Below are 57,671 nucleotides of genomic sequence, written 5' to 3' on the forward strand. Positions count from 1 at the left end.
GCGCTCGGCCTTGAACAGCTCCCACTGGTCGGGGTGGGTGAGGAAGGCGTGCATCCCGTGGCTGATGGCGTTGCGCGTGGTCTCGTTGCCGGCGACGGCGAGCAGCAGTACGAAGAAGCCGAACTCGTCCGAGCCCAGATTGCCCTCGTCCTCGGCGGCCACCAGCCGGCTGACGATGTCCTTGGCCGGGCACGCCTTGCGGTCGGCGGCGAGGTTCATGGAGTACGAGATCAGCTCCATGGCCGACTCGGCGCCGATCTCCTCGGTGATGGCCAGCTCGGGATCGTCGTACGCGACCATCTTGTTGGACCAGTCGAAGATCTTGGACCGGTCCTGCTGGGGGATCCCGATGAGTTCGGCGATCGCCTGCAGCGGCAGTTCGCAGGCCACATCGGTGACGAAGTCCCCGCTGCCGCTCTCCCTGGCCCCGGCCACGATGCGGGTGGCGCGGTCGCGCAGGGCGTCCTCGAGGGCGCGGATGGCGCGCGGGGTGAAGCCGCGCTGGACGATCTGGCGGACCCTGGTGTGCTCGGGCGGGTCCATGTTCAGCATGATCAGCTTCTGGACGTCGATCTGATCGCGCTGGATGTGCTCGTTGAAGCGGATGATCGCGGTGTTGGCGTGGGAGGAGAAGATCTCCGGCCGGGTGGAGACCTCCTTGACGTCGGCATGGCGGGTGACGGCCCAGTAGCCGTCGTCGTCGAAGCCGGCCACGCCGTGTGGCTGGGGGATCCAGCACACGGGCGCCGTCTGCCGCAGCCGGGCGAGCTCCGGGAGTGGCACCCGATGCTGATGGAGGTCGGGGTCGGTGAGGTCAAAGCCTTCGGGGAGCGCTGGGCAGGACATCGGCCACTCCAGAGATCTGACGGCCTATCAGAAGTGTCCGCAAGGTAGTAACGGGTTCTACAAGTAGCAAGAGAAATCGCGGCCATTGTTTCGGGGGATCGATGCCCCCCTTGGTCCGCTCAACCCCTGCACAACCCTTGCGCCGCCGGGCCGGGTCTCAGCAGACTGAGCTGAAGAACTAGAACGCGTACTAGTTCTGACTGCGGGCGCTGCCGGGAGCCCCGCGGATGCGATGAGAGGACGAGACAGCCATGGCCGCCGAACCCGTCATCATCGAAGCCGTCCGCACGCCCATCGGCAAGCGCGGCGGCGCGCTCGCCAACCTCCACCCCGCCTATCTGCTCGGCGAGACCTACCGCGAACTCCTCGCCCGCACCGGCATCCAGCCCGACTGCGTCGAGCAGATCGTCGGCGGCACCGTCACCCACGCCGGGGAGCAGTCGATGAACCCCGCGCGCACCGCCTGGCTGACGATGGGGCTGCCGTACGAGACCGCGGCCACGACGGTGGACTGTCAGTGCGGCTCTTCGCAGCAAGCCAACCACATGGTGGCCAACATGGTCGCCACCGGTGTCATCGACGTCGGCATCGGCTGCGGCGTCGAGGCCATGTCGCGGGTGCCGCTGGGCAGCGGCTCCAAACACGGCCCGGGCAAACCGTTCCCCGAGGAGTGGAACGTGGACCTGCCCAATCAGTTCCAGGCCGCCGAACGCATCGCCCGCAACCGCGGCCTGACCCGCGAGAACGTGGACGCCCTCGGACTCATCTCCCAGGAGCGGGCGGCGCGCGCCTGGGCCGAGGAACGGTTCAAGCGCGAGACCTTCGCCGTGCAGGTGCCCACGACCGAGGAGGAACAGACAGCCGGCGAGGGCATGTGGCGCGCCGTCGACCGGGACGAGGGCCTGCGCGACACCACCATGGAGGCGCTGGCCGGACTCAAGCCCATCATGCCCACCGCCGTGCACACCGCGGGCAACTCCTCCCAGATCTCCGACGGCGCCTGCGCGGTCCTGTGGGCCTCCAAACGCATGGCCCGCGCCCTCAAACTCCGCCCCCGCGCCCGCATCGTGGCCCAGGCCCTGGTCGGCACCGATCCGCACTTCCACCTGGACGGGCCGATCGACGCCACGAAGGCGGTCCTGGGCAAGGCCGGGATGACCCTGAAGGACATCGACCTGATCGAGATCAACGAGGCGTTCGCCTCGGTGGTGCTCTCCTGGGCGCAGGTCTTCGAACAGAACCTGGAGAAGGTCAACGTGAACGGCGGCGCGATCGCCCTGGGGCACCCCGTCGGGGCCACGGGAGCACGCCTGATCACGACGGCGCTGCACGAACTGGAGCGCGCGGACAAGGAATTCGCGCTCATCACGATGTGCGCGGGCGGGGCGCTGGCCACGGGCACGATCATTCAGCGGCTGTAGGGGGCGGTCGGCCTCCGGCCGTTCGCCCGGCGGGCCTCGCCGTCGGAGACGAGTCCCACGGCGAGTTCTGACCCGTGTGGTGCGTGAGGGTGTCTCCCGGCGGTGGCAACGTGCCCAGTATCGCCGGGCACGCGGGGAGGTGACGAGGACGGCGCCCCCCCGGCACCTCCCGTAGGTACGGCCCCGGCCGGTCAGCCGCCGGACGCGGCGGACAGGAGCACGTCCACGAGCCTGTCCGCCGCGTCCGGCCGTCCGTGCGCCCGGGCCGCTTCCGCCATCCCCGCGCGCCGCGCCGGGTCGGTGAGGAGCGGCCCGAGCGCCGCCTGCAACCGCGCCGCGGTGATCTCCCCGGAGAGCGCGACGGCGGCGCCGGCGTCCTCGAGGTGCTGGGCGTTGTGCGCCTGCTCGTTCCCCGCCGAGGAGGCCAGCGGTACGAACACAGCCGGTTTGCCGAGGGCGGTGAGCTCCGCCAGGGTGCCGGCGCCGCTGCGGGAGACCACGACGTCGGCGAGCGCCAGGACGTCGGGCAGCTCCGGGCCGACGAACCCGGTGAGGTAGTACCGCCCCGCGAGGTACGGCGGGAGCGCCGATGCGCTCGCGCGCAGGGCCTCGACGTTCGCCGGCCCGCACTGGTGCACGACGTTCGCGCGCTCCAGCAGCCACGGGAGCGCGTCCCGGATCACGTTGTTGATCTGCTGCGCACCCTGCGCGCCGCCGGTGACGTACAGCGTCGGGAGCCGCCGGTCGAAGCCGCTCAGCCCGAGGGCGGTGACCGCCTTATCGGCATGCCCGGTCAGGACCTCCGGCCGGATCGGGTTCCCTGTGACGACGGCCACGGACCGTACGGCCTCCGGGAGGAGCGGGAGCGTCGACTCCGACGACACGGCGATGCGCGCCGCCGACCCGGCCAGCTTCCGGTTCGCCAGCCCGAGCCGCACGGTCTGCTCATGGAGCACCAGTGGACGCTTGCACATCCGCGCCGCCAGCCCGGCCGGGACGGCGACGTACCCGCCGGTCGCGAGGACGACATCCGGCCGGAAGTTCGACACGATCTTGCGGGCCTGAGCGACACCGAGCGGTACCCGCGCCATGTCCTTGACATTCGCCGGGCTGATCATCTTGAGCGGGTTCGCGGACCGGCGGATCTTGCCCGTCGCGACCGTCTTGAAGGCGATGCCTTCGGCCGGGGCGACGCGGGCCTCCAGTCCGTCAGGCGTGCCGATCCAGAGGACATCGAGCGCGCGGCCCTCGGCCGCCAGCCGGGCCTGCAACGCCCGGACCGCGGTGAGCGCGGGGTACGTGTGGCCGCCGGTGCCTCCCCCCGTGACGATGAGGCGGAAGGTGCTCGGGAGACGGGAAGCAGGTTGGTTCACCCGGCGCACCTTACTGGCCCGGCCGCAGCCCGGAGGACGATTCCAGCCGCGCCCCGCCACCGGCGAGAGTATGGCTATGGCCGAGCGCTGATCGACCGGAATCCTAGGGTTGGATTTCGGCGGTAACGATTCCTCGGCGGTGCCCCTTGGGGTGCCGCCGTTTTCGTATGCCTGGAATCGTCAATCCACGGTGACCGCCCTCGCCGTCACGGGGGCTATGTCGCATATGAGTTCATGTAGTACGAGCAGATGAAAAGTATGGAAGGGCAGCTAATCTCTGGGATGTCATCGGATTGGCCACTTGAGGTGGTTTTGCCATCAATTGCACTTTGCGTGGCCGGAGTCGAAGGGAAGCGACGACATGTCAGCTCGCCGAATGCTCACCGGTACGTTCCTGGGGCTGGGAGCCCTGGCCCTGGCCGCCACGGCGGTCGCCCCGGCGGCCAACGCCGCGCCCGTCCCCGTAACCAGCCTCAATTGCGACGGCGATACCTACACATGCACGGCCGGCCTGCGGTTCGGTGACGGCAGGTGGGTCGCGCAGTGGAATGTGAACGTATTCCACCAGAGCCCGGCGAGCCAACAGCGGGCCGCCCGGTCGGCGGACGCGCCGCGCGGTGCCGCGGCCCCGGTTCCGGTCACGACCCTCACCTGTGACGGGGACACCTACAAGTGCACCGCCGGGCTTCAGTTCGGTGACGGCAGGTGGGTCGCCCAGTGGAACGCCAATGTGTTCCACCAGGCGATGGCCAATGCCGTGCCCACCGCGTCGGCGAAGACGGTCAAGGCTCCGCGGGAGGCCGCAGCGCCGGTGCCGGTGACCGCCCTGAACTGCGACGGTGACACCTATAAGTGCACCGCCGGGCTTCAGTTCGGTGACGGCAGGTGGGTTGCCCAGTGGGACGCCAGCGTCTTCCACCAAAGCTGACGTTCCACCAGCAGGAGTGATCGAGGGCCCGGCGCGGACCAACGCGCCGGGCCCGCCCGGTTACCCGTCCTCGAAGGCCACCGGCGCCTCGAACGCCGCCCGGCGCGTTGCGCGGCGCAGCGCTCGCAGCACCGGTCCGCCGAGGGTGAGGGTGAGCACCATCGTGACCACGGCGCGCGGCAGGTCCCAGCCCAGCGAGGTGGCCAGGCAGTACGCCGCGAAGCGGGCGAGGTTCTCGCCGAGTGGGTCGCCGGGGACGTAGGAGATCCCCGAGGCCATGCCCTGCAGCAGGGTCCAGCCCTGGAGGTTCATGACCGTTCCGTAGGCCACGGACGCCACCGCCCCGTACCCCGCGAGCAGCAGCGACTCCGCCCGGCCGGGCGGCCGGGCGGCGCCGGGGAGCAGCCCCGCGCCCATCGCCACCCAGCCCATCGCCAGCATCTGGAACGGCATCCACGGGCCCACCCCGCCCGTGAGCAGCGCGGACGCGAACATCGACACGGCGCCGAGGACAAAGCCGAAACCGGGGCCCAGCACCCGTCCCGACAGCACCATCAGGAAGAACATCGGCTCGATCCCGGCCGTCCCCGCGCCCAGCGGGCGCAGGGCCGCCCCCGCCGCCGCCAGTACCCCGAGCATCGCTACGGCCTTGGCGTCCAGACCGGTGTCGGCGATGGTCGCCACGACCACGGCCAGCAGGAGCGGGAGCAGCGCGGCGAACAGCCAGGGCGCGTCGGCGGCGTGGGTGGTGATCCCCGAGTCGCCCGGTGCGAACAGCGGCCAGCCGAAGGCGACGACACCGATCGCGGAGACGAGTGCGAGCGCCGCCACCGAGCGCGGGCCGAGGCGTATGGCCTTCGTCCCGCCGCCGTTTTCCCGTTCCGCGCGGTGCGGCCCGCTCGGCGCCGTCCCGCTCATGTCGCTCCCTCCACTGCCTCGCGTACCTGCGGCACCGTCAGCCACGGCAGTGGGGCCAGCACCTTGGCCACCTGTGGGGCGAAGGCGGGGGAGGAGACCACCACCTCGGCCGTGGGGCCGTCCGCGACCACCTCGCCATCGGCCAGGATGACGACGCGATGGGCGAGTTCGGCCGCGAGTTCCACATCATGGGTGGCCAGTACGGTCGCGTGGCCGTCCGCGGCCAGCCCGCGTACCACCTCCACCAGGCGCGCCTTCGCCGCGTAGTCGAGCCCGCGGGTGGGCTCGTCGAGCAGCAGCAGGGGCGGCCGGGCGGTGAGGATGACGGACAGGGCGAGCGCCAGCCGCTGCCCCTCCGACAGATCGCGCGGATGGGCGGTGTCCGCCACCTCCGGCAGCAGCCGGCCGACCAGCTCGCGGCAGGTGCCGGGCGCGGCGCCCGCGTCCTGGTCGGCCGCCGCGCACTCGGCGGCGACCGTGTCCGCGTAGAGCAGATCGCGCGGCTCCTGCGGTACGAGGCCCACCTGGCGCAGGAGCCGGGCGGGGCGGGTGCGGTGCGGTACGACCCGGTCCGGGCCGACCCGCACCGAGCCCGAGGCGGGTTCGCACAGCCCGACCAGGCTCGCCAGGAGCGTGGACTTGCCCGCCCCGTTGCGGCCCATCAGCGCCACCGTCTCGCCCGGCCGCACCGTCAGGTCCACCCCGCGCAGCGCCTCCACCCGGCCGTGACGTACGGACAGCCGCGCCACCTCGCCCACCGGCCCGCCCGGCGGCGGCTCGGCCACCGCCCGCGGGGTGAGCGGCGCGAGCCGTTCCCGCAGCGGCCCCGCCTTGCGGCGGGCGTCCCGTACGGACAGCGGTACCGGCGGCGGCCACCCCGCGAGGCCGCCCAGCGCCACCACGGGCGGCTGGACGGGCGACACCGGAAGCAGTTCGGCCGGTGCGCCGGTCAGCGGGGCGGCGCCGGGGGAGGGGAGCAGGATCATCTGGTCCGCGTACTGCGCCACGCGTTCGAGGCGGTGTTCGGCCAGCAGGACCGTGGTGCCCAGGTCGTGCACCAGCCGCTGCAGCACGGCCAGCACCTCCTCGGCCGCCGCCGGGTCCAGCGCCGAGGTCGGCTCGTCCAGGACCAGGACACGGGGGTGGGTGGTGAGCACCGAGCCGATCGCCACGCGCTGCCGCTGCCCGCCGGAGAGCGTGGCGATGGGACGGTCCCGCAACTCGGCGAGGCCCAGCAGGTCCAGCGTCTCCTCGACCCGGCGGCGCATGGTGTCCGGCGCGATGCCGAGCGACTCCATGCCGTACGCCAACTCGTCCTCGACGGTGTCGGTGACGAAGTGCGCGAGCGGATCCTGGCCCACGGTGCCGACGACGTCGGCGAGTTCGCGCGGCTTGTGGGTACGGGTGTCCCGGCCCGCGACGGTGACGCGGCCGCGCAGGGTGCCACCGGTGAAATGCGGTACGAGACCGGAGACGGCCCCGAGGAGTGTCGACTTACCGACCCCGGACGGGCCCACGAGCAGACACAGCTCCCCCTCGGGGACGGTCAGGTCCACCCCCGCGAGGGCGGGCCGCGCCGCACCGTCGTAGTGGACCGACACCTGCTCGAAGCGGATCACTGCGTGCTGCCCTCCTCGGGCCCCGCCTCGGCTCGCGCGTCAGCGCGCTTGCCAGCGGGCGGGGTTTGTGCGGTGGGGTGGTGGTCGGGGGCGTCTGCCGGGTGCGAGCCGGGCGGCGTGTCGGGGCGCGGGTCGCGTCGCCGGTCTCGCTCTCGGGCGGGCGCGGCGGGGGCGGGCACGCCGTCCGGCGGATCCGCTTCGCGGGCCGCGGCCGGGGGCGGGCCGGGGGCCGCGTCCAGGTGTGGGTCGGTCGTTGTGGAGTCGGGCTGCGGGTGCCGGTGCGGCTGCGGGTCGCCGGCGGGCCGAGTGCCGGGGTCCGGGTGTCGCCGGATCCGCTCTCGGGCCGGTGCGGCGGGGGCCTCGTTCGCCGGAGCCGGCTCGCGGCCCGGCGCCGGCGCCGCGAACGCCGGGAGCAGACCCAGCAGCACCCCCGCCGCCGGCCACAGCGGCAGCGTCGGTGCGGTGAGCGGGACGACGGACGGCTGGAGGGCCTGTGGGGCGTACGAGGCGGCAGCGATCATCAGTGCCGCGACCGCCGCCCCCGACCCCGCCACCAGCCATGCCCGTACGCCCCAGCGGTCCGGGCGGTAGCGGCTGCGCACCGAGCGGCGGCCGCCCAGCCACAGGCCGCCGAGCGCGGCGGCGACTCCGGCGAGCAGCAGGGGCAGTCCGTAGCCCGCGCCCTCGGCCGTGAGCAGGCCGTACGTACCGCAGCAGACGCCGAACAGCCCGCCCAGCGTCAGCGCGGTGGTGGTACGGGCGACGGCGGGCGGCACCTGGGCGGTGCGGCCGTAGCCGCGCGCGTCCATCGCCGCCGCCAGGGCCACCGAGCGTTCCAGCGCGCCCTCCAGCACCGGAAGTCCCACCTGCAGCAGCGCCTTCACCCCGCGGTCGGGGCGGCCGCGCAGCCTGCGGGCGGAGCGCAGCCGAGTCACGTCGGCCACCAGATGGGGTGCGAAGGTCATCGCCACCACGACCGCGACCCCGGCCTCGTAGAGCGCGCCGGGCAGCGACTTGAGCAGCCGCGCCGGGCTGGCGAGGGCGTTCGCGGCACCGACGCAGATCAGCAGGGTGGCCAGCCGCAATCCGTCGTACAGCGCGAACACCAGCCCCTCGGCCGACACCCGGCCGCCGACGCGCACCCCCTGCGCCCAGTGGGGCAGCGGGACTTCGGGGAGCGTGAAGAGCACCCGCGTCCCGGGGATCGGCGAGCCGAAGAAGACCGCGAAGAACAGCCGGATGGCCAGCACCACGAGACCCAGCTTGAGGAACGCGGTGTACGAGCGGGCCCACGGCGCGTCCGTGCGGCGCACGGCCACCACATAGCCCGCGACCGCGATGAGCAGCCCGAGCAGCAGCGGGTTGGTGGTCCGGGACGCGGCGGTGGCCAGCCCGAGCGCCCACAGCCACCAGGCCCCGGCGTGCAGGGCGGTCCCGCCGCGCGGGGTGCCGGCTCGCAGCCCGGCGCGGGAGCCCGCGCCGGGGCGGCGCGGAGCCGTGGCCGGGGCGGTGGCGCGCGGTGTCATGGCGGTGGTCTTCCGTGTGCTCATACGCGACGGCGGCGCGCCTGCCAGACCGCCGCGGCACCGAGCAGGACCACGGCGGCGAGTCCGCCGATCAGCCCGGCCGAGGGTCCCGAGCCGCCGCCGTCCGCCTTGCCGCCGTCGCCCTTCGGGGCGGCGTGGGCGTCCCCGGAGGTGCTCACCTTGTCCCCGCAGCCCGTCTCCGGATAGCCGGAGACGGCGCACAGCAGGGCCGCGGAGTTGTAGCGCAGCGGTTTCGCGACGGCGGCGAGCGCCTCCCCGGCGGACGCGTCCTCGCCGACCCGCGCGCACTCGGTACGGGGCGCGGGCGGCGTCCGGCGGTCGGGTGCGTCGGTGGCGGTACCGAAGTCGATGACCACCGCGATCCGTTTGGTGCCGTCCGTGGCCGGGGTGTCGGCGCAGACGGCGGCGAAGTCGGCCATGCCGCGCGGCCGGGTGGCGTCGTTCGAGTCCTCGCTGACCGCGTAACGGAAACCGATCATGTCGCCATCACCGGGCCGTGCGGAGGAGGGCCCCTGGGTGGCGTAGCTCCAGCTGTGGCCGTCCCCGCCCCGCTGCCAGAACGACCAGTAGCGGTACCCGTCGGCGGCTTGGGCCCGGCCCGCGCCGAGCATCGCGAACAGGGCGAGGAACAGGGCGAGGAACAGGGCGAGGGACAGGGCGAGGACGGGCAGCGACAGCCGGGCCGCGTGGATGCGCGGGCTCAAAGCTGTCGCCTCTTCCGGCCGCTCAGCAGGAAGCCGATGCCCATACCGGCGACCGCGCAGACGCCGACCGTCCACCAGACGCCGCCGACTCCGTCGTCGTCCTTCTTCTCCTCGCCCTCGCCGTTCCCGTCCGACTCCGCGCCCGGGGCCGCCGCCTCGGGCTCCGGGCCGGTGGCGGTCAGTTGCTGGACGAGGTCGGCGCCGCCGAAGTCGCGCGGGTTGGCCCCCGCCGCATGGGCCGCGAGGACCAGTTTGGCGAGGGCGCCGGGGTCGCCCTTGGCCCAGGCCGCCGCGCCGCTGTCCTTGCTCTGGAGCCACTGCAGGGGCTTGCCCGCGGCCGCGCTGTGTTCCCCGGCGGCGAGCGCGAGCACCGCGTCGGCCGTGCCACCGAAGTCGGGCTGGTCCTTGGCACCGGGCATCGCGGACTTCAGATGCGCATCGGTGTCGGACATGACGCGGGAGAGATGGGCCAGCGCCGCCTCGGCGGCGTCCTTCGGGGTGTCGGCCCCGTCCTTCCCCTTTTCGCAGCGCAGCGGCTTCGGCCCGGCGCCGCTGTCCTTGCCGACGGTCTCGAAGACGAAGCCCTTGCCCCGCGCGGCCAGCGCGGCGCTCGCGGTGGCCAGCTCATTGGCCACGGGCTTGCCCTTGGCCGCCGTGTACGCGAACGCCCCGCGCTCCTCCGCCTTCGCCGAGCAGTCCAGTTGCAGGCCGAGCAGAGCGTCGTACGGGGTCTTGCCTCCCTTGCCCGAGGCCCCCTCGCCCGAGGCCGACGTCACCTTCGCCGGGTCCTGGCCGGTGGCGGCGAAGGCGCCGACCGCCGCCGCGGTGGAGTTGGCGTCGCTCGGGCCGCCCGGGTTCATGCCCCAGCCGCCGTCCTCGTTCTGGTGGCGCTTCAGCCAGCCGATGCCCTTCTCCACGGTGCCGGAGCGCCCGCCCACCGCGGCCAGCGCCTGGACCGCCGCCGCCGTCGCGTCCGTGAACTCGCCCTTCTTCGGGTCGCAACGCTTGGACGTGTCCGCGCGGTACGCCGCGAAGCCGCCGTCCGCGCAACTCTGCCCGGCCAGCCAGTCGATGGCCGACTTCGCCGGGGTGACGCCCACCGCGTCCTGGGCGAGCAGCGCCAGCGACTGCCGCCACACCCCGTCGAACTTCGGGTCCTTGGCGCCGTGGAGCCCCTCGGCACGCCCGGCCGGGCCGTCGTCGGCCACGGCGGCAGGCGCGGCGGCCGCGCCCAGTGCGGCGCAGAGGGAAAGAGCCGCCACGCTGCGGCGAATGTTCATGGCTGTGGTGCCTCTCGGTCGGTGGACGGGCGCACGCAGCCGCGCACGGCCGTCCAGCCGCGCCGCACGCGGAACACTCCGCGGCACGCCTGGCACCCGGCTCAGCTCCGCATACCTCGACGGTGCCGCCACCGGTCGTCCGGCGGCGGGAGCCTGCGTCGTCGCGCCCGCCCGGGTGTTCCGGCTCGTACGCCCCGCGGGGCGCGCTCACGGTTGCGGGTCAGCGCCGGAATCGCACCGGCTTCCCCCGATCGGACGCGTATGAAGTTTACGGACAGCTTATCCGCCGACTTGTCGGGCGCCTTCAGCCGCCCACGGACGGGCCCGATCCACGGCCTTCGCCCCGGACGACCGCGAGACAGCGCGTCGTCGTGCCGTCCCCCTCCTCGATATCACGGCGCCGCGCGAAGCCGACCCGGGCGAGCAGCGCCAGCGACGCCTCGTTGGCCACCATGACCGTGGCGTGCACCTCGCTCAGCCCGAGCGCGCCGAAGCCGTGGCCGACGACCGCCTCGGTCAACTCGGTCCCCAGACCGCGCCCCCACGCCTCCGGCGCCAGCGCGTAGACGATCTCGTGGCCGCCGACGGCCTCGGTCGGCTTGATCTCGGCGTGGCCGACGTACCGGCCGTCCTCGCGGACGGCCCATACGTCGAACAGCCGCCGGGCATAGACCTTGGTGAAGATCCGCCCGAACAGCGCCCGGTCCTCGGCCTCCGGGGCGAGCCTCCCGTCCCCCAGCCAGCGGCACACCCGCCGGTCCTGGAACAGGGCCACGAAGGCGTCCTCGTCCTCGGGCCGGTACGGCTCGAGCAGCAGGCGCGCGGTGCGCAGCGTCGGGGTCATGCGCCGCGACGCTACGTGGCCGGGGGCCGCCCGGCAATCCGGTGGCGCCGCGCCCCCGGCCCCCGCTCACGGTCAGCCGCTATCCGCGGCGCCACCACTGGGCCAGGGACTTCCACCAGCGGCGCCGGGCCTCGTGTTCGGCGCCGGATTCGGGTTCCGGTCGCGGCTCCGTGGTGGTGGGTGCGGTGTCCGGTGAGGGTGCGGTGCCGCCGGGGCCGTTGTCGTCCGGGGCGTCCGCGCGGGCGACCGTGGGGGTCCTGCCCACGGCGCCCGAGATGGCCGCGGTCGCCGCCGCCGCCATCTCGGCCAGCGCCTCATCGGACTTGGCGGCCGTCCGGGGAAAGCGCACCGGCAGCGCGGCCAGGGCCCGGTGGAAGGGGCCGGGTCGCCACTCCAACCGCTCGGCGGGAACGGCGAGTTCGAGATCGGGCAGCCGGTCGAGCAGCTTCTCGATGGCGACGGAGGCGATCAGCTGGGCCGGGTCCTTCGCGGGGCAGGTGTGCGGGCCCGCGCTCCACGCCAGATGGGCCCGGTTGCCGCGCCGGTTCGACAGCAGATACGGGTCGTTGTTGGCGGCCGCGAGGCTGATGACGACGGGGTCGCCCTTGGGCAGCCGGTGTCCGTCGACCGTGACGTCATGGCGCGGGTAGTGGACGCAGAAGTTGGCGAGCGGCGGGTCCTTCCACAGCACCTCGTTGAGCGCGTCCTCGATCAGCATGGTGCCGCCCGCGAGATCGCCCCGGAACCGTTCGTCCGACAGCAGGAGCAACAGCCCGTTGCAGATCAGGTTCTGCTGGGGCTGGGTGCCCGCGCCGACGAGGACGACGATCTGGTGGATCAGTTCCTCGTCGGTGAGCTCGGCGGGGTGGGCGATCAGCCAGGACGTCATGTCCGGGCCCGGATTCTCCCGCTTGAGGGCGATGAGCTGGAAGAGGGTCTCCGCGAGGAGCGCGTTGGCCTGCTCGGAGTCCTCGGTGACGTCGAAGAGCGCCGAGAGCGCCCGCACCAGCTTGTCGCTCAGCTCGGGCGGGCAGCCGAAGAGCTGGTTGAAGACGAGCAGGGGGAGCCGGGCGGAGTACTCCTTGAGCAGATCGGCCTCGCCCTTGGGGCCGAAGAGGTCGATAAGGAAGTCGGCGCTCCGCTCCACGTAGCGGCGCAGCGCGTGGATGTCCAGGCGGTCGAGGGTGTCGGAGATCGCCGAGCGCAGCCGGTGATGCTGCTCGCCGTCGCTGCACAGCGCGTTCGGCCGGTACATCATCATCGGCACCACGGGGTTGTCCATGGGGATGGTGCCGTCGGTGAGCGCCTGCCAGTGGCGCGCGTCCTTGGAGAACGTCTCGGGGCCGCGCAGGATGTCCAGCGCGGTCTGATAGCTGGTGACGAGCGAGACGGGGACGCCGGGCGCCAGCTCCACGGGCGCGATGCGTCCGTGTTCCCGCAGGCGGGCGTAGGTGGCGGACGGGTCGGCGGCGAACTCGGGGCCGTGCAGCGACTCGAGCCCGTATCCGGCCGGGGCCCGGCCGGAGTGGGCGGGGCAGCCCGGGGGCGGTGTCGGATCAGCGGCCGGATCTGCCGGATCTGCTGCCGGTTCGGCCGTCGGAGTCGGGTCGGAATCGCGGGTGGGGCTCGTCACGCATGCTCCTGCTGATACGGCTGTTACGGGGGGTGTGCGGCTGTGTGCGCCAGGCCGGGTAAGGCTAGCTTCCGGTTCGTCGGACCGGCACCCCATACGTCACTCAAATCGCTTGGTACATCACCGGATTGCTACCCGGCACCGCTTCCGCCCGGCCCAGCTTCACCAGCCGGCGCAGATGCGCCTCCGCCTCCGAGACCGCGATATTGCGGGAGCCGAAGGGGATCTGCTCCCACGGTCGGTTCCACTCCATGGCCTCCGCCAGCCGCCACGGGGTGAGCGGGGTGGTGAGCAGCGCCAGCAGCCCGGCCAGCCGCTCCTCGTGGTGGTCCAGCAGCGCCCGCACCCGCGCCGGGGCGTCGGTGAAGGCGTACTGGTGGGCGGGGAGCACCTCGGCGGGGGCGAGGGCGGCGACGCGTTCGAGGGAGTCGAGGTAGTCGCCGAGCGGGTCGGTGACGGTCATGTCGTCGGGGTCTTCGTAGAGCCCGATATGGGGGGTGATCTCGGGCAGCAGATGGTCCCCGGAGAACAGGCGGCCATGGCCGGGCAGGCCCTCCCCGGCCGCCGGATGGGCCTCTTCGAGGTGGAGGCAGACATGGCCGGGGGTGTGGCCGGGGGTCCAGATGGCGCGCAGCCGCCGGCCCGCCAGATCGAGGAGTTCACCGGGGACGATCTCGCGGTCGGGGAGCGCGGCCCGCTGCCCCGGAAGGCTCGTACGGCCGGAGGCGCGGCTGGCGCGCAGCGGGGCCAGATGCGCCTCCGGCGCCCCGGCCGCGGCGAGCTTCTCCTCCAGGTATTCCAGCCAGCGGGAGGGCTCGGCCTCCCGGGTGCGCCGGACGACCTGGGCGTCGGCGGTGTGCATGGCGATCCACGCCCCGGACGCCTCCCGCACCTGGCCGGACAGCCCGTGGTGGTCGGGGTGGTGATGGGTGACGAGGACGCCGTGGACATCGGAGACGGAGGCGCCGCAGGCGGCGAGCCCGGCGGTGAGGGTGTCCCAGGCCGTGGGGTCGTCCCAGCCGGTGTCGATCAGGACGGGGCCGCGGTCGGTGTCGAGGAGGTGGACCAGGGTGTGCCCGAGCGGGTTGTCGGGGATCGGGACCGGGATGCTCCACACCCCGCCGCCATGGTTGGTCACGCGCGTCACCTGCGCCATCGGCTCCCCCTCTCCTCGACACAAGCATTGCCCACTATAGCTAGAACTGGTATCAGTTCTGATGCAGCGTCAGATATTCGACGCGGTCCGCGGCCCACGGCCCTCCGGGCGGGCCGGCCGTACGTATCCGTACCCCTCAGTCATCGGCCGGAAGGCAGCAGCGATGAACGACCTCATCGAGCACGGGCAGCTCTTCATCGGCGGCGCGCTGGCCGATCCGGCGGGCGAGGACACCATCGAGGTCGTCTCGCCGCACACCGAACAGGTCATCGGGCGGGTGCCGCACGCCTCCCGCGCCGATGTGGACCGGGCCGTCGCGGCGGCGCGGACGGCGTTCGACGAGGGCCCCTGGGCCCGGACGAGCCTGGACGAGCGGATCGCGGTGGTCACCCGGATCAAGGACGCCATCGCCGTACGCCATGAGGAGATCGCCCGGGTCATCAGCGCGCAGAACGGCTCCCCGTACTCCTGGAGCGTCCTCGCCCAGGCGCTCGGCGCGATGATGGTGTGGGACTCGGCCATCACCGTGGCCCGCGACTTCGTCTACGAGGAGCGGCGGGCCGGGGTGCTCGGCCCGCTGCTGGTGCGGCGGGAGCCGGTCGGGGTGGTCGCGGCCGTGGTGCCGTGGAACGTACCGCAGTTCGTGGCGGCCGCGAAGCTGGCGCCCGCGCTGCTCGCGGGGTGCTCGGTGATCCTCAAGCCGTCGCCCGAGACACCGCTGGACTCCTACATCCTGGCGGAGATCGCGACCGGGGCGGGGCTGCCCGAGGGGGTGCTGTCGATCCTTCCGGCCGACCGCGAGGTCAGCGAGTACCTGGTTGGCCACCCGGGCGTGGACAAGGTGTCGTTCACCGGCTCGGTCGCGGCCGGAAAGCGGGTGATGGAGGTGGCCTCGCGCCATCTGACCCGGGTCACGCTGGAGCTGGGCGGCAAGTCGGCCGCGGTGATCCTGCCGGACGCGGACCTGGAGGCGGCCGTCACCGGGATCGTGCCCAACGCCTGGATGAACAACGGACAGGCGTGTGTGGCCCAGACCCGGATCCTCGCGCCGCGCGCCCGCTACGACGAGATCGCCGAGCGGTTCGCGGCCGCCGCCTCCGCCCTGGTCGTCGGCGACCCGCTGGATCCGGCCACCCAGGTCGGGCCGCTGGTGGCGCGGCGGCAGCAGCGCCGGTCGCTGGACTACATCGCGCTGGGGCAGCGGGAGGGCGCCAAGGTGCTGACCGGCGGCGGCCGTCCGGAGGCCCAGCGGACCGGCTGGTACGTGGAGCCCACGCTCTTCGGCGACGTCGGCAACGACATGCGGATCGCCCGTGAGGAGATCTTCGGCCCGGTGATCTGTCTGCTGCCGTACGGGGACGAGGAGGAGGCGGCCCGGATCGCCAATGACTCCGACTACGGGCTGTCCGGCTCCGTCTGGACGGCGGACGTCGGGCACGGCATCGACTTCGCACGGCGCGTCCGCACCGGCACCTACTCGGTCAACACCTTCAGCCTCGACATGCTCGGGCCGTTCGGCGGCTACAAGAACTCCGGTCTGGGCAGGGAGTTCGGCCCGGAGGGGTTCTCCGCGTATCTGGAGCACAAGATGATCCACCTGCCCCAGGGGTGGGACGGGGAGCCGAGCTGATGGGGGACCGCTGGCGGATCGAGGTGGACCGCGGTGTGTGCATCGGCTCGGGGATGTGCGTAAGCGCCGCCCCCGGCGGCTTCCGGCTCGACGGGGCGCGGCAGTCGCATCCGGTCGAGACGGAGGCCGACGCTTCCGAGGCGGTGCTGACGGCGGCCGAGGGCTGCCCGGTCGAGGCGATCGCCATCCGGCTGTCGGAAACCGGTGAGCAGGTCTTCCCCCCCGACGAATAGCTCTGCCGGCCGCCGCCCGCCGGTTCAGCGGCCCTCGTACCGCGGTATCAGACCCAGCCCTCGCACTGCGATATCCGTATGGCGTCCACGCGGTTGCGCGCCCCGGTCTTCCGGGTGATCGCGGCCAGATAGTTGCGGATCGTCCCGGTGGACAGATGCAGCGCACGGGCGATCTCCGGTATGGAGGCGCCGTCGGCGGCCAGCGACAGCACGCCCAACTCCCGCTCGGTCAGCGGGATCTTGGCCGCCTGGAGGAAGCCGTAGCCGAGCGCGTCGTCCACGTACCGCTCCTTCCTCGCCACCTGCCGTATGGCCTCGACCAGCCGTTGCGGCGGGGCGTCCTTGTCGACGTAGCCGAGCGCCCGGGCCTCATGCGCGCGGCGCAGTGGGCCCGGCCGCTCCGAGTTGACCAGCACCAGGAGTCCGCAGTCCCCGCCCTCCCCAGAGGCGGATGCCACGAACTTCCCCCACTCGCCCTTCCGTGCCGCCTTGTCCGCCACCGGGCTGTCCGTGTCCACCACGCACACCTGCGGCTGTAAGGAACGGGCTCTGCTACGCGCGTCGCGCCAGGAGCACGCGGCCGCCTCGATGTCTGGTTCGGCCCCTATGACGGATGCCAGGGCCGATCGCAGTAATCCTGACTCGTGTACCAGTAGTAACCGGATCACGAACTTCTCCACCCCCACGATGCCGTTCTCTCGTCGCGCGCCGTTGTCGCTCTGTCGCGCGCCGTTCATGAATACCGGGATTGGGTAGGGCGTGAACGCGGAATTTGAGCCAATGGGGGGCGCAAGGGCGCACAAACCCCTTCCAGAAGCTCGAAGGGGCGCAGGAATTGGTGCACGCGCCCCTGAGGTACCGTCCGTCCGGCTATCGGACCGGGGCGGGGGCGGTGAGGTCGATCAGGCGGCAGACGGTCTCGATGTCGATCTTCACCTGGGCGATCGAGGCACGCCCCGAGAGCCAGGTGATCAGCGCCGAATGCCAGGTGTGCTCGATGACGCGGACCGCCGAGAGCTGCTCGGCCGTCGGGGCCTCGTCCAGGCCCATCGCGTCGAGGATGATCGCGGTGGTGAGCCGGGAGACCGTGTCCACTTCCGGGCTGACCGACCGGTCGGCGAAGGTGAGCGCGCGCACCATCGCGTCGGCCAGATGGGGTTCGCGCTGCAGCGCGCGGAAGGCGCGCATCAGCGTCTGGGCGACCCGAGCGGCCGGTTCCTCCTCGGTCGGCGGCCGCTTGCGCAGCGTCTCGTGCATGTGCTGCAGCTGATCCTGCATCGTGGCGACCAGCAGATGGACCTTGGAGGGGAAGTAGCGGTAGAGGGTGCCGAGTGCCACCCCGGAGTTCTCCGCGACCTCGCGCATCTGGACCGCGTCGAAGCCGCCTCGGCTGGCCAGCCGGGCGCTGGCGTGCAGGATGCGCCGGCGGCGCGCCTCCTGCCGCTCGGTCAGCTGCAGGGCGGCCGGCTTGACTTCTGCGGTCATTTGTCCCACTTCGAATGTGTTGCGTCTGCGGGTCGGCGACAAGCGGACATCGTGCATGATGACAGGACCGTCCCGGGCCTGCGAGTCACTGGAACTCGTTCTAGGCTAGCGCGGGTCCTCCCCGAAGCGCCCGTGTCCGCGCAGTTGAGGCAGGTTGCTGTCGAGCGGCGCTCGCGGTCGCGCCGGCGGGACCGCACCCGGTGCACACCCCCGTCGTCAACTTCTCCTCACGCCCCGGCTACCGAGTGGTAGGGATCACCTGCCCCGGCCCTGGAGAGGTCGCCCGGGGCAGGTATCTTCGTGACTCCTCAGGGGATGCGTTAGTGAAACTTGTTCTAGATAAACGGAAGCGGATACGCTCCCGCTGAACTGCACCAAGGAGGGGGCGCGAGTGACCGCAGAGGCCGCGCAGGAGACCGGGGCCGACCCGCTTCGAGCAGCACCCCCCACCGCCACCGGCGAACGGCCGCTGCGCATCGCACTGCTCAGCTACAAGGGGAATCCGTTCTGCGGGGGCCAGGGCGTCTATGTGCGCCATCTCTCCCGCGAACTCGCCCGGCTCGGCCACACCGTCGAGGTCATCGGCGCCCAGCCGTACCCGGTGCTCGACACCGAGGAGGGCGTCACCCTCACCGAACTGCCCAGCCTGGACCTCTACCGCCAGCCCGACCCGTTCCGCACCCCCCGGCGGGACGAGTACCGGGACTGGATCGACGCCCTGGAGGTCTCCACCATGTGGACCGGCGGCTTCCCCGAGCCGCTCACCTTCAGCCTGCGCGCCCGCCGCCATCTCGCCGCGCGCCCCGGCCAGTTCGACGTCGTCCACGACAACCAGACCCTGGGCTACGGGCTGCTGGGCCTGGAGAAGCTCGGCTTCCCGCTGGTGACCACCATCCACCACCCGATCACCGTCGACCGCCGGCTGGAGCTGGACGCCGCCGACGGCTGGAAGCGCAGGTTCTCCGTACGCCGCTGGTACGGCTTCACCCGGATGCAGAAGCGGGTGGCCCGGCGGCTGCCCTCGGTGCTCACCGTCTCCGGCTCCTCCCGCCGGGAGATCGCGGAGGACCTCGGGGTGCGGCCGGACCGGATCCATGTGGTGCACATCGGCGCGGACACCGGCCTGTTCTCGCCCGACCCCGCCGTCCCGGAGACCCCCGGCCGCATCGTCACCACCTCCAGCGCGGACGTACCGCTCAAGGGCCTGGTGTATCTGATCGAGGCGCTCGCCAAGGTCCGCACCGAGAACCCCGAGGCGCATCTGGTCGTCGTCGGCAAACGGCCGGAGGAGGGGCCGGTGGCCACCACGATGGCTCGCCACGGGCTCGAGGACGCCGTCGAGTTCGTCAAGGGCATCAGCGACGCCGAACTGGTGGACCTGGTGCGCGGCGCCCAGATCGCCTGCGTTCCCTCGCTGTACGAGGGGTTCTCGCTGCCCGCCGCCGAGGCCATGGCCACCGGCACCCCGCTGGTCGCCACCACCGGCGGCGCCATACCCGAGGTCGCCGGGGTCGACGGCGAGACCTGTCTGGCCGTACCGCCCGGCGACGCCGGCGCGCTCGCCGCCGCCCTGACCCGGCTGCTGGGCGACGCCGACCTCAGACGGCGGCTGGGCGCGGCCGGCCGGGAACGGGTGCTGCGGCGCTTCACCTGGGAACAGGCCGCCCGCGGCACCGTCGAGCAGTACCGCCGGGCCATCGGCGCGTCCGCGCGGACCGCCGCCCGCCGCTGAGCCCCGGCTCCACCCCGTACCTCTCCCGCCCCCGACCCCCTGACGCCTCCCGCCCCGACCCCTCCCGCCTCACGAATCCGCCGGACGAAAGCAGACCCCCGTGCTGACCGTCGATTTCTCCCGCTTCCCCCTCGCCCCCGGCGATCGCGTCCTCGACCTCGGCTGTGGCGCCGGACGGCACGCCTTCGAGTGCTACCGGCGCGGCGCCCAGGTCGTGGCGCTCGACCGCAACGGCGAGGAGATACGCGAGGTGGCCAAGTGGTTCGCCGCCATGAAGGAGGCCGGTGAGGCCCCGGCGGGCGCCACGGCCACCGCCATGGAGGGCGACGCCCTCGCCCTGCCCTTCCCCGACGACAGCTTCGACGTGGTCATCATCTCCGAGGTGATGGAGCACATACCCGACGACAAGGGCGTGCTCGCCGAGATGGTGCGGGTGCTCGAGCCCGGCGGCCGGATCGCCGTCACCGTGCCCCGCTACGGCCCGGAAAAGGTCTGCTGGGCGCTGTCGGACGCCTACCACGAGGTCGAGGGCGGCCACATCCGCATCTACCGCGCCGACGAACTGCTGGAGAAGATGCGCGAGGCCGGACTGCGGCCGTACGGCACCCACCACGCCCACGGGCTGCACAGCCCCTACTGGTGGCTCAAGTGCGCCTTCGGAGTGGACAACGACAAGGCGCTCCCGGTGCGTGCGTACCACCAGCTGCTGGTGTGGGACATCATGAAGAAGCCGCTGGCCACGCGGCTCGCCGAGCGCGCCCTGAACCCCGTCATCGGCAAGAGCTTCGTGGCGTACGCGACCAAGCCCCACGCACCGCGTGAGGAGCGGGCGTGACCGCCCTCGGACCGCGCCCCGGCCCCCGCACCGAACGGCTCGCGCTGCCCGGAGTGCTCAGCCCCGAGCAGGTGCTGCGCACGGTCGAGGGCATCGCCGCCGTCCAGCGCGCGGACGGCGCCATACCGTGGTTCCGCGGCCACCACCTCGACCCCTGGGACCACATCGAGTCCGCGATGGCGCTGGACGCGGCGGGCGAGCACGAGCGCGCCACCGCCGCCTACCGCTGGCTGGCCCGGCACCAGAATCCCGACGGCTCCTGGTACGCGGCCTACCCCGACACCCCGGACGGCGTGGCCGCCACCGACCCCACCGACCGCGGCCGGGAGTCCAACTTCTGCGCCTACGTGGCGGTCGGCGCCTGGCACCACTACCTCTCCACGGGCGACGACGCCTTCCTCGACCAGATCTGGCCCACCGTCTTCGCCGCCATCGAGTTCGTGCTCGGGCTGCAGCAGAGCGGCGGCCAGATCGGCTGGCGGCACCGCGCCGACGGCACCGTGGACCCCGACGCCCTGCTGACCGGCTCCTCCTCCGTCTACCAGGCGCTGCGCTGCGCCCTGGCCATCGCGGAACACCGCGAGGAGCCCCAGCCCGACTGGGAACTGTCGGCCGGGCTGCTCGGCCATGCCATACGCCACCACCCCGAGCGGTTCCTCGACAAGCACCGCTACTCGATGGACTGGTACTACCCGGTCCTCGGCGGCGCGGTCACCGGCGCCGCCGCGAAGGACCGCATCGAGGAGGGCTGGGACCGCTTCGTGGTACCCGGGCTCGGGGTGCGCTGCGTCTCGCCCAACCCCTGGGTCACCGGCGGCGAGAGCTGCGAACTGGCGCTCGCGCTCTGGGTGATGGGGGAGTCCGACCGCTCGGTGGACATCCTGCGCTGGATCCAGCCGACGCTGCGCGCCGAGGACGGCATGTACTGGACCGGTTACGTCTTCGAGGACGACGCGGTCTGGCCGGAGGAGCGCACGACCTGGACGGCCGGGTCGCTGCTGCTCGCCGTGGCGGTGCTGGGCGGGGACGAGGCGACCACGGCCGTCTTCGGCGGTGAGAGGCTGCCGCGAGGCTTGGACTCGGACTGCTGCGGCTAGGGGGCGGCCGGCGGTTCGTGCTGCGGCGGGCTGTTCCCCTACCCGCCCCTTCCCGAAACTGGAACTGCCTCGCCATGCCGTCGATCATCCGCGACGGCGTCGTGGCTGGTCGCGCAGTTCCCCGCGCCCCTTCGGGGCGCGTACCCGGCCACGGCGTACGGGTGTCCGGGTCTGGGGCGGAGCCCCAGTTTCGGGGAGGGGCGGGTAGGGGAAAGACGCGCCGCAGGCGGCACGAACCGTCGGACGCCCGCTAGCCTCGGCGGAGCCGGCCGGCGATGGCGTGGCCGATGAACAGGTACACCACGGCCGGGAGGCCGTAATTGAGGATGGTGCGGAGCCAGTCCGTGTCCATCGTGAAGAGGTCATGGGACCAGCTCGCGAGCCAGCTCGCCGCGTCATGGACCACCGTGACGAGGTCATTGGCGCGGTTCGCGTCGAGAAGGGCGAACAGGATCCAGAGGCCGAGGATGACGGCCATGACGTCCGCGACGACCGCCACGACGGTCGCCGCCTGGTTGCTTCCGTGGCGATAACTTCGTGACATGCCTCACGTGTTGCCCCGCGAGGCGAAGCCAAACCCGGCGCGGCCGCACACCCGTACGAGGCGTTCGGTCTGCCCCGTACGACGTGCCTCAGCCCGCGCTTCAGCCCGCCAGCTCCGCCAGCACCCGCAGCGTCCGGAGGTCCGGCGCCAGCGCCAGCAGATCCGTGATCGGGCCCTTGCGCCACAACTCCAGCCGCTCCGCGATCCGCTCACGCGGCCCGACCAGCGAGATCTCATCGGCGAAGGCGTCCGGCACGGCCTCGATCGCCTCCGCGCGCCGCCCCGCCAGGAACAGCTCCTGCACCCGGCGCGCCTCGGCCTCGTAGCCGAAGCGGGCCATCAGATCGGCGTGGAAGTTCCGGGCCGCGTGGCCCATTCCGCCGATGTAGAAGCCGAGCATCGCCTTGACCGGCTTCAGCCCCTCCGCCACATCGGCGCACACCCGCACCTGTGTCATCGGCGCCACCATGAAGCCGTCCCGGGCGTCGGCCAGTGTCGCCTGGTAGAGGTCCGTCCGCGACGGTGACCAGTACAGCGGCAGCCAGCCGTCGGCGATGCGCACGGTCTGTGCGATGTTCTTGGGCCCTTCCGCCCCGAGCAGCACCGGGAGGTCGGCGCGCAGCGGATGGACGATGGGCTTGAGGGGTTTGCCGAGACCGGTGGCGTCCGGACCGGCGTAGGGGTGCGGGTGGTAGCGCCCGTCGAGCCGCACCGGCGCCTCGCGGTTCAGCACCTGCCGGATGACCTCGACATACTCCCGGGTCGCCGTCAGCGGGCTCTTGGGGAACGGGCGTCCGTACCAGCCCTCGACCACCTGCGGTCCGGACAGCCCCAGCCCCAGCATCATCCGGCCGCCGGAGAGATGGTCCAGGGTGAGCGCCTGCATCGCGGTGGCGGTGGGGGTGCGGGCGGCCATCTGCGCGACCGCCGTGCCGAGCGCGATCCGGGTGGTGTGGGCGGCGAGCCAGGTGAGCGGGGTGAAGGCGTCCGAGCCCCAGGACTCGGCGGTCCACACCGAGTGGTAGCCCAGCCGCTCCGCCTCCTGGGCGAGTTCCAGATGGTGGGGGTCGGGGCCGCGGCCCCAGTAGCCGAGCGCCAGACCGAGCCGCATGGGAGCCCCCTCGTTCCGCCGGACAGGGTGGAGAACGGCGGCTCACAGCACGTCAGCCGCACACCGGCCGGACTGTACGGGCCGGGGCCGCACATGGCAACGGCCCCTCGCCTGGTGTTTCGGGCGAGGGGCCGTTGCCATGTCATGCGACGCACACGGTCATGTCATGCGACGCGCATACGCGGGTCAGCCGCGCTGGATCCCCGTGGTGTCCTGCAGCACACCGCGGCGGCCGTCCTGCGTCTGGGCGACCAGCGCCTGACCGCGCTGCTCCACCGCGAGGTACCAGGTGCCGGGGGCCAGTTCGGCGATGGTGCTCGACGAACCGTCCTCCGCGTACAGCGGACGGGCCACCGGCACCGCGAACCAGAACGGGGCGAAGTCCCCGCCACCCGCGGCCGGCGGGGTGGGGGCCGGAGCCTGCTGACCGCCGAAGGACTGGCCGGGCTGCGGCTGGCCGGGCTGACCGGGCTGCGGGGCGCCGTACGGCGCGGGGGCGCCGGGCTGGGCACCGCCCGGGCCCGGGTAGCCGTACCCCGGCTGCGGGCCCTGGGCGCCGTACGGGGCCGGAGCCGGGGCGGAGGCGTTCATCAGCGGGGCCTTGAGAGCCGGGACGCGCTGGGTGAGCAGCGCGACGGCGGCCATCGCCAGGGTGGCGATCAGGCCGAGGATCTGCCCGACGCCCTTGTCGACTCCGTCCGGGCCACCGATGATCGTCCACAGCGAGCTCCAGGCCGCGAACACCGCGAGCGCCGAGCCCCACTGCTCGAGCGAGAGCCCGAAGAGGTTGCGGCCCGCGGGCTGGAAACGCGCGGAGACGATGAGCGCCGCGGCGATCACGCCGGCCAGGAAGATGGATGGCAGTACGGGGAAGAAGTCGGACTTCCATCCGTTCTCACCGGCGTCCTTGCAGAAGCTGCTACCGCCGCAGTCGACGGTGTAGAAGTCGAGGAAGGAGGCGATGAACAGCAACACCGCTGCTCCGATCACCACGCCGTCGCCTCGAGTGAGCGAGCGGATGTTCAACGTGAGGTCCTTTGTCGTTTCGTCTGTACGAGCGCTGCCGCCAGGCGCGATAGCGCGAAGGCGTCGGGGGTGGGCCCCATCGTACGGGTGAATCCGCCTGCGGAGACCGGGGGTGTCCCATCGGTATCCCGGTCGTGACCTCCCGTTCGGTTGTGGCGGCGCTACTCGTTCAAGAAGTCCGTAATGCCCTGTGCGATACCGTGTGCCGCGCGCTCGCGCCACGCCTTGTCGGTCAGTTCCGCGGCGTCCTGGGAGTCGCGCATATTGCCGCACTCGATGAACACCTTGGGGACGGTGGAGAGGTTGAGCCCGCCCAGGTCGCCCCGGACGTCCAACCCGCTGCCGTCGCCGATGTACCCCGCGGGCGCGCTGCCGGTGGCCTGGGCGAACTCGCCGCGCAGCCGCTCGCCGAGTTGGCGGGAGGGGGCGGTGATGGCGGAGGTGTCCGCGCCGCCGCCCCGTACGGACTTGGGCAGGATCACATGGAAGCCGCGCTCCCCGGCGGCCGCGCCGTCCGCGTGCACGGAGACCGCGGCGTCGGCGTGGGCCTTGTTGCCGATCTCCGCGCGCTCGTCGACGCACGGCCCGTACGGCCGGTCGCCGTCCTGGGTGAACCGCACCGTGGCGCCGCGCGCTTCGAGCAGGGTGCGGGCGCGGCGCGCCACATCGAGGGTGAAGGACGCCTCGGGGTAGCCGGAGTTGGTGGCCGTGCCCGTGGTGTCGCACTCCTTCGTCTCGGTGCCGATGTCCACGAGCCGGGCGATCCGCGAGGGGTGGTCGCGGTTGTGCGGATTGTGGCCGGGGTCGAGCACCACGACCTTGCCCTTGAGGGGCTTTCCGGGCGCTCCGGGCCTTCCGGGCTCCCCGGATGGGGCGGGTGCGGACGGGGCGGACGTGCCGGACGACGGCGGCGGTGGGGAGGACGTCGAGGAGGTCGTGGGCCCGCTCGCCCCGCCCGCCCCGTCCGCGCCGTCGTCCTTCGAACCGCCCAGGGAACTCCACAGCAGCCAGCCGACGAAGCAGGTCGGTATCAGCGCCACCAGAACGATGGCGAGGGTGCCGCCGCGACGACGGGGCTCTGGAAAAAAGCTGCCGTTGGACACGCGGGCGATGGTAGCGGCCCGGCCGACGCGCCTGGGGCGCCGGGCGGCCCCTTCTCAGGCCCCGGGACCGGTGGCGGCAGCGGTGCGGCGCAGGACGCGGAGTGAGCGGGTGGCGGAGACCTCGGTGAACGCGCCGGAGGCCAGCGCGCGGCGGTAGATCCGGTACGGTGCCTGGCCGCCGTCGGCCGGGTCGGGGAAGACGTCGTGGATCACCAGCAGGCCACCCGGTGCGACATGCGGCGCCCAGCCCTCGTAGTCGGCGCCCGCGTGCTCGTCGGTGTGCCCGCCGTCGATGAACACCAGCCCGGCCGGCTTCCCCCACACCGCCGCGACCTGCGGGGACCGCCCGATCATGGCGATGACGTGGTCCTCGAGGCCCGCCCGGTGGAGGGTGCGGCGGAAGGTGGGCAGCGTGTCCATCCGCCCCACCTCGGGGTCGACCACCTCCGGATCGTGGTACTCCCAGCCCGGCTGCTGCTCCTCGGAGCCCCGGTGGTGGTCCACGGTCACGGCGACCGTCCCGGCCGCGCGGGCGGCGTCGGCCAGCAGGATCGTGGAGCGCCCGCAGTACGTGCCGACCTCCACCAGCGGCAGCCCCGGCGCCGCCGCCCGCACGGCCGCGGCGTACAGGGCGAGCCCCTCGTCCAGCGGCATGAAGCCCTTGGCCGCCTCGAAGGCGTCGAGCACGGTGCGGTCGGGGGCCGCGGGCGCGGCGGCGGCAGACTGGGTCACCCGCTCATCCTGCCGCACCGCCCCTGACTCGCGGCGCCCGGGGGCCACGACCTCTTGGCGGGCCGTTCATTCGCATTTGAGCCGGTTCCGCCTAGGGAAATCACTTGACATTCCCGATGTGGAGCAGCGGTTCGACCGCGGTCCGGGTATCCAGCCTCCACTGATTCCCGGTGCCGATGCGCCCTGGTGCCGTCCCTCACTCGACGTCGTGGCCCCGATGGGCCGGACCGAGCGCGGCTTCGCCGGCCGGCCCGGCACGGTGCCGACGATCCATAGTCCGATGCGGCCGTTCAGGCGCCCGGAGCGCCGTTGCCCCGTGAAAGGTGGATCATGACCAGTGCGCCGACCGCACGAGCGGAAGAGCGGGATCTCGCCCGGCTGGACCAGCTCATCGAGGCCTCGGAGAGGCGGCTCGTCGACCGGATGCGGCGGTCGTTCGAGCTGCGGGAGGCCGCGCGTGGCGCCCTGGCCGGGGGCGTCGCCTCGTCCTGGCAGGACGCCGAGCCCGGTGCGATCTGGATCGAGCGGGGCGAGGGCGGGCGGGTCCGGGACGCCGACGGCACCGAGTACGTCGATCTGCACGGCGGGTTCGGGGCCAATCTGGCGGGCCACGCCCACCCGGCCATCGTCGGCGCGGTCGAGCGGCGGGTGCGTCTCGGCACCCACTTCGGCCTGCCGACCGAGGATCTGATCGCCGTCTCGCGGCTGTTGGCGGAACGCTTCGGCCTGCCGCTGTGGAGGTTCGGCAACTCCGGGACCGAGGCCACCATGGACGCCGTCCATCTGATGCGGGTGGCCACCGGCCGCAAGAAGATCATCAAGGTGGAGGGTGCCTACCACGGACACCACGACTCGGTTCAGGTGTCCACGTTTCCCCTTCCGGAGCAGGGCGACATCGGACCGGACCGCCGGCCGTGCTCGGTGCCGTCCGGGCCGGCGTACTTACCGGAGTTCGCCGGTCTGACGCTCGCCGTGCCGTTCGGCGACATCGACGCGGTGCGCACCGCGCTGGAGGAGAACCCGGATTCCGTCGCCGGAATGATCGTCGAGCCCGTGATGATGAACATCGGCGTGGTCCTCCCGCCCCCGGGCTACCTCGCCGCACTGCGCGATCTGTTGCACGCCCACGGTGCGTATCTCGCCTACGACGAGGTGAAGACGGGTCTGGCGGTGGCACCCGGCGGAGCCGCCGAGCTGCTCGGCGTCACCCCCGACCTCGTATGCCTGGCCAAGGCGCTCGGCGGCGGGCTCCCCTGCGGGGCCATCGGCGGCACCGCCGCACTGATGGAACTGATCGCGGACAACACCTATCAGCAGGTCGGCACGTTCAACGGCAACCCGATGACCATGGCGGCGGCCCGCGCGATGCTGACCGAAGTCCTCACCCCCGGGGCATACGCGCATCTGGAGGCCCTGCGCACCACCATCGTGACCGGCGTGAGCGAGCTGATATCGCGCTACGGCATCCCGGGCCGGGTCGTCTCCGCCGGGGCCAAGGGCGCGGTCGTCTTCGCCGACCGGCTGCGCGACTACCGCGACTTTCTCCGCTCCCCCGCCCCGTGGCGGCGCGCCCACTGGCTCTACCAGGTGTGCGGCGGGGTCCTGCTGCCGTCGTGGGGCAAGTCCGAGCAGTTCACCCTGTCCGTGCAGCACACCCGCGACGATGTGCGACGGTACGTGGCCAACTTCGAGCGGCTGTGCCGGGACGTGCGCGAGGGCGCCCCGGACGGTGTCCGCTGATGGCCGCCGGGGAGTGGGAGACCCCCGCGCGGGACGGCATGCGGGAGCCGGAGTCGGTCCGCACCGTGGCCGTCGTCGGCACCGGCCTCATCGGAGGCGGCTGGGCCGCGCACTTCCTGCGGATGGGCTATGACGTCGTCGCCCATGACCCCGCGCCGGACGCCCCCGACGGGCTGAACGCGCTGGTGGACCGCGCCTGGCCGGCCGTGGAGCGGCTCGGCCTGGCCGACGGGGCACGACGGGACAGGCTGAGCTTCACCGGTTCCCTCCCCGAGGCGGTGTCCGTGGCCGACTTCGTCCAGGAATCCGTCCCCGAACGGCTGGATACGAAGGTCCGTGTGCTGGCCGCGATTGACGCGGCGGCACCCCGGGGCGTCGTGGTCGCCTCGAGCACATCCGGCTTCGCCATGACCGATATGCAGACGGCGTGCCGCACCCCCGGACGGTTCGTGGTCGGCCATCCGTTCAACCCGCCCTATCTCATCCCCCTGGTGGAGGTGGTCGGCGGCCGGGCCACCGACCCGGCCACGGTCGCCTGGGCCGGCCGCTTCTACCGCCACACCGGGAAGACGCCCCTGACCCTGGACCGGGAGCTGCCCGGGTTCATCGCCAACCGCCTCCAGGAGGCGCTGTGGCGCGAGGTGCTGCACATGGTCGCCGCCGGTGAGGCCACCGTCGGCCAGGTGGACACCGCGATAGCCCACGGTCCCGGGCTGCGCTGGGCGCTGTTGGGGCCGTGCCTGACCTCCCATCTGGCGGGCGGCCCCGGCGGGATGGCCCATATGCTCGACCAGTTCGGCCCGGGGCTGCTCGATCCCCTGACCAGGCTCGACGCTCCCGAGCTGACGGACGAGCTGTACGAGCGGATGGTCACCGGAAGCGCGGAGGCGGCAGGGGGACGGTCCGTGGCCGAACTGGTCGCGGAACGGGACGCCTTTCTGATCGATCTGCTGCTGCTCCTGGAACGGCATACCCGGCGCTGGGGCCGCCGCGCGGAGCCGACCGCGCCGTCGCCCTACCCGGCGGATGCCCGGCCCGAAGACGCCTTCCCCAAGGAAGCCTGATAGCGGAGCTGTGGCAGCCGGTCGACGGTCACGAGCCCCGGCTCCGCCCGGACCACGTCGGGGATCCGGTTGATGAGCGTGGTGCAGGTGGTGTCCCGGGTCATCACCCGGTCGTTGCGCAGCCGCAGCGCGGGCCGTCCGGTGGTGCGCCACTCGTTGAAGTCCGCCTCGCCCGCCTCGTACACCTTGCCGGTCGAGCTGATGACCAGGTCCACGCCCTCCTCGGTGTGCAGGGTGTCCGTGTCGGTGTAGCCGAGCAGCCTGCCCTGGGCGATGTCCTTGCCGAGCGCCGCACAGGGAATCGTCCTCGCGGCGACGAAGGGCGTGGTCCGGGTCTCCGGCCGTCCCGGTGTCAGCCCGATGGCGGCGGCCAGGGCGTAGAGCGCGGTCCTGCCGAACGTGGGTTTCCGGGCGGCGCCCGCGAGCCATGCGCCGAACTCCGCCACCGTGCTGTCGACATGCTGCTGCCGCGCCACGGCCGGCCCGAAGTCGTCCACGTTCCAGGACAGTTCGCCCTCCACCGTGTGCAGTGTCTGGGCCGAGCCCGCCAGGACGGAGACCAGGCCGACCCAGTAGGCGTCCTGGTGTCCGGTGCCGGTCACGGTGACCCCGTGCCGCTTGGCGAGCTCGTCCAGCCGCCGTGCCCGCGTCCCGGAGGTCGGGAACGGGTACAGCATCTCCTCGGCCAGCGTGAGCACATTGGCGCCCGCCCGGACGATCGTCGCGTAGATGTCGTACATGGCCTGGTTGAGATAGGTGTCGACGGCGACCGCCACGGCGTCCGGCGCGGTCTCCGCGAGCGTCTCCGCGGCGTCGCAGCGGACCGGGACCCCGAGCGGGGGAAGGCCCGCGAGGGTGCCCAGGTCCTTGCCCGCCTTGTCGGAGCCGGGCCGGGTGATCGCGGCGACGATCGGCACTCCGCGCTCGTGCAGCAGCCTGGTGATGTGCAATCCCATGGCCCCTGGACCGTAGATGGCGACTTTGGTGGCGCTGTCGGTCATGCTCTCCTCCGGTGCTGCCGGCCTCGACGAGGGATTTCCTCGTGGGTCTACTAGGTCTTGCGCCCTACCCAAATGCGCCGAAACGCCGATGCGTATGACCGGTTCCGGATGCGAGCATCGCCATCATGTCCACACCAGCGCCCCTCCCCTCGGAAACCGCGGCCACCGCACGGGCCCCGCGCGCCTCGCCCCCGGTCTGGGCGGTCCTGCTGGCCGCCTGCTCCGGACAGTTCCTGGTGGTGCTCGACATCTCGGTGGTGAACGTCGCGCTGCCGTCGATCCGTACCGACCTGGGGCTCGGCGGGACCGCGCTGCAGTGGGTGGTGAACGCCTACGCGCTCACCTTCGCCGGGTTCCTGCTGCTCGGCGGGCGCGCGGCCGATCTCTTCGGGCGCAAGCGGGTCTTCCTCGCCGGGCTCGGGCTGTTCACCGCGGCCAGCCTCGCCGGTGGCGTCGCCCAGGAGCCCTGGCAGCTGATCGCCGCCCGCGCGCTCCAGGGCATCGGCGCGGCCGTGCTCTCCCCGGCCACCCTCACCATCCTCACCACCACCTTCCCGGCCGGCGCGGCCCGCACCCGGGCCATCGGCACCTGGACGGCGGTCGGCGCCGGCGGGGGCGCGGCGGGCGGGCTGGTCGGCGGTGTGCTCACCGAGTATCTGTCCTGGCGCTGGGTGCTGCTGGTCAATGTGCCGGTCGGGGCCATGGTGCTGGTGGCGGCGGCGGTGTGGCTGACCGAGGGCCGCTCCGGAGTGGTACGGCGGCTCGACATACCGGGCGCGGTGCTGGTCACGGCGGGCGTCGCGACGCTCGCGTACGGCATCGTGCAGACCGAACCGCACGGCTGGACCGCCGCCGCCTCGCTCGGCCCGCTGCTCGCCGGGCTCGTGCTGCTCGCGGTGTTCGTGGCCGTCGAGGCCCGTACGCGGGAGCCGCTGATGCCGCTGCGGCTGTTCCGCATCCGGGCGGTGTCGGCGGCGAACGCGGTGATGGTGGTGTGCGGCGGCGGCATGTTCGCCATGTGGTACCTCATGTCGCTCTACCTGCAGAACGTGTTGCACTTCAGCCCGGTCAAGGCCGGGCTCGCCTTCCTCCCGCACAGCCTGTCGATCGTCCTCGGCTCGAAGCTCGCGCCCCGGCTGATGGCCCGGATGGACGGCAAGCTGCTGGCGATCGCGGGCGGTTCGCTGGCCGTCGTCGGCTACGCGTGGCAGAGCCGGATGGGCGCCGACGGCACCTACGTGGGAACGGTCCTGGGCCCCGCGATCATCATGTCGCTCGGGAGCGGGCTGATGATGACCCCGCTCGCCTCCGCCGCCACCTCCGGAGCGGCCCCCTCCGAGGCGGGGCTGGTGTCCGGGCTGGTCAACACCTCGCGGCAGATCGGCGGTGCGCTCGGCCTGACCGTGCTGGCCACGGTCGCGGCCGAGCGGATCACGGCGCACGGCGGGGCCGGACCGGAGGCGCTCGCGGCCGGGTACGGTCACGCCTTCGTCGTGGCCACCGGGATCATCGCGACGGCGGTGGTGCTGATGGCCGTCCTGCTGCCGCGGACGCCCGCGGTCACCCGCGGCGGCTCGTAGCCGATCTACAGCCAGCCGTTCTGGCGGGCGGCGCGGACGGCCTCCATGCGGTTGCGGGTCTGGGTCTTGCCGATGGCCGAGGAGAGATAGTTGCGCACGGTGGCGGGGGAGAGGTGCACCTTGGCCGCGATGTCCGCGACCGTCGCCCCGTCCACCGCCGCCGAGAGCACATCGCGTTCGCGCTGGGTCAGCGGGTTGGGGCCCGCGCCGAGGGCGGCGGCGGCCAGGCCCGGGTCGATCACCCGCTCACCGGCCAGCACCCGGCGGATCGCCACGGCCAGTTCCTCCACCGGGCCGTCCTTGACCAGGAACCCGGCCGCCCCCGCCTCCATCGCCCGGCGCAGATAGCCGGGGCGGCCGAAGGTGGTGAGGATCAGCACCTGGCACTCCGGCAGCGCCTCGCGCAGCGCGGCGGCCGCGTCCAGTCCGCTGCGGCCGGGCAGCTCGATGTCGAGCAGCGCCACATCGGGCCGGGTCTCCAGGGCCCGGTCCACGATCTCGTCCCCGTTCCCGAGCTGCGCGACGATCTCGAAGTCGTCCTCGAGCCCGAGCAGCAGGGCGAGCGCGCCCCGCATCATCCCCTGGTCCTCGGCGAGCAGGAGCTTGATCACGCCTGTCGCGTCCTTCACGCCCTTCGCGTCCTCCGCCTCGTTCACGCCGTCCGGGCTCCCTCGACCTCGGCCTCCACCACGTCCTCCGTATCCACCGGCAGTTCGGCGACGAGCCGGAAGCCCCGGCGCCCGGCGGGGCCGGACTCCAGCGAGCCGCCCGCCGCGGACAGCCGCTCGGCCAGGCCCTTGAGCCCCGTACCGCCGATCGAGCCGTCCGCGCCCGCCGCGCGCGTACCGGTGGCACGGGAGCCTACGCCGCACCCGTCGTCCGTGATCTCCAGCCGTACCCGGTCCATGCCGCTCCGCACCTCGATCTCGCACCGGGACGCCCCGCTGTGCCGCACCACATTGGTGACGCCCTCGCGGACCACCCACCCCAGCAGCGCCTCGGTCTGCGGGGCCAGCGGTGGCCCCTCGCGGCGGACGGCGGCCTCGATACCGGCGGCGTCCAGCGCCGAGCGGGCCCGGTCCAGCTCGGTGCCCAGGCTGCCCTCGCGATAGCCGGTGACGGCCTCGCGGATCTCGGTGAGCGCCTGCCGCCCCACCGCCTCGATGTCCGCGGCCTGTCCCAGCGCGGCCTCCAGGTTCTTCGGGGCGAGCCGGCGCACCGCCTCCGCCTTGACCACGACGACCGACATGGTGTGGCCGAGCAGATCGTGCAGATCGCGGGAGAACCGCAGCCGCTCCTTCTCCACCGCCGTACGGGCCAGCTCCTGACGGGTCGCGCGGAGCTGGGCCACGGTTTCGAAGAGCGACAGGATGGCCGCCGTCACCAGGCCGGACAGCATGGTGCCGTAACTGACCGTGAGCGAGTCCGAGGGGCCGCCGCGGAGCCCGGCGATGACTCCCGCGGAGGCGGACAGCACGAGGATGACGGGTCCCAGCTTCCGCCTCCCGCCGCGCAGCACGATCCCGGAGGCCAGCGACAGCAGCGGGAAGCACAGCAGCCAGTTCCCGGCGTAGCCGATGCCCAGCGCATAGGTGACCGCGGCCAGCCCGGCGAGCGCCAGCGGCGGGGTCCTGGTGTGGCGGCGGCGCTCGTCGAGGGCGGTGAAGACGGTGGTGAGGTAGAGCGCGATGAAGGCCGCCACCCCCGCACCGCCGAGCCAGGGCAGCGGCGTCTTCCCCTTGAAGAGCGCCTGTACGTCCCCCGTGAGCATGAAGAGCCAGGGCACGAAGGCCCGGCGGCCCGGTGGCTTGAGGCGCTCGATGCGCGCGGCGGTGGCATACATGCGCCTGACCTTACGGATCCCTGGATGAGCTGGGCAGATGCGGATGTCGGGGGATGGCCGTGACATTTGTCCCAGGCCCTTCGGCACCCCGGCCGCCGTCACCTGACGGGCCGTCAGTGCGCACCGCCCGCACCCTTCCCCCTTCGGGGCGATTGGGTTATACAGGGTGCCATCGGCTAGAACGCGTTCTACATGTCCACGCGGACGACGCGACCCTGCCGACCAGCGACGACCCCGGCACGGCCGACGGTGCGGACGGGCGGGCCGGGGTCTTCGGACCGTGGACCGGCGAGCGGACCAAGGAGTGGTGTCGCCCTATGCCCATCGATGTCGCGAAGGCCGTCTCGGCCGAACCCCGGAGCACGGCTCTCATCTGGGGACAGAAGGACATCCAGCTCTACCACCTGGGCATCGGCGCAGGAATCCCCGCCACCGACCCCCAGGAGCTCCGCTACACCCTGGAGAGCAAGCTCCATGTGCTCCCCAGCTTCGCGACCGTCGCGGGCGGCGGGATGGCGGTCGCCGGGGGCATGGCCGCACCCGGTATCGACGTCGACCTCGCCGCCGTCCTGCACGGCGGCCAGACCGTCGAACTGCACCGCCCCATCCCGCTCGGCGGGGACGCCACGCAGACCTCGAAGGTCGCCGCCGTCTACGACAAGGGCAAGGCGGCGGTCATCGTGCTGCGCTCCGACGTGGCCGACGCGGACGGCCCGCTGTGGACCTGCGACACCCGGATCTTCGTCCGGGGCGAGGGCGGCTTCGGCGGTGAGCGCGGCCCCTCCGACCGCCTGGAGCCCCCGGCCCGTGAGCCGGACCGCACCGCGGAGCGGGCCATCCGCGAGGACCAGGCGCTGCTCTACCGGCTCTCCGGGGACTGGAACCCGCTCCACGCCGACCCCGAGTTCGCCAAGCTGGCCGGGTTCGAACAGCCCATCCTGCACGGACTGTGCTCGTACGGGATGGTGCTCAAGGCGGTCGTGGACACGGCGCTGGACGGGGAGGTGGCCCGGGTGCGCTCGTACACCACCCGCTTCGCGGGGGTGGCCTACCCGGGCGAGACCCTGCGCGTCCGGATGTGGCAGGACGAGGGGCGCGTCCAGGTGACGGCGACCGCCGTCGAGCGGGACGACGCACCGGTCCTCACCGACACCGTCGTCGAACACACCTGAGATCGCGCCACACCCGCGATCACGCCACACCTGAGATCACGCACGCTCGACATCACGAGGAGCCGCTGTGCGCGCAGCCGTACTTCACGAGACGGGACAGGACAAGCTCGAAGTCCTCGACGACATCGAGGCGGTGGGCTTCGGCCCCGGCAAGGTCCGGCTGCGGCTGAGGGCCACCGGGCTGTGCCACTCCGACCTCTCCGCGATGGCCGGGGTGCTGCCGCAGCCCGCGCCGTTCGTCCCCGGCCACGAGGGCGCGGGCGAGATCCTCGACGTGGGCGACGGGGTGACCGGGCTGAGCGCCGGCGACCGGGTGCTGGTGTGCTGGCTGCCCGCGTGCGGCGGCTGTCCGGCCTGCCAACGCGGTCAGACCGAGCTGTGCCTGACCGGGTTCATGAACGCGGGAACCCCCAACTTCCGGCGCCCCGGCGGCAGTCCGGAGGACGTCTTCGGGATGTCCGGGACCGGCACCTTCGCCGAGGAGATCGTCCTGGCCGCGCCCTGCGCCGTGCCGATCCCCGACGACGTCCCGTACGACATCGCGGCCCTCATCGGCTGCGGGGTGACCACCGGACTCGGGGCCGTCTTCAACACCGCCCGGGTGGAGGCCGGTTCGTCGGTCGCGGTCATCGGCTGCGGCGGGGTGGGCATCAGCGTCATCCAGGGGGCGAGGGCGTCGGGCGCCGCGCAGATCGTCGCCGTCGACCCCGTGGAGTCGCGGCGCGAGGCCGCGCTGCGCTTCGGCGCCACCGAGGCGGTGGCCCCGGACGGTCTCGACTCCGCCAAGAACAGCGTCACGGCGGGCGAGGGCTTCGACTACGTCTTCGAGGTCGTGGGCCGCTCCGCCACCGCCCGCCGGGCGTACGAGATCACCCGGCGCGGCGGCACGCTGTGCGTGGTCGGCGCCGGGGCGCTGGACGACTTCCTCCAGTTCAACATGTTCGAGCTGTTCTTCGACGAGAAGCGGATCCTGCCCTCGCTGTACGGCGGCGGCGATGTGCTCCGCTCCTACCGGCGCACCATCGACCTGTGGCGGGCCGGCCGGATCGACCTCGAAGGGCTGATCACCCACCGGGTGCGGCTCGGCGAGATCAACGACGCGATCGGCCAGATGCGGACCGGGGAGGCGCTGCGCACATGCATCGAGATGTGACCGGCCCGCTCACCGGGAAGACCGCGATCGTCACCGGCGCCGGGCGCGGCCTCGGCCGCGTCGAGGCCCTGGAACTGGCGGGGCTGGGCGCCAGTGTCGTCGTCAACGACTACGGACAGGGCGGACGCGACGGCAGCGGCGAGGCATCGGCGGGCCCCGCCGAACAGGTCGCCGAGGAGATCCGCGCGGCCGGTGGCCGGGCCACGGCCCACGCGGGCGATGTGGCCGACCACACGCAGGCGGGCGAGCTGGTCCGGCTCGCCATCGACACTTACGGCGCGCTGGACATCCTGGTCAACAACGCGGGCATCCTGCGCGACCGGATGGTCTTCTCGATGAGCGAGGACGAATGGGACTCGGTGATCCGGGTCCATCTCAAGGGTCACTTCAACACCATCCGCTTCGCCGCCGCACACTGGCGCGAGCGGTCCAAGGCGGCGGACGGCGGCCCGGTGCACGGCCGCATCGTCAACACCGCCTCCGAGGCGTTCCTCGCCGGTTCGCCGGGCCAGCCGAACTACGCGGCGGCAAAGGGCGGCATCGTCGCGCTCACCACCTCCACGGCGGCGGCCCTCGCCAAGTACGGGGTGACGGCCAACGCCATCTGCCCGCGCGCCCGCACCCGGATGACCGAGGACGTCTTCGCCGGCTTCGAGCGCCCGGAGGACGGCCGCCTCGACGCCCTCGCCCCCGAACACGCGGCCCCGCTGGTCGGCTATCTCGCCTCACCGGCCGCGGCCAAGGTGAACGGCCAGGTGTTCGTGGTGCACGGCGGCATGCTGGCGATCCTGGAGCGGCCGAAGGTGGCGGCGAAGGTGGACGCGAAGGGGGACGCCTTCGGCTTCGAGGAGCTGGACGCGGCGCTGACGCCGTACTTCGCGGAGCGGGGCGGGGAGAGCTTCGCGGCGGTGGAGGTGCTGGGGCTCAAGCGGGGGTGAGGTGCCGTCGGCCGGGGGGAGGGGGCTGGCCGGGGCACCGGCCGCGATCGCCGGACGGGCCGGACTTCCGGAGGAAATCCAGCCCGTCCCGCGATCGGGGACGACCCTGAGATGCCTGCGGTTTTGAGCTGCCTGCGGTCTTGCGACGCCTACGGTCCTGAGATGCCCAGGGTCTTGAGGTCTTGACGGTCCTCAGGAGCCGTTCTCGTTCGGGCGACGGTGGCGGCCGTGGGCCGGTGCCTGGGTCTCCTCGGACGCCGCCTGCCCCCGGTGCTTGCCCTGTGAGCCATCGGCCTGGGCCGCGGCGGCGTCCCGCGGGCGCGCCTGGGTCGTGTCGATGTGGGTTTCGGACATGGTGGGTACGTCACCCCGTCAGATCGCTTGTACTGTGCGAAAGGGGCTGACCACGATGTCGCACAACGTTCCATGCGCATCACCCGGGGCGTCCCGCACGCGGACGGAACGCAGGAATGCGCAGCCCCTGCCCGAGTCTAACCAATCGGGTGATCCCGGACCCAGCGGGGTGGCCGGGGCCGGGGTGGCCGCGCGAGCGGCGCCTGCTGCAGCGGTACGGGCCGCAGGGCGGGGGTCAGACCGGTCCCGGGAGCGGGCTCCGGCTCGGGCCCCATCTCCTGCTCGACCCCGGCCCACGACCCGGTCCCACCCCACGGCTCGACCCCGGACCCGCACTCGGGCTCCGGCACCCGCTCGTGCACGGGCAGCGGCGTCGGCTCGTGCACGGCCATCGGCACCGGCTGGTGTACGGGCAGCGGCACCGGTTCGCGTACGGGCATCGGCACGGGCTGGTGTACGGCCATCGGTGCCCGCTCCCGCGGCGGCATCGGCTCGGGTGGCCGGGACGGCGTCGGCGTCGGCTCGGGCACCGGCCCGGACGCCCGCACGGGGGTGGACGCGCCGGGCCCGCCGACCCGGGTCCACGGTGTGATCCTGGTCGCGACCCCCGGCGCGGGCGTCGCCGTCCGCGACGCCTGGACGACCGGCGCTTCGGCCGGAACCGCGCCGGATGCCCGTGTCGCCCCCGCGATCCGCCGCGCCCCGGCCGCCTCGTCCGACCCCCACGGCGCCGCCGCGTCGTCCCGCTGCCACAGCGCCTGGGCCGTGGCCGCGCCGGACACCTCCGCCACCTGGCCGGATGGCTCGGTCACCGGTGTCATGCGCGCCATCCGCCGCGCTCCCGTGGCGTCGTCCGGCTGCCACGGCGCGGCCGTGTCGCCCGGTCTCCAGCGCCCCGCCGTGTCGTCCCGCCGCCACGATCCCGTCCGGTCGTCGGGTCTCCACCGCGCCTCCGCCGACCCGGACGACCCCGCCGCCCCGTGTGGGCGCACCCTCGCCAGCCCGCAGGGCACCTGGGGGGTGGCGTACGGCAGGCACAGTTCGCCGTCCCTCGTCCACAGGCCCGCGCCCGGGAGCCAGCCCTCCGGGGCCGGGAACTCGCGCAGCCGCCGCTCCGCCGGGCGCCATACGCCCACCCACGGCCGCCCGGCACCGGCCCCGGCACCGGCCCCGGACCCGCCCCGTCCGTCGATGCGGAAGGCCACCGCGCACACCTCGGGCGTCAGCACCTGCCCCGGCTGCACCGCGAACGGCGTGGCCTCCGACCACCCCGCGGGCCGCAGACAGTCCGGGAACCGCACCGGCCGGGTGCTGCCCAGCACACCCCACCCCAGCCGCTGCTCGCCGGGCGCGTCGGACCGTACGAGCAGCAGACCGCTGTCGGGGTCGGCGAGCAGCAGCCGGTCGTCGCTGCGCTCGGTGATCTGGAGCAGCGGGCTGATCTCGCCGCCGCGCCGCAAGTCGACCACCACGGTCTTGGTGCGGCCGTCGAGTTCGCGGTCGAGGGCCAGCAGCCGGCCCGTACGGTCCAGCCAACTGCCGCCCGTACAGCGGCCGGGCACCTCGGCCAGGTGCTGGGGGGCGAGGACGCCGCCGCCGAACAGCAGCCAGACGGAGGTGGACCGCGGCCCGCGCCCCAGCGCGAACGCGCACAGGCCGCCGGGCGCGGGCGGCAGCAGCGAGACCTCGGCGCGGTCGATGGAGCCGAGCGGGCGCTCACCGGTGCCGGGGCCGGTCGGGTAGAGCAGCGAGAAGGCGTGGTGGCCGGCCACTCGGCGGTGGATGAGCACCTGCCCATCGGCCAGTGGCAGCAACTCGCTGTCCGGCTCCTCGGGCTGGGCGGCGGGCAGCGGTACGGCGTAGGGCTCCGGGCCGTCCAGCGTCCAGCGCTCGGGGTACCAGCAGCCCGCCTCCCCGCTGAGCGCGAGCCGCGCGCCGTACGAATGGTCCGAGGCGATGGTGAAACCCCCTCGTGGCCGGTCGCCGACGCCCCCGGTGAGGGCGGTGTCGAAGGCACAGGCAGTCATCGGTCAGTCACCTCCGGCCACTGAACGTAGTTTTCGCACTTCCTGCCGAAGGCCGTAATGGGCCCACTCCACCCGTAAGTGTGGCTCTTGCCCGATTCGCCTGAGAGGTCGGGGGTGAATGTGCTGTAAGCGACGCGGGGATGGTTTGTGATTAAAGTAAGGCACACCTAAGTGCGATCGTCGCGCTCGTGGACACGGGCGTGCCCGGCTATCCCTGGAGCTCCGTCATGTCCCTGCGCGCCCGCGGCAGCGCCGCCCTCGCCCTCGCCCTGGCCGGGGCGCTCTCCCTCACCGCCTGCGGATCCTCGGACGACGGCGCGGACGGCGGCAAGCGCAACGGCGGGGGCGGGAAGTCCGTCGCCCAGGGCGGCAAGGACTTCGGCAAGGCGGCCGAGGAGACCGCGAAGCTGGGCACGGACGCCAAGTCGGGCGCGTTCCCCCGCACCATCACCCACGCGATGGGCAGGACCGAGCTCAAGAGCAAACCGAAGCGGGTCGTGGTGCTCGACGTCGGTGAGCTCGACAACGTGGTCTCGCTGGGGGTGAAGCCGGTCGGCTACGCCCCCTCCGAGGGCGACCAGGCCATACCCGACTACCTCGAGAAGGACGCCGGGAACCCGAAGAACGTCGGCACCATCAACAACCTCAACCTCGAGGCCATCAACGCCCTCCACCCCGATCTGATCCTCGGCAGCAAGCTGCGCGCCGAGCCGCTCTACGACGAGCTGAAGCAGATCGCCCCGACCGTCTTCTCCATCCGCCCCGGCTTCACCTGGAAGGAGAACTACCGCCTCAACGCCGCGGCCCTGGACCGCACCGCCGAGGCCGAGCGCAACCTCGACGCGTACGAGAAGAAGGCCGAGAAGCTGGGCGAGGACATCGGCGCCGACAAGCCGACGATCACCATGCTGCGCTTCATGCCGCAGGCCACCCGGCTCTACGCCAGGGCGTCCTTCATCGGCACCATCCTCCAGGACGTCGGTCTGCCGCGCCCGAAGAACCAGCAGATCAACGATCTCGCCGCGGAGATCGGCCCGGAGCGGATCGACGAGGCCGACGCCGACTGGATCTTCACCGGTGTCTACGGCGACCCCAAGGCCACCAAGCGGGACCAGGCGCAGTCCAACCCGCTGTGGAAGAAGCTGAAGGCGGTCAAGGCGGGCCGGGCCCGATCCGTCGACGAGGAGACCTGGTACCTGGGCCTCGGCGTCACCGCCGCCGACCGGGTCCTGGACGACCTGCGCGGCTACCTCGTCCACTGAGCCCGCCCCTTCGGGCCGTCGCGCGGATGGACTCGGGGCCGTCGCGCTGAGTGAAGGCCGGGGCAGGGCTCAGCCGTGATCCGGGAGGTAGCCTTGCCCCGTGCCCGCACTCAACGACGTCCTCGCCGCGCTCGACGCCCTCTGGCCGCCCGAGCGGGCGGAGCAGTGGGACGCCGTCGGCACGGTGTGCGGTGACCCCGACGCCGAGGTCACCCGCGTGCTGTTCGCCGTCGACCCGGTCCAGGAAGTGGCCGACGAGGCGGTGGACCTCGGCGCCGATCTGCTGATCACCCACCATCCGCTCTATCTGCGGGGCACGACCACGGTCGCCGCCGCCACCTTCAAGGGCCGGGTGGTGCACACCCTGATCAAGCACGACATCGCCCTGCACGTCGCGCACACCAACGCCGACACCGCCGACCCCGGCGTCTCCGACGCCCTCGCCGGCGCGCTCGACCTGCGGATCGTCGGTCCGCTGGTGCCCGACGCCACCGACCCCGAGGGCCGCCGCGGACTGGGCCGGATCTGCGAACTCGACCACCCCGAGACGCTGCGGGAGTTCGCCGGGCGCGCCGCCGCCCGGCTGCCCGCCACCGCACAGGGGATCCGCGCCGCGGGCGACCCGGACCGTAACGTCCGCCGGGTGGCCGTCAGCGGCGGCTCCGGCGACAGCCTCTTCGAGGCGGTGCGCGCGGCCGGGGCCGACGCGTTCCTCACCGCCGACCTGCGCCACCACCCGTCCTCGGAGGCGCGGGAACACAGCGATCTCGCCCTGCTGGACGCCGCGCACTGGGCCACCGAATGGCCCTGGACCGAGCAGGCCGCGGCCCAGCTGGACGAGATCTCCGACCGGCACGGCTGGGGTCTGCGGACGCATGTCTCCCGTATCGTGACCGACCCCTGGACGGCCCACGCGGCGGCCCCCGCCGCCCCTCGCTCGACTCCCTGACCTCGTTTCCGTCCCACTCGACTCCCCTGGAGCCCCACGCTGAATGCCGCGCCCGCCGATCAGATCCGCCTCCTCGACGTCCAGGCGCTCGACGTCCGGCTGTCGCAGCTCGCGCACAAGCGCAGGACGCTGCCCGAGCACGCCGAGATCGAGAGGCTGAACGCCGATCACACCCAACTGCGCGACCTGCTCATCGCCGCGCAGACCGAGGAGAGCGACACCGCCCGCGAGCAGACCAAGGCGGAGCAGGACGTGGAGCAGGTGCGCCAGCGCGCCGCCCGCGACCAGAAGCGCCTGGACTCCGGAGCCGTCACCTCGCCGAAGGACCTGGAGAACCTCCAGCACGAGATCGCCTCCCTCGCCAAGCGCCAGGGCGACCTGGAGGACGTCGTCCTGGAGGTCATGGAGCGCCGGGAGTCCGTCCAGGAGCGGGCCGCCGAGCTGACCGAGCGGGTGGAGTCCCTCCAGTCGAAGATCGGCGACGCCACCTCGCGCCGGGACGCGGCGGCCGAGGGGATCGACGCCGAGATCGCGACCGCCACCAAGGAGCGCGAGGTGATCTCCGGGGCCGTCCCCGCCGATCTGCTGAAGCTCTACGACAAGCTGCGCCAGCAGCAGGGCGGCGTCGGCGCGGCCCGGCTCTACCAGCGGAGCTGCGACGGCTGCCGCCAGGAGCTCGCCATCACCGAGCTCAACGAGGTGCGCTCGGCCGCCCCCGACACGGTGCTGCGCTGCGAGAACTGCCGCCGGATCCTGGTCCGTACGCCCGAGTCGGGGCTGTAGGCCGATGGCGCGGCGCTTCATCGTCGAGGCGGACGGCGGGTCCCGGGGCAACCCCGGGCCGGCCGGCTACGGCGCCCTCGTGCGCGACGCCGAGACCGGTGAGACGCTCGCCGAGGTGGCCGAGTACCTGGGCACCGCGACCAACAACGTGGCCGAGTACAAGGGCCTGATCGCCGGGTTGCGGGCGGCCTGCGCCCTGGATCCGGCGGCCGAGGTCCGGGTGCGGATGGACTCCAAGCTGGTCATCGAGCAGATGTCGGGCCGCTGGAAGATCAAGCACCCGGATATGCGGCCGCTCGCCGCCGAGGCCAAGGGGATCGCCCCGCCCGGCCAGGTGAGTTACGAGTGGATCCCGCGCGAGAACAACAAGCACGCGGACCGGCTCGCCAACGAGGCGATGGACGCGGGCAAGCGGGGCGAGCAGTGGCGGCCGAAGGTGCCGCCCGGCGGCACACTGGCGCCGGGCGCGCCGGAGGCCGCCGCACCCGCCGACGACGCCCTCGCCGAGCCCGCCGCCACGGGGGCCCCGGCGGTGGGCTGGGGTTCGGCGGATCTCGGCACACCCGCCACGTTCGTCCTGCTCCGGCACGGGGAGACCCCGCTCACCCCCGAGAAGCGCTTCTCCGGCAGCGGCGGCACCGACCCCGCACTCTCCGACGTGGGCCGCCACCAGGCCGAGCGGGTGGCGGCGGCGCTCGCCGCACGCGGCACCATCCAGGCCGTCGTCGCCTCACCGCTGCGGCGCTGCCGGGAGACCGCCGAGGTGGTGGCCCGCCGCCTGGGCCTGGACGTCGGCGTCGAAGAGGGGCTGCGCGAGACGGACTTCGGCGCCTGGGAGGGCCTGACCTTCGCGGAGGTCAAGGAGCGCTACCCGGACGACCTGGACGCCTGGCTGGCCTCCACGGAGGTGGCCCCCACCGGCGGCGGCGAGAGCTTCGCGACGGTCACCCGCCGGGTCGCGCTCGCCCGCGACAAGCTGATCGCCCGTCACCCGGGCCGTACGGTGCTGCTGGTCACCCATGTGACCCCGATCAAGACGCTGGTCCGGCTGGCGCTGGGTGCCCCTCCGGAGTCCCTGTTCCGCATGGAGCTCTCGGCGGCCTCGCTGACGGCGGTGGCGTACTACGGGGACGGGAACGCGTCGTTGCGGCTGCTGAACGAGACGGCGCATCTGCGGTAGGGGCCGACCGCGGTGGCGGTCACGGTGCCGACCGCGGTAGTTGTCACGGTGCCGGTCGCGGCGGTTCTGTCACGGTGCCGGTCGCGGCCACCGTCACCGCCGCAGCGCCGCCGCCTCCCGGGCCAGGGACTCGACCCGGGCCCAGTCGCCCGCCTCGAGCGCGTCCGGCGGCAGCATCCAAGTGCCGCCCACGCAGCCGACGTTGGGGAGGGACAGGTACCCGAGGGCGTTCGAGGCGTTGACCCCGCCCGTCGGGCAGAAGCGGGCCCGGGGGAGCGGCGAGGCCAGCGCCTTCAGATACGCGGTGCCCCCGGCCGCCTCCGCCGGGAAGAACTTCATCTCCTCGACCCCGCGCTCCAGCAGCGCCACGACCTCCGAGGTGGTCGAGACCCCCGGCAGATACGGCAGCCCGGACGCGTCCAGCGCCCCCAGCAGCCGGTCCGTCCAGCCGGGCGTGACCAGGAAGCGCGACCCGGCGGCGACGGCCGTCTCCACCTGCTCCTGGGTCAGGACCGTACCGGCGCCGACGACCGCGTCCGGGACCTCGTCGGCGATCGCCCGGATCGCGGCCGCGGCGGCGGGCGTCCGGAAGGTCACCTCGATCGCGGGCAGCCCGCCCGCCACCAGCGCACGGGCCATCGGAACCGCGTGGGCCACGTCATGGACGACGACCACGGGGATGACGGGGGCGAGGTCGAGCAGCGAGGAATCCGGGGAACCGGGGGAGGGCGCGGTGCTAGTCACGGCGTCCATCCTGCCTGTGGTGCGGCGCACCGCGCAATGGCGGTTGCGCATGCCGCAACGGACGCGTACGGAGTGGCGGCGGGGCCGGGCCCTCCGCCCAGTCCGGAACGGGCGGCCCGCCCCGCACCACCGCCCGATCGCGTACCCACCTACACCTCCGTCACTACCTACACCTCCGTCACCACCACATCCAGCCCCCACGCCCGGCCCACCCGCTCCGGCGGCGCCGACTCCACCACGTACCCCAGCCCGCGCAGCGCGTCCACGAGCTCGCCGGGGCCGTCCGGTTCGGCGCCCGAGGTCAGCAGGTCCCGTACCATCCGGCCCTTCGTCGCCTTGTTGAAGTGGCTGACGACGGACCGCTTCTCGACCCCGTTCACGGTCTTCGACTGGAGCACCCGCACCGTCGCCGTCCGCTCCGCGACCGCGCCCTTGGGCTTCCACGCCGCCGCGTACGCCGCCGAGCGCAGGTCCAGCACCAGCCCGTCCCCGGCGGCCTCCGGAAGCACCTCGGCCATCGGGGTCCGGGTCCGCCAATACGTTCCGAGCGCGCCGAGCCCCGGGAGCCTCACGCCCATCGAGCAGCGGTAGGAGGGGATGCGGTCCTCGATCCGTACGGCGCCCCACAGCCCGGAGAACACCAGCAGCGACCGCTCCGCCCGGCGGCGGGCGGGAGCGGGCAGTGTGGCCAGCCCGAGCGCGTCGTACAGCACACCGGTGTAGATCTCCCCGGCGGGCCGCGCCGCGGCCTCCCGCAGCGCCGCGTTCTTGGCGATCTCGCCGCGCAGCCCCTCGCTGAGCCCCAGCGCCTCCGCGGCCTTCCCCTCGTCGCCCGAGCAGAGCGACACCAGCTCATCCAGCACCTCCGCGCGCGCCTCGCCCAGGCCCGGCAGCGACAGCGATCCCAGGTCCAGCGGGGACCCGGCGCCTCCTGTGGCCTTTCCCTCGGACGGGGGCAGCAGCACGAGCACGGTCTCTCCTCGAAGGTCGGATGGTCGTCGGCGACGGGGCGCGGGGCGGGCCCGGAAAACCCGGGCCCGCCCCGCCCCGCAGCCTACGGCCTCCGGCCGAGCGGCCTCGCCCCGGAATCCGGTGAGGTTCGGGTGCGCCCCGAAGGGGCGCGGGGAACTGCGCGACCGGCCACGACGCGGCCGCAGACGCACGACGGCCCTTCGCGGCACTTCCCGCAAGCGCTCAGCGCAGCCAAACCGTGGTCCGCACCGGCACCCGCCCCCCATCAAGCGGCCCGCTGGCCAGCACCACTTCCAGCCCCTCCGGCAGCGGCACCGGAACCGCCGAGAGGTTGCTGAGGCTGTGCCAGCCGGTGGAGCGCCGGAAGTGCAGCACCCCCGCGCTCAGCTCGGCCACCGAGCCGACCCACTCCACGCCCTCGTCGCCGCCCAGCGCGCGGCGCAGCCGCAGCGCCTCCCGGTACAGCTCCAGCGTGGAGCCCGCCACCCCGTTCTGCGCCTCGACCGAAAGCTCGCCGAAGTACTCCGGCTGCGGCAGCCAGGAACCCCCCGCGCCGAAGCCGAACGACGGGCCGGACCGGGTCCACGGCAGCGGCACCCGGCAGCCGTCACGGCCCTTGATCCGTCCGCCGCTGCGCTCCCAGGTCGGGTCCTGGAGCGCATCCCGGGGCAGGTCGGCCACCTCCGGCAGGCCCAGCTCCTCGCCCTGGTACAGATACGACGACCCCGGCAGCGCGAGCATCAGCAGCGTCGCGGCGCGGGCCCGGCGCAGCCCCAGCTCCCGGTCGGCCTCCGGCTCCCGGCCGTCGGCGAGCAGCCACGCCTCCCGGCCCGCCCGGCTCAGCTCGTCGGGGAGCGCCAGCCGGGTGGCGTGCCGGATCACATCGTGGTTGGAGAGCACCCAGGTGGCCGAGGCACCGGCCGTACGGGCGTCGTGCAGCGCGCTGTCGATGGCGGTGTGCAGCGCGGGCGCGGACAGCGGGGTGTAGAGGAAGTCGAAGTTGAACGCCTGGCCCAGTTCGTCGGGGCCGGCGTACGGCGTGCGGCGGGAGTTGCGTACCCATGCCTCGGCCACGGCGATCCGCGGCGGGTCGTACTCGTCCAGCACCTTGCGCCACGCGCGGAAGATGCCGTGCACCTCATCGCGGTCCCACAGCGGATGGCTGCCGTCCTCGGGCAGTTCGTCCGGGTCGTAGCCCCGTACGTCCCCGATGTCGCGCAGCGGTTCGGCCAGGTCCTTGGCCAGGCCGTGGGCCACGTCGACGCGGAAGCCCGCCACGCCGCGGTCGGACCAGAAGCGCAGCGTGGTGAGGAAGTCGGCGCGCACCTCCGGGTGGTCCCAGTTCAGGTCCGGCTGTTCGGGCGCGAACAGGTGCAGATACCACTGCCCGTCGGGCAGCCGGGTCCACGCCGGGCCGCCGAAACAGGAGATCCAGTCGGTGGGCGGGAGCGAGCCGTCCGGGCCGCGCCCGTCGCGGAACACGTATCGCTCCCGGGCGGCGGAGCCGGGCGCCGAGCGCAGCGCCTCCTGGAACCACGCGTGGTCGCTGGAGGTGTGGTTGGGCACGATGTCGACCATGACCTTCAGCCCGAGCCGGTCCGCCTCGGCGACCATCCGGTCGAAGTCGTCCAGGGTGCCGAGGCGCGGGTCGACATCGCGGTAGTCGGCCACGTCGTAGCCGCCGTCGGCGAGCGCGGACGGATAGAACGGGCTCAGCCAGACGCAGTCCACGCCGAGGTCGGCGAGGTACGGCAGCCGGGAGGTGACACCGGGCAGGTCGCCGATGCCGTCCGCGCCTGAGTCGGCGAAGCTGCGGGGGTAGATCTGGTAGAAGACGGCCTGCCGCCACCAGTTGGGGTCCGAGGGCTGAAGCGTCACGTGGTCCTCGCGGTGATGGGTACGGGCGGGGATGCGGATCCAGAGCGGATACCTGGTCCTCTACCCCGTTTCCCGGCACCGCCGCGGCAGCCGTCCCCCGGGGCAGCCGTCCCCCGGGGCGGCCGTCCCCCGCGGCAGCCGTCCCCCGGGGCATCCGTCCCCCGGGGCAGCAGGGCCCCGCCCACCCCGCCGCGGGCCGGGAACCCGGCGCCCCGGGACCGGCACACCCCACAACCCCTGACGCCGGCCCCCGGCCCCCGACCCGACCGGTGGCGACCGGGGCGGGCCGCCCTCCGGGTATCATGGTCAACACGGCGGACGAGCCGGCCGGGCGGTCGCGTCGGGGTCCTCAGGGCCCCGCCGAGGAACGTCCGGGCTCCACACGGCAAGGTGGTGGGTAACGCCCACCCGGGGTGACCCGCGGGACAGTGCCACAGAAAACAGACCGCCGGACGCCGCGAGGCGACCGGTAAGGGTGAAACGGTGGTGTAAGAGACCACCAGCGTCCGAGGTGACTCGGACGGCTCGGTAAACCCCACCTGGAGCAAGGTCAAGAGGAGCCGCCGCACGGCGGCTCTGCGCGGACGACCGAGGGCTGCCCGCCCGAGTCCGCGGGTAGACCGCACGAGACCGGCGGCAACGCCGGTCCTAGATGGATGGCCGCCTCCCCGAGGGCCGCGAGGCCCCCGGGAGACAGAACCCGGCGTACAGGCCGACTCGTCCGCCGCCATGGCTCTGACCAGGGAGTATGCCCTGCTCGGGGCCCTCGGGCATACCACTGCACTTCCCTCCTCTACCTGGGAGTTCCCGGGAGTTCCCGCGCGAGTGTGCACGCGTTGTGCACTGGGTCTGCTTGCTTGCATCCTCGCCCAGGCCGCTGGGCGAGGGTGTCTGCGCATGCTCGGAGAGCATCGCCGGACCCACGACTCCCCTCGAGCTCCGGACGGCATGCGCGGTATCCGCACGCTTCGGCTACGCCGTGAGCTTCTCTGCCTCCACCACCGAACGGGAAGGGGGGCGCTGAGCTGATGGCGATCACTGAACATCGCGGTTCTGCGTCATACGTCGGTTTCGGCAGTACTGCCTGGCCGAGGCAGTACCTGCTGAGCGCCGACGATCACCATGAGCAAGCGAGTGTGCCTCGCCGCGCACGCGCCGCAGGTTGCAGTACTCGGCAGGGCACCACACAGAAGGATGACCCCACTGACCTGCAGAATCTGATCGGCAGGCTGGGTATCAAGGGAAGCTTTGAACCCGGAGCGTGGGGCGGAGCAGGCCGATGAATGGCGAGAGGTCGACACACGCCAGCGGCCGGGAGGGGGCTGTTTTCGAGCGGGCGGTCACGCTTCGGGCAGTGACGCTGATCATGGCTGCGGTGGTGGGGCTGACGTTTTTGTTCGGCTTCGGCAATGTATGGACCCTGGCGCTGAGGTTGGGCGTGCCGCCGTGGGTGGCGCCCCTGGTGGCCCCGGCAGTGGATCTTTCTGTGCTGGGATTGCTGCTGGGTACGCGGTTCCTCGCTCTGCAGGGTGCGAGTCGGGAGCAGCTTCGCCCCGCGCGTCGGTTGTTGGTCTTCTCCAGCCTGATGACCTTGGCGCTGAATGTGACGGATCCGCTGCTGGCCGGTCAGAACGGGAAAGCCGCATTTGACGCGGTCGGACCGTTGCTGCTGATCGGTTGGGCAGAGGTGGGTCCAGGGCTCCTACAGGCCATCAGCGGTGTCGGGAGCGCGACATCCGTCCAGGAGTGCCCTGTGGAACGCGCTGCAGAGATAAGCGAGTCGGAGAGAGCCAACGTCGACCAATCGAACGGCCTGAACGACGATGATCAGCAAGGTGAGCTCAGGTATGGCGTGGACGATCTCTTTGAGCGTGCCCTGGCAGAAGACGCGTGGCATTGGGAGGCGTATCAACGGCCGATCTCGGCTGAGACGCTGCGGAAGCGACTGCACATTGGTGCTGCCAGGTCCCGGATGCTGGTGGCCGCTGTGCGTTCGACAAGGACCGATCATCTGGCGGTCGAGGCATCATCTGTCGAGGTCGGCCGTTCAAGCGCTCAGCCTCGCGGCCAGATCGACGGTGCGGGTGAGGAGGGACTGGCGGACGAGTGATCCTTCCGCATGATGCAAAGTGAGGAGATCTCCTTGATTAGCTCCGACATTGACCGACGCACCACGCGCGCCGGAGGAACTGTGGGTATCTGCTTCGCCCAGAAACTGGCTTGGGGCAACAAGGTCAATAAGGACTTCAACCCACCGATGTCTTCTGGAGTTCGGACTGCTCACAGCCAGTGGGCGAGGCCTTAACGACATGGCGCAAGCATCTTCATGACCGCGGAGAAGAGCCGGTCGAACCTCCTATGTCTTGCTGCCATCACCGAGATGAACGGTCTCGGCCTTCAGACCAAGTCCATCAGAAGATCGTCAAGGATCGCGAGCGCGTCTATGTGCGGAACGAGCGCGGAGCCGCTGTGTCACGGACGCCTCGGAGGGCTGATGCCTCACTGCTCATCCCCGTTCCTGCTGTCACGAGCCGTGACGTGACGTGGGCCGACGCGGGGTCACCGGCAGACACGGTCATTGCCTCGTGAACTCGGACAGCAGTAGCAGCGGCGTTCCTGCCGCAGCCGTACCGGTGACGTCTCCGGCTGGACTGTCGCGAAGGCAGAAGAAGTTGAACTGGGAGGCTGCTGCTGCACTTAACCTCTATGAAGAGGTGCCGGACATGACGGGGCATCGGGCGCTAGGCTGCTCTCTCAGCGGGCATAGAGCAAGCCACCGTGCAGCGCTGTGTCCGCACGTGAAAAGCCGGACCCGTCAGTTCCTTCCCGATGGTCGCGGGAGGGGCGGGTCCGGCCTGTCTAAGCCACAGGCAATGACTAAGACTGGAGGATCTTACTCTTGATCGTCGAATACGCAGCTGGCAGCTCGCCTGAGCCTTGGGCGCAGCCTCTTTGGCACGGTCTGCCGGTCGCAGTGATCACTTCCTTCCCATCCACGCCGTCCCCGTACGCGCCGTGGGTGTGGGGTGCCGTGGTGGTGATCGTCGTGCTGTTGCTTCGGCCCTGGGCCGCCCAGCAGCGCTTGGCCTGACGTACATAGCGGGGGCGTCGGCGGCAGTCGTGGCTGGCGTGGGCGCTCCCGACCCAACACGCCCCACGTGTACGCCCGTATCGACGGCTCAGTACCACCTCGCCGCCCAGGTCTGGGCAGTTTTGCCGCGTCGCGTGCGCGGGGAGGGGGAGACATGCCTCATGTGCCTCTGAGTTCGCATCCGGCTGATGAGAGGGGTCCGTTCACCGAGTTGTCCGCTGCTGCGCGGGTGGTGTGGGCGAAGTACGAGCGAAAAACGGACAGTTGGCTTCCGTTGTGGCGCCATATGGCGGACAGCGGGGCTGTAGCCGGGATGCTGTGGGAACACTGGGTTCCCCGGTCCATCAAGGAGTCGGTGGCCGAGGCACTGCCGGCAGGTGAGACAGATGCGCGGATGCTCGTAGGGTTTTTGGCGGCCGTCCACGATGCCGGCAAGGCCACCCCTGCGTTCGCCTGTCAGGTTGAGGCCTTGGCAGCGCGGATGCGGGATGCCGGGCTGGAGATGCCGCTTGCCCGGGAGTACGGAGAGGACCGGCGGTTGGCGCCGCACGGGCTGGCCGGGCAACTGCTGCTGCAGGAGTGGATGTCCCAGCGATTCGGCCTTCGCGGCCGGGTATCTGGACAGTTCGCCGTCGTAGCGGGCGGGCACCATGGCACGCCTCCTGATCATCAGCACATTCACGATCTTCAACTTCGTCCGCACCTGCTGCGGCATCCAGGGTCGAGCGAGAACGTATGGCGCCGAGTGCAGTACGAGCTGATGGACGCCTGTGCTGCATGGGTTGGTGTGACGGAACGACTGCCGGAGTGGCAGGAGGTTCGGCTGGCTCAGCCGGTGCAGGTGATCCTGACCGCTGTGGTGATCGTTTCGGACTGGGTCGCCAGTTCTGCCGAGTTGTTCCCGTATGACCCGGAGACCTGGCAGCCCGCCGGTCCGGTGGGTGAGCAACGCCGGTTGCGGGCTGCCTGGGAGGGGTTGGATCTGCCGGCGCCGTGGCACCCGGAGGAGCCTTTGGAGGCTGTCGAGCAGTTGTTCGCCCAGCGGTTCCCCCGGCTCAAGGATGCGGCGATCCGGCCGGTTCAGGCCGAGGCTGTTCGGGTGGCGCGTGCGATGCCGACGCCGGGGATGGTGGTGATCGAGGCGCCTATGGGCGAGGGGAAGACCGAGGCAGCTTTTGCTGCGGCGGAGGTCTTGGCCGCTCGGTCCGGCGCAGGTGGTGTGCTGGTGGCACTGCCCACCCGGGCCACAGGGGACGCCATGTTTCCCCGGTTCCTTGATTGGCTGGGCAGGTTGCCTGACGGTGAGGTGGGAGGCGATGGTCGGCGGTCCGTCGTTTTGGCTCATGCCAAGGCAGCGCTCAATGAGTTGTGGGCGGGGTTGCTACGCCGAGGGCAGCAGGCCATCGTCGCCGTTGATCTCGATGGACAGGAGCAGGACGGCGTAGGTTCTGCCAAACCCTCTGGCCTCCACGCTCATCAGTGGCTGCGTGGACGTAAGAAGCAACTCCTGGCTTCGTTCGCGGTAACGACCATCGATCAACTGCTGTTTGCCGGCCTGAAAAGCCGGCACCTGGCGCTGCGGCATCTTGCGGTGGCGGGCAAGGTCGTCATCATCGATGAGGCGCACGCCTATGACGCGTATATGGGACGGTATTTGGACCGGGTGCTGGAGTGGCTGGCAGCGTACCGGGTGCCGGTCGTTCTGCTGTCTGCCACGTTGCCGTCAGACCGAAGGCGTGCCCTGGTAACGGCCTATGCTGCTTCATCTGGCGCGGGCGTCGAGACGGGCGTTGACGCCTACCCTCTGATCACTGCTGTCTCCCCGGGGCACCCGGTCCTCACGGCTCGCCCCTCTGCCGCCTCGGGGCGGCTGCTCCGTGTGGTCTTGGAGCGGCTGGACGATGACGTGAGCGTGCTGGCCGACCGGCTGGAGCGGGAGCTGGCCCTGGGTGGCTGCGCGTTGGTCGTGCGTAACACCGTGGACCGTGTGTTGGAGGCGGCGGACGTTTTGAGGGAGCGTCTGGGCACGGAAGCGGTCACCGTGGCGCACTCGCGGTTCCTTGCGGCTGACCGGGCTGCGAAGGATGCCGAGTTGGTTCGGCGGTTTGGGCCGGATCAGCAGGAGCGTCCGTCGCGCCATGTGGTGGTCGCCAGTCAGGTGGCGGAGCAGTCGCTCGACATCGATTTCGATCTGCTGGTCACGGATCTGGCTCCGGTGGATTTGGTCCTTCAGAGGATGGGGCGGCTGCACCGGCACCGGTGGCGTCGGCCGCCCCGTCTGGCGCAGCCGCGTTGTCTGGTTACTGGTGTGGACTGGGTGGCCACTCCGCCCTCGCCGGTCAAGGGAACTCGTGCGGTCTATCGGAGCGAATACGCCCTGCTGCGTTCGCTGGCTGTGCTCGGCCCGTACCTGGACGGAGTAGCTCTGGAGTTGCCGGACTGCATCAGCCCGCTGGTGCAGACGGCGTACGGGGAGCAGCCAGCCGGTCCCAGTGCGTGGTCGCAGCAGATAGCGGAGGCCCGTGTCGCGCACGAGCAACTGCTGGCTGAGAAGAGGGAGAAGGCCGGGGGTTTTCTGCTCGATTCGGTCGCGCGGGCCGGGCGGCCACTGTATGGGTGGCTAGAGGCTGCCGCCGGTGACGTGGACGACAGTAGTGCGGGACGTGCCCAGGTGCGGGACAGCGCGGAGACTTTGGAAGTGCTGGTCGTCCAGCGGCAAGCCGATGGACGGCTGACCACCGTGCCGTGGCTGAACAGGGGACGCGGCGGTTTGGAGTTGCCCACAGATTTCCCGCCGAGTCGGCGTGCGGCCGAGGCGGTGGCCGCCAGTGCGCTCACGCTTCCGGGGCGTTTCAGCACGCCCTGGATGATCGACCGGGTCATCACGGAGCTGGAGCAGTTCCTGGTTCCTGCCTGGCAGGTGAAGGAGTGCCCGTGGCTGGCAGGAGAGCTGATTTTGGTGCTCGACGCCGATTGTCAGACCCGTCTGGCAGGCTTCCTGCTCACCTACAGCCGTGCCGATGGACTGCGGGTGACGGCCCCTGGCGTGCTCATACCCGGTACAGGAGCAGCCGGTGAGGGGGTGGGTGCGTACGAGGACGGATGTGTGAGTAAGGAAGGGAACCACAGTGAGCGACGCCAGGGAGCAGGCGCAGTCGACGCCGAGTTCGACGCCGCTGCTGTTATCCGGGTACGCACGGAGGGCTCGGAGGGAACTGTGATGAACGAGGGGCCTGCGGAGGCGGTCGGGCCTCCGTCTTTCGATCTGGTCTCCGCGCCATGGCTACCGGTGCAGCGAGGGGACGGGACGGTAGAGGAGGTCTCCCTGCTCGGTCTGTTCGAACAGGCGGATTCCCTACGGCGGCTGGTAGGGGATGTTCCCACCCAGGAGATCGCTCTGCTGCGAATGATGCTTGCGATCTTGTACGACGCGTTGGACGGCCCCGCAGAGGTGGAAGACTGGGAGGATCTCTGGCTGTCGTCTAACGCGTTTTCCGCAGTCCCCGCTTATCTCGAACAGCACCGGGACCGATTCAACCTGTTCGACCCCGAGCGGCCGTTCTATCAGGTCGCCGGCTTGCGGACGGAAAAAGGCGAGGTCGCGCCGCTCAGCCGGATCGTCGCGGACGTGCCCGTGGGCGAGCCGTTCTTCGCCATGCGGCGGCCCGGCGTCGCTTCCCTCTCATACGCGGAAGCCGCACGGTGGCTCGTACACGCCCACGCCTACGACACCTCCGGTATCAAGTCCGCCATGGTGAACGACGAGCGGGCGAAAGCCGGAAAGGTCTACCCCCTGGGCGTAGGGACGTTGGGGAATCTCGGGGGAATCCTCGCCGAGGGAGCCACGCTCCGAGAGACCCTGCTGCTCAACCTCATCGCTCTGGAGGAGGCAGGGGCCGAGGCTGACAGCAGGGCCGGGGAGGACATGCCGGTCTGGCGGCGATCCGCCCCACTAGGAGCGGGAGAACGCAAGCACGCGTCCGGGCCCCCGCACCCCGCAGGGCTGCGGGACCTGTACACCTGGCAGTCCCGGAGGATCCGCCTGCATGCGGAAGGCGGCGTGGTCACCGGGGTGGTGCTCGGCTATGGCGACCCGCTGACGCTGGCCGAGCCCTGGAAACTCGAGCCGATGTCGGGCTGGAGGCGCAATGAGGCCCAGGAGAAGAAGCAGGGGCGCACTCCGGTGTACACGCCACTGCGGCATGACCCGAGCAGGGCGGCGTGGCGAGGACTGGGTTCCCTGCTCCCGGCCCGTCGGCAGGTAGCGGACGAAGGGAAAGGCGGTGAGCCGGCCCCCGTCCTGCGCTCCGGAATTGCCCGCTGGTTTACGCGGGTGATCATCGCCAGCGAGATCGACCCTGGAACGTTGGTCCGGTTGCGTTTCGTCGGTACGGTGTACGGCACCCAGCAGTCAGTGATTGACGAGATCGTGGACGACTCCGTGCTCCTGCCGGTGGTCACCCTGCACGAGGCGAACCCGGTATTCGGCGCCGCCGCGGTCGACGCCGTCAGCGACGCGGAAGACGCTGTGCGCGCCCTAGGCCAGCTCGCCGGGAATCTGGCCCGCGCCGCCGGAAGCGCCCCCGCGACGCCCATCGCCACCGCCCGAGACATGGGCTTCGGCGCCTTGGACGGCCCCTACCGGGCATGGCTGAAGGATCTGCTGGCCTTCCCCGACCTGGAGATCGCCCGCCAGCAGTGGCGGGATACGGTCCGCGAGCGTCTCGAGCGACTCAGCCGACAACTGCTCACCTCAGCGGGGCCAGCAGCCGATGAAGGACGACTGATCGACGCCCCAGGGCAGGGCGGCCAGCTGATGGATGCCGGCCGAGCCGAGCTGTGGTTCCGAGCCCGCCTGCACAAGGTCCTGGGCCCGCCGCCGAGCCGGCGCAAAACGACCGCTCCGGTGCCCGCCCAGCCAGGCGGCACTCGATTCGCCGCCCCCAACCGCGCGAAGAGAGCACGATGACCACAACGACACAAGGGACCAAGCCCGCTTCTGCCGTGCAGGAGCGCGACACCAATGACCCGCATCGCCAATCTGTGCCTCGCTCGGCAGCCCTGCGGACTGTCAACCGGTTGCAGAGCGGCTACCGCAGGGACAATCCGGCCGCGGTTGCGGCAGTCGCGCGGCTGCGGCGGGAAGCTGGCCGCGATGTCTATGCCTCGCCCTCGAGCTGGGGTCTCGATGTCCTTGCGGACCTCACCGAGCTTCGAGAACAGCGCAGGCAAGAAGACCAAGAAGGCAACGACCCGTCGCGGTACCTGTCGCGCGAGATCAGGCGACGGCACGAAACGCGAGAGGAGCGCGAGGACCGCGCGGTCCATCTCGCTGTGACCCTCTGGGCACTTCACCAGCAGTCCCTTCGGGATGAACCGATGCACGTCCCCGGCTGGTCTCTGGGCCGCGCCGTACGACGGCTGGCAGATGGCAAGCGGGGCTTGAAGGACCTGACCCGCCCGCCCACCAACAGCCCGGCATCTCGACCGGTGGCGGATGTCAATTCACCCATTCGAACCCGCTTTGTGCGCATCGGAACATCGGTCGATTTCGACATGCTTAGCCGTCGGCTGCGCGAAGTGGTAGTGCTGCTGCGCAACGCTCGCATCCCCCTGGACTACGGGCTGCTTGCCGATCAGCTCAATTACTGGCAGGACGAGGCGAGCCAGGGCGACGTCAGGCGCTCCTGGGGCCGTGACTTCCACCGCGCCTACATCACCTCTGCGACAGACGGCGACGAAGAGGCCACGCCTGACGCTGCTGTCCAGGCCCCGGACGCACTGGCCGACGAGGCGGTCGAGTAGTCCGCGCCCGCCAGCCGCGACGCGGCCGCGACACCGCTCCCCCTGCTGCGCCCCCCAAAAAAAGCAGTATTGCTTGAAAAGAAACGGACCACGATGACCCGCACCATCCTCGACATCCACATTCTCCAGACCGTTCCGCCGAGCAATCTCAACCGGGACGACACAGGAACTCCCAAGTCGGCGTACTACGGAGGGGTCCGCCGTGCACGAGTTTCCAGCCAGGCATGGAAGCGCGCGACTCGTAAAGCGTTCAATGACCTGCTGCCCCCTGAAGAACTCGGTGTCCGTACCAAGAAGGTCGCCGATGCTCTTGCCAAGCGGATCCGCGCCCGGGCTGACTCCCTGCCCGCGGTGGCCATCGAGCTGGCTACCGAAACGCTGAAGGTGGCCACCGGCACTAAGATCGACGTGCCGAAGCGGAAGGGAAAGAACGACGAGGAGCCGACCGCCTCCCCCACCTCCTCTTACCTGATGTTCCTCAGTCAACGGCAGTTGGACGCCCTGGCCGAGCTGGCGATCGAAGGCAGCGGAACAGACGGGGACGTCGACACGCTCACGGAACACTTCAAGAAGAAGGAGAATAAGGCCAAGGCCCGACAGGCGGTCGACTCCAGGCACTCGGTGGACATCGCTCTCTTCGGGCGCATGGTCGCCGACTCTGCCGACCTGAACGTCGAAGCGGCCACACAGGTGGCGCACGCCATCAGCGTCCACAAGTCGGAGATCGAGTCCGATTACTACACCGCAGTGGACGACCTGAGTACTGACGAGGAATCCGGGGCCGGCATGATCGGCACCGTCGACTTCAACTCCGCCACGCTGTACCGCTACGCCGCCCTGGACGTCGACGAGTTGCAGCACAACCTCGGCCTCGGACTTCGAGACGATGAATCACCGAGTACCCCAGTAGAGAAAGCGGTCGGCGCGTTCCTGGAGGCGTTTATCACATCACTGCCGACCGGGAAGATCAACACCTTCGGCAACCACACGCTGCCCTCCGCAGTGATCGTAAAGCTCCGCGGCCGCCGCCCGGTCAGCTTCGCCGGAGCCTTCGAGGAGCCTGTTCCGCAGGGGGCAGGTGGCGGATACCTGCGGGAAAGCTGCCGCCGTCTTGCCTCCTACGTGCCGGACCTGGAGAAGCAGTACGGGATCGAAACCAAGGACGACCACAGCTGGGTCTTCCGCGTCGGCGACGAGACCGAGGAGCTTTCTCGGCTCGGCGAGCGAGTGTCCCTGGAGGTTCTGATGCGCGACGTGAGTGCGGCGGTGGCACAGCGGCTCATGCCCGGAGCCGGGGCATGACGGTGATGCTGCTGCGGCTCGCCGGGCCCCTTCAGTCCTGGGGCTCCACTGCCCGCTTCGCCCGCCGCAGCACGGAAAACGCGCCCACCAAGAGCGGAGTACTGGGCCTCCTCGCCGCCGCCGAGGGCAGGCCTCGCGACGCGGACCTCTCCGACCTTGCCGCGCTGCGTTTCGGCGTACGGATCGACCAGCCCGGCTCGCGCCTCCGTGACTTCCACACTGCCCACCACGCCGACTCGGACAAAGCCATGCCCCTTTCCGAGCGGTTCTACCTTGCTGATGCCGTCTTCATCGCCGGCGTCGAAGGAGACAGGGCGTTGCTGCAGCGCCTGTACCAGGCTCTGCGCGCTCCGCGCTTCCTGCCCTATCTCGGACGGCGCTCCTGCCCTCCTTCCCTCCCCATCGACATGGGCCCACCCTTCGAAGACGCCCTTGAGGATGCTCTGCGCACTGCGAAATGGCAGGCATCCCGCTGGTACCGGCGGCAGCTGGAGCGCGCCGCCGACATGAGGACTTCGACCGGCCCCGTGGACCTGGACGTACTGATCGACTGTCCACCGGGCGAGGCGCCGCACCTCTCCCTTCGGGACGCCCCGGTGAGCTTCGATCCACGGCACCGGCAATACACACTGCGGGGCGTCCTCACCGACCACTCCGCCCCACCGCCGCCTGCGCGGCGCGGTGTGCCAGCGCCGCATGATCCCACCTCCGTGCTCCGCCCCCTCGACTCGCCCAACAGCACCACAACGGCAGAGAACTCCCCGAGGACCAGCTGATGTACCTGACCCGCTTCCGCATCAACACCGCCCGCTCCGGCGCTCGTCGGCTTCTCGGCTCCCCGCACGCCATGCACGGCGCCGTCAACATGGCCTTTCCCAACCCATCAGCCCGCGACGGACAAGGGCCACGGGTGTTGTGGCGCGTGGACCCACAGGCTGCTGGACGCACCGACCTGCTCATCGTCAGCCCCGGCCGCCCTGACCTGACACACCTCGTCGAACAAGCAGGCTGGCCCGGTTTGGAACAACCGGGATGG

General features: G+C 71.8%; 47 protein-coding genes, 1 other RNA gene, 1 pseudogene and 1 riboswitch (2 of these 50 running past the window's edge). Of the genes and pseudogenes, 24 read left to right on the forward strand and 25 right to left on the reverse strand.

Going from position 1 to position 57,671, the window contains the following annotated elements:
* Positions 1-846, reverse strand: partial view of a cytochrome P450 gene (locus LIV37_RS34415; protein WP_020871691.1) — the 5' portion only. 387 nt of this gene lie to the left of the window's left edge; 846 of the gene's 1,233 nt are visible here — the first part of the coding sequence; the start codon lies at positions 844-846; the stop codon falls past the left edge of the window.
* 251 nt (positions 847-1,097) lie between these two features.
* Here LIV37_RS34415 and LIV37_RS34420 point away from each other — a divergent pair, with 251 nt between their 5' ends.
* Positions 1,098-2,267, forward strand: coding sequence for a steroid 3-ketoacyl-CoA thiolase (locus LIV37_RS34420; RefSeq protein WP_020871692.1), 1,170 nt, complete (start codon positions 1,098-1,100; stop codon positions 2,265-2,267).
* Positions 2,268-2,458: 191 nt separating this feature from the next.
* Here the strand turns inward: LIV37_RS34420 and LIV37_RS34425 are convergent, their stop codons facing one another.
* Positions 2,459-3,640, reverse strand: a complete 1,182-nt coding sequence (locus tag LIV37_RS34425) for a UDP-N-acetylglucosamine--N-acetylmuramyl-(pentapeptide) pyrophosphoryl-undecaprenol N-acetylglucosamine transferase (protein WP_020871693.1) — start codon at positions 3,638-3,640, stop codon at positions 2,459-2,461.
* Between the two features lie 361 nt (positions 3,641-4,001).
* Here LIV37_RS34425 and LIV37_RS34430 point away from each other — a divergent pair, with 361 nt between their 5' ends.
* Positions 4,002-4,568 carry a hypothetical protein gene (locus LIV37_RS34430; RefSeq protein ID WP_243146111.1) on the forward strand — a complete coding sequence of 189 codons (567 nt, stop codon included), beginning with the start codon at positions 4,002-4,004 and terminating at the stop codon, positions 4,566-4,568.
* Between the two features lie 60 nt (positions 4,569-4,628).
* Here the strand turns inward: LIV37_RS34430 and LIV37_RS34435 are convergent, their stop codons facing one another.
* From LIV37_RS34435 to LIV37_RS34470, 8 genes and pseudogenes are all read right to left on the reverse strand, one after another.
* Positions 4,629-5,486, reverse strand: coding sequence for an ECF transporter S component (locus tag LIV37_RS34435; RefSeq protein ID WP_020871695.1), 858 nt, complete (start codon positions 5,484-5,486; stop codon positions 4,629-4,631).
* Entirely contained in the window at positions 5,483-7,105 is a 1,623-nt protein-coding gene (locus tag LIV37_RS34440; RefSeq protein ID WP_020871696.1) for an ABC transporter ATP-binding protein, read from the reverse strand. The genes LIV37_RS34435 and LIV37_RS34440 overlap by 4 nt, the downstream gene beginning before the upstream one ends.
* 377 nt (positions 7,106-7,482) lie before the next feature.
* A pseudogene (locus tag LIV37_RS34445) lies at positions 7,483-8,631 on the reverse strand (energy-coupling factor transporter transmembrane component T); the annotation flags it as partial.
* Positions 8,632-8,651: 20 nt separating this feature from the next.
* A complete protein-coding gene (locus LIV37_RS34450; protein ID WP_020871698.1) occupies positions 8,652-9,356 on the reverse strand; it encodes an SCO2322 family protein in 705 nt (234 codons plus the stop codon).
* Complete coding sequence (locus LIV37_RS34455; protein WP_121824176.1) at positions 9,353-10,636, reverse strand: prenyltransferase/squalene oxidase repeat-containing protein; 1,284 nt, start codon at positions 10,634-10,636, stop codon at positions 9,353-9,355. The genes LIV37_RS34450 and LIV37_RS34455 overlap by 4 nt, the downstream gene beginning before the upstream one ends.
* Before the next feature lie 173 nt (positions 10,637-10,809).
* Positions 10,810-10,884: riboswitch (cobalamin riboswitch) on the reverse strand.
* A 56-nt stretch (positions 10,885-10,940) separates the two neighbouring features.
* Positions 10,941-11,480, reverse strand: coding sequence for a GNAT family N-acetyltransferase (locus LIV37_RS34460; RefSeq protein WP_020871700.1), 540 nt, complete (start codon positions 11,478-11,480; stop codon positions 10,941-10,943).
* A 79-nt stretch (positions 11,481-11,559) separates the two neighbouring features.
* A complete protein-coding gene (locus LIV37_RS34465) occupies positions 11,560-13,113 on the reverse strand; it encodes a cytochrome P450 (RefSeq protein WP_020871701.1) in 1,554 nt (517 codons plus the stop codon).
* Between the two features lie 103 nt (positions 13,114-13,216).
* Positions 13,217-14,269: an MBL fold metallo-hydrolase gene (locus tag LIV37_RS34470; RefSeq protein ID WP_020871702.1), complete on the reverse strand. Its 1,053-nt coding sequence runs from the start codon at positions 14,267-14,269 to the stop codon at positions 13,217-13,219.
* A gap of 163 nt (positions 14,270-14,432) precedes the next feature.
* Between LIV37_RS34470 and LIV37_RS34475 the strand changes: the two genes are divergently transcribed.
* Together LIV37_RS34475 and LIV37_RS34480 are read left to right on the forward strand one after the other, a co-directional pair.
* On the forward strand, positions 14,433-15,899 hold the full coding sequence (locus LIV37_RS34475) for an aldehyde dehydrogenase (protein ID WP_020871703.1): 1,467 nt from the start codon (positions 14,433-14,435) through the stop codon (positions 15,897-15,899).
* Positions 15,899-16,132, forward strand: coding sequence for a ferredoxin (locus LIV37_RS34480; RefSeq protein WP_020871704.1), 234 nt, complete (start codon positions 15,899-15,901; stop codon positions 16,130-16,132). Before LIV37_RS34475 ends, LIV37_RS34480 begins: the two co-directional genes overlap by 1 nt.
* Before the next feature lie 47 nt (positions 16,133-16,179).
* Here LIV37_RS34480 and LIV37_RS34485 read toward each other — a convergent pair whose 3' ends face one another.
* Positions 16,180-16,800, reverse strand: a complete 621-nt coding sequence (locus tag LIV37_RS34485) for a response regulator transcription factor (protein WP_185058092.1) — start codon at positions 16,798-16,800, stop codon at positions 16,180-16,182.
* Between the two features lie 202 nt (positions 16,801-17,002).
* On the reverse strand, positions 17,003-17,617 hold the full coding sequence (locus tag LIV37_RS34490) for a TetR family transcriptional regulator (RefSeq protein WP_020871706.1): 615 nt from the start codon (positions 17,615-17,617) through the stop codon (positions 17,003-17,005).
* A gap of 391 nt (positions 17,618-18,008) precedes the next feature.
* On the opposite strand from LIV37_RS34490, the gene LIV37_RS34495 reads away from it, so the two are divergent.
* From LIV37_RS34495 to LIV37_RS34505, 3 genes are all read left to right on the forward strand, one after another.
* The gene (locus tag LIV37_RS34495) at positions 18,009-19,349 is read left to right on the forward strand and encodes a glycosyltransferase family 4 protein (protein ID WP_020871707.1); all 1,341 of its coding nucleotides are present in this window, start codon (positions 18,009-18,011) and stop codon (positions 19,347-19,349) included.
* A gap of 100 nt (positions 19,350-19,449) precedes the next feature.
* Positions 19,450-20,184, forward strand: a complete 735-nt coding sequence (locus LIV37_RS34500; RefSeq protein ID WP_020871708.1) for a class I SAM-dependent methyltransferase — start codon at positions 19,450-19,452, stop codon at positions 20,182-20,184.
* Complete coding sequence (locus LIV37_RS34505; protein WP_020871709.1) at positions 20,181-21,281, forward strand: glucosidase family protein; 1,101 nt, start codon at positions 20,181-20,183, stop codon at positions 21,279-21,281. Before LIV37_RS34500 ends, LIV37_RS34505 begins: the two co-directional genes overlap by 4 nt.
* Before the next feature lie 250 nt (positions 21,282-21,531).
* Here the strand turns inward: LIV37_RS34505 and LIV37_RS34510 are convergent, their stop codons facing one another.
* The 5 genes from LIV37_RS34510 to LIV37_RS34530 form a co-directional block, all read right to left on the reverse strand.
* On the reverse strand, positions 21,532-21,825 hold the full coding sequence (locus tag LIV37_RS34510) for a hypothetical protein (RefSeq protein ID WP_121824175.1): 294 nt from the start codon (positions 21,823-21,825) through the stop codon (positions 21,532-21,534).
* A 100-nt stretch (positions 21,826-21,925) separates the two neighbouring features.
* Positions 21,926-22,936, reverse strand: a complete 1,011-nt coding sequence (locus LIV37_RS34515; RefSeq protein WP_020871711.1) for an LLM class F420-dependent oxidoreductase — start codon at positions 22,934-22,936, stop codon at positions 21,926-21,928.
* Between the two features lie 186 nt (positions 22,937-23,122).
* On the reverse strand, positions 23,123-23,962 hold the full coding sequence (locus tag LIV37_RS34520) for a DUF5336 domain-containing protein (RefSeq protein ID WP_020871712.1): 840 nt from the start codon (positions 23,960-23,962) through the stop codon (positions 23,123-23,125).
* A gap of 161 nt (positions 23,963-24,123) precedes the next feature.
* Positions 24,124-25,065, reverse strand: a complete 942-nt coding sequence (locus tag LIV37_RS34525; protein ID WP_121824174.1) for an N-acetylmuramoyl-L-alanine amidase — start codon at positions 25,063-25,065, stop codon at positions 24,124-24,126.
* Between the two features lie 54 nt (positions 25,066-25,119).
* Positions 25,120-25,797 carry a class I SAM-dependent methyltransferase gene (locus LIV37_RS34530; protein WP_020871714.1) on the reverse strand — a complete coding sequence of 226 codons (678 nt, stop codon included), beginning with the start codon at positions 25,795-25,797 and terminating at the stop codon, positions 25,120-25,122.
* Positions 25,798-26,127: 330 nt separating this feature from the next.
* On the opposite strand from LIV37_RS34530, the gene LIV37_RS34535 reads away from it, so the two are divergent.
* The gene (locus LIV37_RS34535; RefSeq protein WP_020871715.1) at positions 26,128-27,537 is read left to right on the forward strand and encodes an aspartate aminotransferase family protein; all 1,410 of its coding nucleotides are present in this window, start codon (positions 26,128-26,130) and stop codon (positions 27,535-27,537) included.
* Entirely contained in the window at positions 27,537-28,601 is a 1,065-nt protein-coding gene (locus tag LIV37_RS34540) for a 3-hydroxyacyl-CoA dehydrogenase NAD-binding domain-containing protein (protein WP_020871716.1), read from the forward strand. The genes LIV37_RS34535 and LIV37_RS34540 overlap by 1 nt, the downstream gene beginning before the upstream one ends.
* Here the strand turns inward: LIV37_RS34540 and LIV37_RS34545 are convergent.
* Positions 28,553-29,602 carry a hypothetical protein gene (locus LIV37_RS34545; RefSeq protein ID WP_020871717.1) on the reverse strand — a complete coding sequence of 350 codons (1,050 nt, stop codon included), beginning with the start codon at positions 29,600-29,602 and terminating at the stop codon, positions 28,553-28,555. The genes LIV37_RS34540 and LIV37_RS34545 overlap by 49 nt on opposite strands.
* A 125-nt stretch (positions 29,603-29,727) precedes the next feature.
* Between LIV37_RS34545 and LIV37_RS34550 the strand changes: the two genes are divergently transcribed.
* On the forward strand, positions 29,728-31,182 hold the full coding sequence (locus tag LIV37_RS34550) for an MFS transporter (protein WP_020871718.1): 1,455 nt from the start codon (positions 29,728-29,730) through the stop codon (positions 31,180-31,182).
* 5 nt (positions 31,183-31,187) lie between these two features.
* Here the strand turns inward: LIV37_RS34550 and LIV37_RS34555 are convergent, their stop codons facing one another.
* Together LIV37_RS34555 and LIV37_RS34560 are read right to left on the reverse strand one after the other, a co-directional pair.
* A complete protein-coding gene (locus LIV37_RS34555) occupies positions 31,188-31,793 on the reverse strand; it encodes a response regulator transcription factor (protein WP_121825090.1) in 606 nt (201 codons plus the stop codon).
* 41 nt (positions 31,794-31,834) lie between these two features.
* On the reverse strand, positions 31,835-33,025 hold the full coding sequence (locus tag LIV37_RS34560; protein ID WP_020871720.1) for a sensor histidine kinase: 1,191 nt from the start codon (positions 33,023-33,025) through the stop codon (positions 31,835-31,837).
* 317 nt (positions 33,026-33,342) lie between these two features.
* On the opposite strand from LIV37_RS34560, the gene LIV37_RS34565 reads away from it, so the two are divergent.
* The 3 genes from LIV37_RS34565 to LIV37_RS34575 all read left to right on the forward strand — a co-directional run bounded on the left by LIV37_RS34565 (position 33,343) and on the right by LIV37_RS34575 (position 36,288).
* Positions 33,343-34,197, forward strand: a complete 855-nt coding sequence (locus LIV37_RS34565; protein ID WP_020871721.1) for a MaoC/PaaZ C-terminal domain-containing protein — start codon at positions 33,343-33,345, stop codon at positions 34,195-34,197.
* A 67-nt stretch (positions 34,198-34,264) separates the two neighbouring features.
* Positions 34,265-35,350 (forward strand): Zn-dependent alcohol dehydrogenase, encoded by a 1,086-nt coding sequence (locus LIV37_RS34570; RefSeq protein ID WP_020871722.1) that lies wholly within the window; start codon positions 34,265-34,267, stop codon positions 35,348-35,350.
* Positions 35,335-36,288: a 3-oxoacyl-ACP reductase gene (locus LIV37_RS34575; protein ID WP_185058015.1), complete on the forward strand. Its 954-nt coding sequence runs from the start codon at positions 35,335-35,337 to the stop codon at positions 36,286-36,288. The genes LIV37_RS34570 and LIV37_RS34575 overlap by 16 nt, the downstream gene beginning before the upstream one ends.
* 192 nt (positions 36,289-36,480) lie before the next feature.
* Here the strand turns inward: LIV37_RS34575 and LIV37_RS34580 are convergent, their stop codons facing one another.
* Together LIV37_RS34580 and LIV37_RS52675 are read right to left on the reverse strand one after the other, a co-directional pair.
* A complete protein-coding gene (locus LIV37_RS34580; protein WP_020871724.1) occupies positions 36,481-36,642 on the reverse strand; it encodes a hypothetical protein in 162 nt (53 codons plus the stop codon).
* A 137-nt stretch (positions 36,643-36,779) separates the two neighbouring features.
* Entirely contained in the window at positions 36,780-38,669 is a 1,890-nt protein-coding gene (locus tag LIV37_RS52675; RefSeq protein ID WP_185058016.1) for a hypothetical protein, read from the reverse strand.
* A 227-nt stretch (positions 38,670-38,896) separates the two neighbouring features.
* On the opposite strand from LIV37_RS52675, the gene LIV37_RS34590 reads away from it, so the two are divergent.
* The 4 genes from LIV37_RS34590 (at position 38,897) to LIV37_RS34605 (ending at position 42,843) form a co-directional block, all read left to right on the forward strand.
* Complete coding sequence (locus LIV37_RS34590; RefSeq protein ID WP_020871727.1) at positions 38,897-39,931, forward strand: ABC transporter substrate-binding protein; 1,035 nt, start codon at positions 38,897-38,899, stop codon at positions 39,929-39,931.
* Positions 39,932-40,031: 100 nt separating this feature from the next.
* Entirely contained in the window at positions 40,032-40,880 is an 849-nt protein-coding gene (locus LIV37_RS34595) for a Nif3-like dinuclear metal center hexameric protein (RefSeq protein ID WP_020871728.1), read from the forward strand.
* A gap of 39 nt (positions 40,881-40,919) precedes the next feature.
* A complete protein-coding gene (locus LIV37_RS34600) occupies positions 40,920-41,663 on the forward strand; it encodes a zinc ribbon domain-containing protein (protein ID WP_121824173.1) in 744 nt (247 codons plus the stop codon).
* A gap of 4 nt (positions 41,664-41,667) precedes the next feature.
* Positions 41,668-42,843, forward strand: coding sequence for a bifunctional RNase H/acid phosphatase (locus LIV37_RS34605; RefSeq protein ID WP_020871730.1), 1,176 nt, complete (start codon positions 41,668-41,670; stop codon positions 42,841-42,843).
* 93 nt (positions 42,844-42,936) lie between these two features.
* Here the strand turns inward: LIV37_RS34605 and eda are convergent, their stop codons facing one another.
* The 3 genes from eda to LIV37_RS34620 all read right to left on the reverse strand — a co-directional run bounded on the left by eda (position 42,937) and on the right by LIV37_RS34620 (position 46,470).
* Positions 42,937-43,596 carry a bifunctional 4-hydroxy-2-oxoglutarate aldolase/2-dehydro-3-deoxy-phosphogluconate aldolase gene (gene eda / locus LIV37_RS34610; protein WP_121824172.1) on the reverse strand — a complete coding sequence of 220 codons (660 nt, stop codon included), beginning with the start codon at positions 43,594-43,596 and terminating at the stop codon, positions 42,937-42,939.
* Positions 43,597-43,754: 158 nt separating this feature from the next.
* Positions 43,755-44,558 carry a peroxide stress protein YaaA gene (yaaA, locus tag LIV37_RS34615; protein ID WP_020871732.1) on the reverse strand — a complete coding sequence of 268 codons (804 nt, stop codon included), beginning with the start codon at positions 44,556-44,558 and terminating at the stop codon, positions 43,755-43,757.
* Positions 44,559-44,781: 223 nt separating this feature from the next.
* Entirely contained in the window at positions 44,782-46,470 is a 1,689-nt protein-coding gene (locus tag LIV37_RS34620) for a glycoside hydrolase family 13 protein (protein ID WP_121824171.1), read from the reverse strand.
* Positions 46,471-46,756: 286 nt separating this feature from the next.
* Between LIV37_RS34620 and rnpB the strand changes: the two genes are divergently transcribed.
* The 7 genes from rnpB to cas6e all read left to right on the forward strand — a co-directional run.
* An RNA gene (gene rnpB / locus LIV37_RS34625) (RNase P RNA component class A) lies at positions 46,757-47,161 on the forward strand.
* 630 nt (positions 47,162-47,791) lie between these two features.
* Complete coding sequence (locus LIV37_RS34630) at positions 47,792-48,547, forward strand: hypothetical protein (protein ID WP_185058017.1); 756 nt, start codon at positions 47,792-47,794, stop codon at positions 48,545-48,547.
* Positions 48,548-49,682: 1,135 nt separating this feature from the next.
* Positions 49,683-54,497, forward strand: a complete 4,815-nt coding sequence (casA, locus tag LIV37_RS34635) for a type I-E CRISPR-associated protein Cse1/CasA (protein ID WP_158634873.1) — start codon at positions 49,683-49,685, stop codon at positions 54,495-54,497.
* Positions 54,494-55,333, forward strand: coding sequence for a type I-E CRISPR-associated protein Cse2/CasB (gene casB / locus LIV37_RS34640; protein WP_121824170.1), 840 nt, complete (start codon positions 54,494-54,496; stop codon positions 55,331-55,333). Before casA ends, casB begins: the two co-directional genes overlap by 4 nt.
* Positions 55,334-55,426: 93 nt before the next feature.
* On the forward strand, positions 55,427-56,635 hold the full coding sequence (gene cas7e, locus LIV37_RS34645) for a type I-E CRISPR-associated protein Cas7/Cse4/CasC (RefSeq protein ID WP_020871737.1): 1,209 nt from the start codon (positions 55,427-55,429) through the stop codon (positions 56,633-56,635).
* Positions 56,632-57,411, forward strand: a complete 780-nt coding sequence (cas5e, locus tag LIV37_RS34650; RefSeq protein WP_020871738.1) for a type I-E CRISPR-associated protein Cas5/CasD — start codon at positions 56,632-56,634, stop codon at positions 57,409-57,411. The genes cas7e and cas5e overlap by 4 nt, the downstream gene beginning before the upstream one ends.
* On the forward strand, positions 57,411-57,671 hold the 5' portion of the coding sequence (cas6e, locus tag LIV37_RS34655; protein WP_020871739.1) for a type I-E CRISPR-associated protein Cas6/Cse3/CasE. Its footprint extends 465 nt past the window's final position; the window shows 261 of its 726 coding nt (coding positions 1-261); the start codon lies at positions 57,411-57,413; its stop codon lies beyond the right edge, outside the window. Before cas5e ends, cas6e begins: the two co-directional genes overlap by 1 nt.

This window comes from Streptomyces rapamycinicus NRRL 5491, from assembly GCF_024298965.1.
GTDB classification, from domain to species: domain Bacteria; phylum Actinomycetota; class Actinomycetes; order Streptomycetales; family Streptomycetaceae; genus Streptomyces; species Streptomyces rapamycinicus.

Coding starts and splice junctions, on each gene's coding strand:
- LIV37_RS34455 (WP_121824176.1), bottom strand. CDS start 10,636: ATGAACATTCGCCGCAGCGTGGCGGCTCTTTCCCTCTGCGCCGCACTG.
- LIV37_RS34545 (WP_020871717.1), bottom strand. CDS start 29,602: ATGACCGACAGCGCCACCAAAGTCGCCATCTACGGTCCAGGGGCCATG.
- LIV37_RS34435 (WP_020871695.1), bottom strand. CDS start 5,486: ATGAGCGGGACGGCGCCGAGCGGGCCGCACCGCGCGGAACGGGAAAAC.
- LIV37_RS34590 (WP_020871727.1), top strand. CDS start 38,897: ATGTCCCTGCGCGCCCGCGGCAGCGCCGCCCTCGCCCTCGCCCTGGCC.
- LIV37_RS34470 (WP_020871702.1), bottom strand. CDS start 14,269: ATGGCGCAGGTGACGCGCGTGACCAACCATGGCGGCGGGGTGTGGAGC.
- LIV37_RS34535 (WP_020871715.1), top strand. CDS start 26,128: ATGACCAGTGCGCCGACCGCACGAGCGGAAGAGCGGGATCTCGCCCGG.
- casA (WP_158634873.1), top strand. CDS start 49,683: ATGCCTCATGTGCCTCTGAGTTCGCATCCGGCTGATGAGAGGGGTCCG.
- LIV37_RS34605 (WP_020871730.1), top strand. CDS start 41,668: ATGGCGCGGCGCTTCATCGTCGAGGCGGACGGCGGGTCCCGGGGCAAC.
- LIV37_RS52675 (WP_185058016.1), bottom strand. CDS start 38,669: ATGACTGCCTGTGCCTTCGACACCGCCCTCACCGGGGGCGTCGGCGAC.
- LIV37_RS34550 (WP_020871718.1), top strand. CDS start 29,728: ATGTCCACACCAGCGCCCCTCCCCTCGGAAACCGCGGCCACCGCACGG.
- casB (WP_121824170.1), top strand. CDS start 54,494: ATGACCACAACGACACAAGGGACCAAGCCCGCTTCTGCCGTGCAGGAG.
- LIV37_RS34515 (WP_020871711.1), bottom strand. CDS start 22,936: ATGCGGCTCGGTCTGGCGCTCGGCTACTGGGGCCGCGGCCCCGACCCC.
- LIV37_RS34430 (WP_243146111.1), top strand. CDS start 4,002: ATGTCAGCTCGCCGAATGCTCACCGGTACGTTCCTGGGGCTGGGAGCC.
- LIV37_RS34565 (WP_020871721.1), top strand. CDS start 33,343: ATGCCCATCGATGTCGCGAAGGCCGTCTCGGCCGAACCCCGGAGCACG.
- LIV37_RS34490 (WP_020871706.1), bottom strand. CDS start 17,617: ATGACCGCAGAAGTCAAGCCGGCCGCCCTGCAGCTGACCGAGCGGCAG.
- cas7e (WP_020871737.1), top strand. CDS start 55,427: ATGACCCGCACCATCCTCGACATCCACATTCTCCAGACCGTTCCGCCG.
- LIV37_RS34540 (WP_020871716.1), top strand. CDS start 27,537: ATGGCCGCCGGGGAGTGGGAGACCCCCGCGCGGGACGGCATGCGGGAG.
- LIV37_RS34575 (WP_185058015.1), top strand. CDS start 35,335: ATGCATCGAGATGTGACCGGCCCGCTCACCGGGAAGACCGCGATCGTC.
- LIV37_RS34580 (WP_020871724.1), bottom strand. CDS start 36,642: ATGTCCGAAACCCACATCGACACGACCCAGGCGCGCCCGCGGGACGCC.
- LIV37_RS34460 (WP_020871700.1), bottom strand. CDS start 11,480: ATGACCCCGACGCTGCGCACCGCGCGCCTGCTGCTCGAGCCGTACCGG.
- LIV37_RS34560 (WP_020871720.1), bottom strand. CDS start 33,025: ATGTATGCCACCGCCGCGCGCATCGAGCGCCTCAAGCCACCGGGCCGC.
- eda (WP_121824172.1), bottom strand. CDS start 43,596: ATGGACGCCGTGACTAGCACCGCGCCCTCCCCCGGTTCCCCGGATTCC.
- cas5e (WP_020871738.1), top strand. CDS start 56,632: ATGACGGTGATGCTGCTGCGGCTCGCCGGGCCCCTTCAGTCCTGGGGC.
- LIV37_RS34475 (WP_020871703.1), top strand. CDS start 14,433: ATGAACGACCTCATCGAGCACGGGCAGCTCTTCATCGGCGGCGCGCTG.
- LIV37_RS34510 (WP_121824175.1), bottom strand. CDS start 21,825: ATGTCACGAAGTTATCGCCACGGAAGCAACCAGGCGGCGACCGTCGTG.
- LIV37_RS34420 (WP_020871692.1), top strand. CDS start 1,098: ATGGCCGCCGAACCCGTCATCATCGAAGCCGTCCGCACGCCCATCGGC.
- LIV37_RS34480 (WP_020871704.1), top strand. CDS start 15,899: ATGGGGGACCGCTGGCGGATCGAGGTGGACCGCGGTGTGTGCATCGGC.